Origin of the sequence: Pseudalkalibacillus decolorationis (assembly GCF_024609785.1) — a bacterium.
Classification (GTDB): Bacteria; Bacillota; Bacilli; order Bacillales; family Fictibacillaceae; genus Pseudalkalibacillus; species Pseudalkalibacillus decolorationis.
This window is the reverse complement of sequence record NZ_JANHJQ010000002.1, coordinates 173,015-230,685: the sequence shown is the minus strand read 5'-3', so window position 1 is coordinate 230,685 and position 57,671 is coordinate 173,015. Positions and strand designations below refer to the sequence as shown.

57 protein-coding genes and 1 pseudogene (2 of these 58 running past the window's edge) are annotated in these 57,671 nt (G+C 39.1%); 29 read left to right on the top strand and 29 right to left on the bottom strand.

Features of this window, described 5'->3' with window-relative positions; all coding sequences use genetic code 11:
• Both NON16_RS03010 and NON16_RS03005 read left to right on the top strand, forming a co-directional pair.
• Positions 1-4, top strand: partial view of a shikimate kinase gene (locus NON16_RS03010; protein ID WP_257346977.1) — the 3' end only. It extends 545 nt beyond the left edge of the window; only the last 4 of its 549 coding nucleotides appear in the window; its start codon lies off the left edge, out of view; the stop codon is at positions 2-4.
• 321 nt (positions 5-325) lie between these two features.
• Positions 326-484 carry a hypothetical protein gene (locus NON16_RS03005; protein ID WP_257346975.1) on the top strand — a complete coding sequence of 53 codons (159 nt, stop codon included), beginning with the start codon at positions 326-328 and terminating at the stop codon, positions 482-484.
• Positions 485-1,106: 622 nt separating this feature from the next.
• Here NON16_RS03005 and NON16_RS03000 read toward each other — a convergent pair.
• The 3 genes and pseudogenes from NON16_RS03000 to NON16_RS02990 form a co-directional block, all read right to left on the bottom strand.
• Positions 1,107-1,409 (bottom strand): DUF4158 domain-containing protein, encoded by a 303-nt coding sequence (locus NON16_RS03000; RefSeq protein WP_257346973.1) that lies wholly within the window; start codon positions 1,407-1,409, stop codon positions 1,107-1,109.
• Between the two features lie 126 nt (positions 1,410-1,535).
• Positions 1,536-2,165 (bottom strand): tyrosine-type recombinase/integrase, encoded by a 630-nt coding sequence (locus tag NON16_RS02995; protein ID WP_372508737.1) that lies wholly within the window; start codon positions 2,163-2,165, stop codon positions 1,536-1,538.
• A pseudogene (locus NON16_RS02990) lies at positions 2,139-2,342 on the bottom strand (site-specific integrase); the annotation flags it as partial. The pseudogene NON16_RS02990 and the gene NON16_RS02995, both read right to left, overlap by 27 nt.
• Positions 2,343-2,790: 448 nt before the next feature.
• On the opposite strand from NON16_RS02990, the gene NON16_RS02985 reads away from it, so the two are divergent.
• On the top strand, positions 2,791-2,958 hold the full coding sequence (locus NON16_RS02985) for a hypothetical protein (protein WP_257346972.1): 168 nt from the start codon (positions 2,791-2,793) through the stop codon (positions 2,956-2,958).
• An 803-nt stretch (positions 2,959-3,761) separates the two neighbouring features.
• Here the strand turns inward: NON16_RS02985 and NON16_RS02980 are convergent.
• Positions 3,762-3,974, bottom strand: coding sequence for a hypothetical protein (locus NON16_RS02980; RefSeq protein ID WP_257346970.1), 213 nt, complete (start codon positions 3,972-3,974; stop codon positions 3,762-3,764).
• Positions 3,975-4,289: 315 nt separating this feature from the next.
• Between NON16_RS02980 and NON16_RS02975 the strand changes: the two genes are divergently transcribed.
• Together NON16_RS02975 and NON16_RS02970 are read left to right on the top strand one after the other, a co-directional pair.
• Entirely contained in the window at positions 4,290-4,439 is a 150-nt protein-coding gene (locus tag NON16_RS02975; protein WP_257346968.1) for a hypothetical protein, read from the top strand.
• Positions 4,440-4,557: 118 nt separating this feature from the next.
• Positions 4,558-4,668: a YjcZ family sporulation protein gene (locus tag NON16_RS02970; protein ID WP_257346711.1), complete on the top strand. Its 111-nt coding sequence runs from the start codon at positions 4,558-4,560 to the stop codon at positions 4,666-4,668.
• Between the two features lie 96 nt (positions 4,669-4,764).
• On the opposite strand, the gene NON16_RS25425 is transcribed toward NON16_RS02970, so the two are convergent.
• Complete coding sequence (locus NON16_RS25425; RefSeq protein ID WP_372508736.1) at positions 4,765-5,112, bottom strand: tyrosine-type recombinase/integrase; 348 nt, start codon at positions 5,110-5,112, stop codon at positions 4,765-4,767.
• 306 nt (positions 5,113-5,418) lie between these two features.
• A complete protein-coding gene (gene proC / locus NON16_RS02960; protein ID WP_257346965.1) occupies positions 5,419-6,219 on the bottom strand; it encodes a pyrroline-5-carboxylate reductase in 801 nt (266 codons plus the stop codon).
• 157 nt (positions 6,220-6,376) lie between these two features.
• On the opposite strand from proC, the gene NON16_RS02955 reads away from it, so the two are divergent.
• The 4 genes from NON16_RS02955 to NON16_RS02940 all read left to right on the top strand — a co-directional run bounded on the left by NON16_RS02955 (position 6,377) and on the right by NON16_RS02940 (position 11,827).
• The gene (locus NON16_RS02955; RefSeq protein ID WP_257346963.1) at positions 6,377-8,437 is read left to right on the top strand and encodes a beta-propeller domain-containing protein; all 2,061 of its coding nucleotides are present in this window, start codon (positions 6,377-6,379) and stop codon (positions 8,435-8,437) included.
• Positions 8,438-8,609: 172 nt separating this feature from the next.
• On the top strand, positions 8,610-9,989 hold the full coding sequence (locus NON16_RS02950; protein WP_257346961.1) for an L-cystine transporter: 1,380 nt from the start codon (positions 8,610-8,612) through the stop codon (positions 9,987-9,989).
• Between the two features lie 306 nt (positions 9,990-10,295).
• The gene (locus NON16_RS02945) at positions 10,296-10,523 is read left to right on the top strand and encodes a hypothetical protein (protein WP_257346959.1); all 228 of its coding nucleotides are present in this window, start codon (positions 10,296-10,298) and stop codon (positions 10,521-10,523) included.
• Between the two features lie 134 nt (positions 10,524-10,657).
• Positions 10,658-11,827, top strand: coding sequence for an acyl-CoA dehydrogenase family protein (locus NON16_RS02940; RefSeq protein ID WP_257346957.1), 1,170 nt, complete (start codon positions 10,658-10,660; stop codon positions 11,825-11,827).
• Positions 11,828-12,145: 318 nt separating this feature from the next.
• On the opposite strand, the gene NON16_RS02935 is transcribed toward NON16_RS02940, so the two are convergent.
• Genes NON16_RS02935 through NON16_RS02925 form a run of 3 tightly spaced genes read right to left on the bottom strand, consistent with a single transcriptional unit; the run spans position 12,146 to position 15,601 of the window.
• Positions 12,146-13,054 carry a carbon-nitrogen hydrolase gene (locus NON16_RS02935; protein ID WP_257346955.1) on the bottom strand — a complete coding sequence of 303 codons (909 nt, stop codon included), beginning with the start codon at positions 13,052-13,054 and terminating at the stop codon, positions 12,146-12,148.
• Positions 13,055-13,082: 28 nt separating this feature from the next.
• Positions 13,083-14,201 (bottom strand): class II histone deacetylase, encoded by a 1,119-nt coding sequence (locus NON16_RS02930; RefSeq protein ID WP_257346954.1) that lies wholly within the window; start codon positions 14,199-14,201, stop codon positions 13,083-13,085.
• Positions 14,202-14,233: 32 nt separating this feature from the next.
• Positions 14,234-15,601, bottom strand: coding sequence for an APC family permease (locus NON16_RS02925; protein WP_257346953.1), 1,368 nt, complete (start codon positions 15,599-15,601; stop codon positions 14,234-14,236).
• A gap of 322 nt (positions 15,602-15,923) precedes the next feature.
• On the opposite strand from NON16_RS02925, the gene NON16_RS02920 reads away from it, so the two are divergent.
• From NON16_RS02920 to NON16_RS02890, 7 genes are all read left to right on the top strand, one after another.
• Positions 15,924-16,427, top strand: a complete 504-nt coding sequence (locus NON16_RS02920; RefSeq protein WP_257346952.1) for a GNAT family N-acetyltransferase — start codon at positions 15,924-15,926, stop codon at positions 16,425-16,427.
• A 450-nt stretch (positions 16,428-16,877) separates the two neighbouring features.
• Positions 16,878-18,074, top strand: a complete 1,197-nt coding sequence (locus tag NON16_RS02915; RefSeq protein ID WP_257346951.1) for a GTP-binding protein — start codon at positions 16,878-16,880, stop codon at positions 18,072-18,074.
• Positions 18,075-18,167: 93 nt separating this feature from the next.
• A complete protein-coding gene (locus tag NON16_RS02910; RefSeq protein WP_257346950.1) occupies positions 18,168-18,650 on the top strand; it encodes a DinB family protein in 483 nt (160 codons plus the stop codon).
• Complete coding sequence (locus tag NON16_RS02905; protein WP_257346949.1) at positions 18,647-18,757, top strand: hypothetical protein; 111 nt, start codon at positions 18,647-18,649, stop codon at positions 18,755-18,757. The genes NON16_RS02910 and NON16_RS02905 overlap by 4 nt, the downstream gene beginning before the upstream one ends.
• Positions 18,758-18,903: 146 nt before the next feature.
• The gene (locus tag NON16_RS02900; RefSeq protein ID WP_257346948.1) at positions 18,904-19,917 is read left to right on the top strand and encodes a ketoacyl-ACP synthase III; all 1,014 of its coding nucleotides are present in this window, start codon (positions 18,904-18,906) and stop codon (positions 19,915-19,917) included.
• Between the two features lie 290 nt (positions 19,918-20,207).
• Positions 20,208-21,446 carry a YeeE/YedE family protein gene (locus NON16_RS02895; protein ID WP_257347227.1) on the top strand — a complete coding sequence of 413 codons (1,239 nt, stop codon included), beginning with the start codon at positions 20,208-20,210 and terminating at the stop codon, positions 21,444-21,446.
• A 179-nt stretch (positions 21,447-21,625) separates the two neighbouring features.
• The gene (locus NON16_RS02890) at positions 21,626-22,078 is read left to right on the top strand and encodes a DUF1440 domain-containing protein (RefSeq protein ID WP_257346947.1); all 453 of its coding nucleotides are present in this window, start codon (positions 21,626-21,628) and stop codon (positions 22,076-22,078) included.
• Between the two features lie 127 nt (positions 22,079-22,205).
• On the opposite strand, the gene NON16_RS02885 is transcribed toward NON16_RS02890, so the two are convergent.
• Complete coding sequence (locus NON16_RS02885; RefSeq protein ID WP_308216575.1) at positions 22,206-22,634, bottom strand: TVP38/TMEM64 family protein; 429 nt, start codon at positions 22,632-22,634, stop codon at positions 22,206-22,208.
• 3 nt (positions 22,635-22,637) lie between these two features.
• Positions 22,638-22,877, bottom strand: coding sequence for a TVP38/TMEM64 family protein (locus NON16_RS02880; protein WP_257346946.1), 240 nt, complete (start codon positions 22,875-22,877; stop codon positions 22,638-22,640).
• A 532-nt stretch (positions 22,878-23,409) separates the two neighbouring features.
• Here NON16_RS02880 and NON16_RS02875 point away from each other — a divergent pair.
• Positions 23,410-24,078, top strand: a complete 669-nt coding sequence (locus NON16_RS02875; RefSeq protein ID WP_257346945.1) for a haloacid dehalogenase type II — start codon at positions 23,410-23,412, stop codon at positions 24,076-24,078.
• Positions 24,079-24,598: 520 nt separating this feature from the next.
• On the opposite strand, the gene NON16_RS02870 is transcribed toward NON16_RS02875, so the two are convergent.
• Positions 24,599-25,045, bottom strand: coding sequence for an OsmC family protein (locus tag NON16_RS02870; protein WP_257346943.1), 447 nt, complete (start codon positions 25,043-25,045; stop codon positions 24,599-24,601).
• Positions 25,046-25,219: 174 nt separating this feature from the next.
• Here NON16_RS02870 and NON16_RS02865 point away from each other — a divergent pair, with 174 nt between their 5' ends.
• Positions 25,220-26,410: an MFS transporter gene (locus NON16_RS02865; protein ID WP_257346941.1), complete on the top strand. Its 1,191-nt coding sequence runs from the start codon at positions 25,220-25,222 to the stop codon at positions 26,408-26,410.
• 12 nt (positions 26,411-26,422) lie between these two features.
• Here NON16_RS02865 and NON16_RS02860 read toward each other — a convergent pair whose 3' ends face one another.
• Positions 26,423-27,757 (bottom strand): hypothetical protein, encoded by a 1,335-nt coding sequence (locus NON16_RS02860; RefSeq protein ID WP_257346939.1) that lies wholly within the window; start codon positions 27,755-27,757, stop codon positions 26,423-26,425.
• Positions 27,758-28,074: 317 nt separating this feature from the next.
• On the opposite strand from NON16_RS02860, the gene NON16_RS02855 reads away from it, so the two are divergent.
• Positions 28,075-29,706 carry a M14 family metallopeptidase gene (locus NON16_RS02855; protein ID WP_257346937.1) on the top strand — a complete coding sequence of 544 codons (1,632 nt, stop codon included), beginning with the start codon at positions 28,075-28,077 and terminating at the stop codon, positions 29,704-29,706.
• A 57-nt stretch (positions 29,707-29,763) separates the two neighbouring features.
• Here the strand turns inward: NON16_RS02855 and NON16_RS02850 are convergent, their stop codons facing one another.
• Positions 29,764-30,054, bottom strand: coding sequence for a DUF3817 domain-containing protein (locus tag NON16_RS02850; protein WP_257346935.1), 291 nt, complete (start codon positions 30,052-30,054; stop codon positions 29,764-29,766).
• A 380-nt stretch (positions 30,055-30,434) separates the two neighbouring features.
• On the opposite strand from NON16_RS02850, the gene helD reads away from it, so the two are divergent.
• On the top strand, positions 30,435-32,774 hold the full coding sequence (gene helD / locus NON16_RS02845) for an RNA polymerase recycling motor HelD (protein WP_257346933.1): 2,340 nt from the start codon (positions 30,435-30,437) through the stop codon (positions 32,772-32,774).
• A 99-nt stretch (positions 32,775-32,873) separates the two neighbouring features.
• Here helD and NON16_RS02840 read toward each other — a convergent pair whose 3' ends face one another.
• The 7 genes from NON16_RS02840 to NON16_RS02810 all read right to left on the bottom strand — a co-directional run bounded on the left by NON16_RS02840 (position 32,874) and on the right by NON16_RS02810 (position 41,439).
• Positions 32,874-33,296: a hypothetical protein gene (locus NON16_RS02840; RefSeq protein WP_257346931.1), complete on the bottom strand. Its 423-nt coding sequence runs from the start codon at positions 33,294-33,296 to the stop codon at positions 32,874-32,876.
• Between the two features lie 96 nt (positions 33,297-33,392).
• A complete protein-coding gene (locus NON16_RS02835) occupies positions 33,393-35,078 on the bottom strand; it encodes a sodium:solute symporter family protein (protein WP_257346930.1) in 1,686 nt (561 codons plus the stop codon).
• Complete coding sequence (locus NON16_RS02830; protein WP_257346929.1) at positions 35,075-35,389, bottom strand: DUF4212 domain-containing protein; 315 nt, start codon at positions 35,387-35,389, stop codon at positions 35,075-35,077. Before NON16_RS02830 ends, NON16_RS02835 begins: the two co-directional genes overlap by 4 nt.
• A gap of 205 nt (positions 35,390-35,594) precedes the next feature.
• A complete protein-coding gene (locus NON16_RS02825; protein ID WP_257346927.1) occupies positions 35,595-37,163 on the bottom strand; it encodes a peptide chain release factor 3 in 1,569 nt (522 codons plus the stop codon).
• Between the two features lie 326 nt (positions 37,164-37,489).
• Positions 37,490-39,151 (bottom strand): ribonuclease J1, encoded by a 1,662-nt coding sequence (rnjA, locus tag NON16_RS02820; RefSeq protein ID WP_257346925.1) that lies wholly within the window; start codon positions 39,149-39,151, stop codon positions 37,490-37,492.
• A 131-nt stretch (positions 39,152-39,282) separates the two neighbouring features.
• Positions 39,283-39,474 (bottom strand): helix-turn-helix domain-containing protein, encoded by a 192-nt coding sequence (locus NON16_RS02815; RefSeq protein ID WP_257346923.1) that lies wholly within the window; start codon positions 39,472-39,474, stop codon positions 39,283-39,285.
• A 492-nt stretch (positions 39,475-39,966) separates the two neighbouring features.
• Complete coding sequence (locus tag NON16_RS02810) at positions 39,967-41,439, bottom strand: SulP family inorganic anion transporter (RefSeq protein WP_257346921.1); 1,473 nt, start codon at positions 41,437-41,439, stop codon at positions 39,967-39,969.
• Between the two features lie 323 nt (positions 41,440-41,762).
• Between NON16_RS02810 and NON16_RS02805 the strand changes: the two genes are divergently transcribed.
• From NON16_RS02805 to NON16_RS02780, 6 genes are all read left to right on the top strand, one after another.
• The gene (locus NON16_RS02805) at positions 41,763-42,182 is read left to right on the top strand and encodes a universal stress protein (protein ID WP_257346920.1); all 420 of its coding nucleotides are present in this window, start codon (positions 41,763-41,765) and stop codon (positions 42,180-42,182) included.
• Positions 42,183-42,299: 117 nt separating this feature from the next.
• Positions 42,300-42,653 carry a hypothetical protein gene (locus NON16_RS02800; RefSeq protein WP_257346919.1) on the top strand — a complete coding sequence of 118 codons (354 nt, stop codon included), beginning with the start codon at positions 42,300-42,302 and terminating at the stop codon, positions 42,651-42,653.
• 231 nt (positions 42,654-42,884) lie between these two features.
• On the top strand, positions 42,885-43,712 hold the full coding sequence (locus NON16_RS02795) for an electron transfer flavoprotein subunit beta/FixA family protein (RefSeq protein ID WP_257346918.1): 828 nt from the start codon (positions 42,885-42,887) through the stop codon (positions 43,710-43,712).
• Positions 43,712-44,746: an electron transfer flavoprotein subunit alpha/FixB family protein gene (locus NON16_RS02790; protein WP_257346917.1), complete on the top strand. Its 1,035-nt coding sequence runs from the start codon at positions 43,712-43,714 to the stop codon at positions 44,744-44,746. The genes NON16_RS02795 and NON16_RS02790 overlap by 1 nt, the downstream gene beginning before the upstream one ends.
• On the top strand, positions 44,730-46,025 hold the full coding sequence (locus NON16_RS02785; protein ID WP_257346915.1) for an FAD-dependent oxidoreductase: 1,296 nt from the start codon (positions 44,730-44,732) through the stop codon (positions 46,023-46,025). Before NON16_RS02790 ends, NON16_RS02785 begins: the two co-directional genes overlap by 17 nt.
• Positions 46,025-46,321, top strand: coding sequence for a ferredoxin family protein (locus tag NON16_RS02780; protein ID WP_257346914.1), 297 nt, complete (start codon positions 46,025-46,027; stop codon positions 46,319-46,321). Before NON16_RS02785 ends, NON16_RS02780 begins: the two co-directional genes overlap by 1 nt.
• Before the next feature lie 360 nt (positions 46,322-46,681).
• On the opposite strand, the gene NON16_RS02775 is transcribed toward NON16_RS02780, so the two are convergent.
• The 5 genes from NON16_RS02775 to NON16_RS02755 form a co-directional block, all read right to left on the bottom strand.
• Positions 46,682-47,038: a hypothetical protein gene (locus NON16_RS02775; RefSeq protein WP_257346913.1), complete on the bottom strand. Its 357-nt coding sequence runs from the start codon at positions 47,036-47,038 to the stop codon at positions 46,682-46,684.
• Between the two features lie 572 nt (positions 47,039-47,610).
• Positions 47,611-49,395, bottom strand: a complete 1,785-nt coding sequence (locus NON16_RS02770) for a Rieske (2Fe-2S) protein (protein WP_372508735.1) — start codon at positions 49,393-49,395, stop codon at positions 47,611-47,613.
• A 194-nt stretch (positions 49,396-49,589) separates the two neighbouring features.
• Positions 49,590-50,678: a Ger(x)C family spore germination protein gene (locus NON16_RS02765; RefSeq protein WP_257346911.1), complete on the bottom strand. Its 1,089-nt coding sequence runs from the start codon at positions 50,676-50,678 to the stop codon at positions 49,590-49,592.
• The gene (locus NON16_RS02760; protein ID WP_257346910.1) at positions 50,675-51,793 is read right to left on the bottom strand and encodes a spore germination protein; all 1,119 of its coding nucleotides are present in this window, start codon (positions 51,791-51,793) and stop codon (positions 50,675-50,677) included. The genes NON16_RS02765 and NON16_RS02760 overlap by 4 nt, the downstream gene beginning before the upstream one ends.
• The gene (locus NON16_RS02755) at positions 51,786-53,297 is read right to left on the bottom strand and encodes a spore germination protein (RefSeq protein ID WP_257346908.1); all 1,512 of its coding nucleotides are present in this window, start codon (positions 53,295-53,297) and stop codon (positions 51,786-51,788) included. The genes NON16_RS02760 and NON16_RS02755 overlap by 8 nt, the downstream gene beginning before the upstream one ends.
• A 329-nt stretch (positions 53,298-53,626) precedes the next feature.
• On the opposite strand from NON16_RS02755, the gene NON16_RS02750 reads away from it, so the two are divergent.
• The 3 genes from NON16_RS02750 (at position 53,627) to NON16_RS02740 (ending at position 56,129) form a co-directional block, all read left to right on the top strand.
• Positions 53,627-53,833 (top strand): hypothetical protein, encoded by a 207-nt coding sequence (locus NON16_RS02750; protein ID WP_257346906.1) that lies wholly within the window; start codon positions 53,627-53,629, stop codon positions 53,831-53,833.
• Between the two features lie 149 nt (positions 53,834-53,982).
• Positions 53,983-55,926, top strand: coding sequence for an aconitate hydratase (locus NON16_RS02745; protein ID WP_257346904.1), 1,944 nt, complete (start codon positions 53,983-53,985; stop codon positions 55,924-55,926).
• 26 nt (positions 55,927-55,952) lie between these two features.
• Entirely contained in the window at positions 55,953-56,129 is a 177-nt protein-coding gene (locus NON16_RS02740) for a hypothetical protein (protein WP_257346902.1), read from the top strand.
• 270 nt (positions 56,130-56,399) lie between these two features.
• Here the strand turns inward: NON16_RS02740 and NON16_RS02735 are convergent, their stop codons facing one another.
• The 3 genes from NON16_RS02735 to NON16_RS02725 form a co-directional block, all read right to left on the bottom strand.
• The gene (locus NON16_RS02735; RefSeq protein ID WP_257346901.1) at positions 56,400-56,657 is read right to left on the bottom strand and encodes a spore coat protein; all 258 of its coding nucleotides are present in this window, start codon (positions 56,655-56,657) and stop codon (positions 56,400-56,402) included.
• Between the two features lie 12 nt (positions 56,658-56,669).
• Positions 56,670-56,852 (bottom strand): hypothetical protein, encoded by a 183-nt coding sequence (locus NON16_RS02730; protein WP_257346899.1) that lies wholly within the window; start codon positions 56,850-56,852, stop codon positions 56,670-56,672.
• Positions 56,853-57,377: 525 nt separating this feature from the next.
• Positions 57,378-57,671, bottom strand: partial view of a S8 family peptidase gene (locus NON16_RS02725; protein ID WP_257346896.1) — the end only. It continues 1,038 nt past the right edge of the window; only the last 294 of its 1,332 coding nucleotides appear in the window; the start codon falls outside the window, past its right edge — the gene reads right to left on this strand; its stop codon occupies positions 57,378-57,380.

Sequence of the window (57,671 nt, the reverse complement as noted above, 5' to 3'; positions counted from 1 at the left end):
ATGATAAAATGCGAATTTCTTCGTTCCTTGAAAAAGATGCCACGTCGTTCTCGAATTCATTAGATTTTCCATTTATGCCCATTGATAATCACCTCCCCTTTACTCTTATAATATGTGATCTGGTATTCTAGTATTAACGTGGATATTTCCTTGATTGTGTTGTTTAAAGTACTTTTTTCCGCGTGTACTCCGTTCGAAGCCGATTTTGAACAATTGTTTTATTGAATTCGATTGTTATTGTGACGAATTTGACCTTAGGTGGTAATTCAGGGGTGCTGTCATAGCCACAAGTTACATACAAAAGGAGGGTGTATTAAATGCATCCATGGCGTTGGTTTGGAAAGAAACGATGTATGATTTTACAGTAACCAATAAGCACTACATACAAGTATCTCGATACTTCAAAGAATTGTTGGATCACCCAATCGGAAGTCTATTTTCGATGGAGAGCGGGAAATATGAGTCATTGGTTCCATTAAAGTAGGGGATGATATCGCTTGTTCCTTGGCGCAAATCGTGAACTGATTTACATCAAAGAACCGGAGAGGGTTCAATCAAGGAAGAAAGCCTCAAACGAAACGGCGAGGAACTAGAAAGAGCTTCAAAAACATCCATATAATGAAAGTCTGAATATCTATTAGAATGCAGTTACATTAGTTGTTATATTCAATTAAAAATGGTATCGAGAATAAGTTTAGACATAGATACCCCCTGTTATCATTTTAAAAACAGGGGATAGAGATAGTGTGTAATTCAAGAGGTTTGGGTATAAGATATAGTATGAAATTATTCCTAATGATGAGTAGGCAGATGATAGGAGATATGAAAGCATTTTTGCATGAGTTTTGAATTTAAGCCAAAATCTGAATAAGTTTATAGCCTGATGGGGGCATGTACAGTTTTGTTTTTTTAACAAAAATATGTTACACACTTAATCGTATTAAAGAATGTCTGAATAGTATAAAACAAAATAAACAAAGGAGGAATAATAGAATGCCAAAATCAAAAGAAAAAAATGATAAATGGGAGCAGATGGATAAAGCATCTCGGTGGTTTAATTGAAACCCAAATGGTTGATCCATGGGATTCTTTATGGGGATTATCACCTAAAACACAAGGTGAAGTAATAATTTGCGAATTTCATTTCGATGATTCTTCATAGTCCGTGAGTTCCAAGAATAATGATTATACATATCCAATGGGATCCTTAGCTGCCTAGCAATAAAATCAATTACTGTTTTAGGAATGTCGGTTAGTTTTGAAGGAAATCTAGCTTCAAGTTGAAAATATTTCATAAGAACAGCAAAGCCGAGCTGTGTATTCAAATATTTGCTTTCAACTAACTTTTTTTCAGGTTCTATCAATGTAAAATGATCGATCAATTCATCTAGTTCCCAATGTTTTTTCATAAAATAACCTCTCCAAAAAATAATATCAACTTCCAACTTCTTATTGGTTTAACATCAAGGGATTATTCCAATAAAATACCTTCAATGGACAATATTATATTTTGTTTTTCAGAGATGCATTTTATATTATCCAAATACTTTTTCTACTGCTTGCTCCAAGTCTTTCATGGAGGGCGCTGCATATCTTCGTGTGACATTTACATCGTTGTGCCCCATTAATTCGGCTACAGTTGCAATATCAACACCAGAGGAAACAAGTTCCCTTCCGTAAGTGTGACGTAACATATGTGCGTGAATACCCAGCTTTTCGAAGATCCTTTGAACTGCCCGATCGGATATCCGTTTTTTAAAGTTAGAGAGAAATAGTGCTGGATCATCGTCCTCACGAATTTCTAAGTATCGACGAAGATGGTACCGTGCTTCGGATGGTAACGGCACGGTACGGGCAATTCCACCTTTCCCATCACGTACGACCACATTGCCGGATCGCTCTCCCATATGTACATCATTCCGGTTTATAGCCGTTAATTCAGAAACACGTAAACCTGTATAAAGCAGCAGATAAGCAATTGCTATCGAGCGAAGGTTGCCAGATCTCTCTAGTTCACGAAACATACGGTTGCGATCACTCCGAGGCAATGATTTAGGAGAAATATGCCTGGTATGGCGAATCTCAGGACGCTGGATGTTTTCAACCAGATGACATTGCCCAAAGTACCGGGCATAAGCTATAATAGCACTAAATTTCGGATTCAAGGTGGTTGCTTTATTCCCTCTATCTTGTAAATGTTTGATATATTGCTGGACATCATAACGGGTTAATTGTTCCAAATCGCTGCCTTCAGATTGTAGCCAGTTATCAAAATTGTTTATATGTCTCATATAATCTTTAATTGTTTTCTCTCTTTTTCCTTTTTCGAAAAGATAGTTTTTAAACCCATCGAGTTCTGTGACACTTTTTTCACCATTAACGACCCTCTTTTTTAATTATATGAGTCTATTATAACGAAAAAGTGACGCAGAAGACCTCTTATATGCTACTTTTATATTTAAGTAATTTTTGAACTAATTATATCTTTGACTGTATTTTTACGCGATCCGTTACCTCAAGCTGAGACCCCTTTGGATATCCAAAGGGGTCTTTTATAAAATATGTAATTAGCATTCAATTTTTCCTAAAATAAAAATTTTACCATTTTTTGGGCAAATTGCACTTCATCGTAGCGTTGCTGGTTTTACCCCTAATATAAGGGGGTTTTTTTGATACTTATGAGGCATTTTCACTATTATAAACGTTTATTTTTTTGAATGTTGTATCAATTTTTGTTCCCTTGAATATATTTAGGTTTGTGGGTAAAGGATTGTAGGAGGTTAAATAGCCATGAGAAATGAAAAAAGACGAATCAAACATGGTAAACATGATGTACTGTCTGAGAAGTTAAAAAAAGACAGTAAACCCTCATCTTGTTACAAAGTCATACAAAAAAATATGAAGGATTCAAACGATTATCTATATGCGGTTGTTACACCCGTTAATAAAATGGATTAGTTCTTATAGAGGTAGAGGAGAACTAAGCTGCGATAAACCGCAAAACACCATATTGATCAAAAAATAAACCCCCCTGATTTCAACGTGTTTTTTTTTGATAGCAACCCAGTTGCTTCCCCGATTAGGGGTCACCCTAAAAAGTTATATGTTTAGTCACATTGTAACCGGTTCCTGTACGTTAGGAGCCGGTTGTTTTTTTCTTGTTTTCATCTTTTTTTATAACGGAACAAGAGACGCTATATTAAAGCCCAGAATGGATATATTATAAATGTTGTTTTCCATAAATGAGAAAAAAGGAGAAGGGATATGAAATCTTCTGGAGCAAGATTCGAAAATTTGTTAGGGATCAATCCTAGAGCAGGCATAAAAAAGAGATCGATTATTTGAATCAATCTTTTGCAAACCCCATTATACATAGGCAAATACATGGGGATAAAGTATATGTCCCCTTAAATCTTGATCGAGTTTGGAACCAGGTAAGATAGTTTAAATAAAAAGCAGGAATACCCCCCTGCTTTTTATCTTTTAGTCATACGAATTGAAGCAAACACCATTCGGCCACTTCCTGAACGGTTTCCGAAATGTTCAAGAGACGAGGAACTGTCAATCCGAGGAATAAAACCTAATGGAAATGGCAAATATAAACGGCTGTTCTCAAGGAAAAAATATGGTCGAAGTTTGTCAAGAAACTGATACTCAGAACGGCACATAGCCATTGTGTAAAAAGTGTAATCGCATAATAGAAATCGATCAGTATGCCTGTTTACCAAGCCTTATAATATTCCTAAGAGTTCAGAACATAATTATTTTATTGCTTTTTCCAACTGTTTGACCAAATTTTGAAGTGTCAGTATGTGATGAGTGACAACTTGCATCTCCGTCTCTAATATATATAAATCGATGTCAGTGTGGTCAAATGAGTTCATCGTATGCAGTATGTGTTTTGACTTTTCTTCCAGTACCTTTATTCCCTTTTTTTTAATCTCAATTACCTCTTTCACGTCGAAATTAACCATAGTAATCCTCTCTTATACTCTGTACGCGAACATGTTCAGGCTTGGCCAATAAAGACTTCCACTCGTGAAAAGGAATCCAACCTAAAAAAATGTACATCAATTTATGTAAAGTATTATGAAATCAGAAGAAAAATTTGAATGGTCAGAAAGCTAAAATGTTCTCTGCTAGTATTTCGGTACAGTTGTATTCGCTTAACAAATTTAATTGCTGTATCATTTATTCCGCCCTGTTTTAAAAAAGTGAACCCTTACATATATTCATATTGGGGTTAATTGAGCCTAACCACTATTAAAAACATAGGTAGGTGCTTAAACTTGGAAAATCAGATGTTTGAAGCTATATACGAGAGGTTTATTATTGAGTTTCAACTAAGGTTGAACCGTCCCTTGTTTGACGATGAGAAAAAGTTTATTGAATGGGTTTCAATGAAGGCTATCGAAGAATATAAAAAGATTCCAATATAACAATAACATATCAAAAATATACTTATTCACCAATACAATAGTCCTGTCCATTTCTGAATATTTTTCATAGCATACTAAGGGAAGAGGATAACTCTTTCAATAAATGTTGGTGAAAAATATGTCAGGTTATGGTGGACGTGGTTCTGGGTTTGCGTTAATTGTTGTGTTGTTTATCCTACTCATTATTGTTGGAGTAGCTTTCGTCAAGGATGATAAGCGAGATTATTAATATTAAACCCTTTACCCAAATCATAGATCTCAATTTACTCTCCCCCCTTCAACGATATCCACAATTTATATAAATTGTGGATATCGTTTTTATATTTTAATTAGAATAAAGTAGGGAGACCTCTCTCAAGGCTTCCCCCTTATTAAACCGCACGTGACCTATTAGGGGTATGGCAACCATTCTTGTTTTTAAAGGCCATAAGACATTCACTTCCAATTCAAGCTTACAATGAGTTAATCTTCTCCAATATTTTTTACGACTTGGATTGGTGTAAAGTAAAGTGGTGTGAATATTACTATGGCCTGCTATCGCGGCCACTTCATGAACATTCAATCCCTTTTCCAAGGCATTCGAACAAAAGAAATGCCGCAAGTCATGAGGTGAAATTGGTGGTTGGATTCTAGCAGCTTCACTGTACTTAGCAAAGAATTTAAAAACAGTTATTCGAGATAGCTGCCGGTTACTGCATCTTTAAAAGCATCCCATATCGCAAAAAAATAAAAACGCATAATTTTTGAAGATTTTAAGAATTTAAAATCTTCAAAAATAATTAATGCAACGCTAGTGTGTTCAAGTATATCATTAAAACTTAAGCCGGATTTCCTTAGCATGGGAAATTCCGGCTTAATCAATCTTAATTCCTAGTCTATGAAATCCACGTTTTTATGAGAGATTCCCCATAAATGGTGATCAAACAAAGTGTTTAAGCCTTTCTTTGTGGTTCCTCTTTAATCTTATCTTGAGTATTTTCTATTTTCCACGTGCATGAGCATTGGTTGCTGACACAGCCTTCTGCACAAGCTTAATAAAAGAACCATTCTCCAAAACTTCAACTCCAGCGGCCGTTGATCCTCCTGGTGTAGTCACCTGATCACGTAGTTCATTCGCTTCTACACCACTCTCTAACATCGCGGCAGATCCACTAATCATGTTTGTTACTAATTTTCTCGCTTGGTTTCCGCTTAATCCATATGCTACTGCAGCTTGTTCCAATGCTTCACCGAAGAGATAGAGGAAAGCAGGAGCACTTCCCGTAATCGCTGTTAAATCATGCACTTGTTCTTCGGTTAATTCCTCGAACTCACCAATCGATTCTAATAGGTGGTGTATAATTCCACGTTGTTCCGCATTTACAAAGTGTCCACATACGTATGTCGTCATCGATTTTTGAACTTGAGCAGCTGTATTCGGCATTATCCAACATACAGGTGTACTTTCTGGTAATTTTGATTCCATATAGGTTGGGTCCACTCCGGCTGCAACCGTTACAAATAATTTATTGAAATCAACTGAAGATAACACGTCTAAAATTGCATCGTGTGCTTGGGGTGGTGCTGCAGATACGATGACATCCGCTTCACTAATGACGGATTTCCAGTCGGTTGTTGTATGTATATCATATTTTTCAGCTAATTCAATCAATCGGTTCTCATCTGATCGATTTGCTACCGTAATTGTTGAAAACATTGATTGACTTTGATTCGTTAACCCAGAAATGATTGCTTCAGCCATTCGACCAGCACCAATCATTAATAAACGATATGATTTCATTTCTTCCACTTCCTTTCACTTCATTAACGTATCAGATTAGGCAAGAGAATGAAAGCAGACGTTATTAAGGCTTGTTCAGACAAGACTATAGATTTTCTAAATTATGTAACCTCTTCATCCCGGCAAACGTCTTAGGTACAAAAGAGGGGGACGTACAATGAAAAATTGGTGGTTGTTTTGTGGTGGACTTGTACTCATCGTGATGATAGGAATCGGTGCTTATCAATACTCCCAAACGAAGGTAATAAATGACTGGTCAGACGGAAAACAGAATGAACCGTCCGTATCACCTTCTATTGTCGTCAATGAAAAACTTCCGACAGTTGATACGAAACAAAAGCTGAACGATTATTTTTTACGAATTTTAAAGGAGGAGAAAAAGAGCCGAGGCTGGTTTTCTACCAAAGAATCTTTACGGGGCGGTACTTCTACGAATGAATCGATGGCTATGTCTGATACTGCAAAAACTGGAATTAACACCAATCAAAACTATTCAAAAACAAACAATCAGGTAGAGGGTGTCGATGAAGCAGATATAGTTAAAACAGATGGTTCGTATTTGTACCAAGTGATGAATGGTAAAGTAATCATTTCAAAGGTTATACCAGCAGATCAAATGAAAATGATGAAGACAATATCCTACAAACAACCTTTATTTTCACCTTCACAACTCTTCATTTACAAAGATCAGATGGTCGTTATCGGGCATAGCTATCCTACTTTAAAGTCAGATAGGAAAATGAGTAGCACTAGATCAATGATTGCACCAATGAATCAATCCATGAAGGCTATTGTGTATAATATCTCTGATCGGTCTGAACCAAGGATGATTCGCGAGATAGAAATTGAAGGTTCTCATGTCTCCGCACGTCGAATCAATGAGTTTGTTTATCTCGTATCGAACACTCACCCTAACTACTGGATACTCGAACAAAACAAGGATATTGATTTAAGGCCAAAGGTTTCCGATTCAGCGGTTTCAGATCAAACAAAGCCGATTAATTTTGAAGATATCCACTATTTCCCGCATTCAAGGGAAAACAATTATACGATCATCACTACATTTAATCTTGAAAAACCAAAAGAGGATGCAACCTTCACTACATATCTCGGAAGTGGCAGGGATATGTATATGTCAGCGGAAAACCTATACCTTGCTGTGACATCATACAAGGACATTCCAAAGGATCCCAGGAAGAACTTTTCACCTAATACATCGATTTATAAATTTGCGATCGATAAAGAAAAAGTAACATTTAAAAGCTCAGCGGAAATTCCAGGTACTGTTTTAAATCAATTTTCAATGGACGAACATGAAGGTAATTTTCGAGTCGTTACTACAAAAGGGCAAACATGGAACGAAAAAAAACCTTCCGATAACAACCTCTACATTTTAGATGAAAATTTAAAAACCATTGGAAAGATTGAGGGCTTGGCGGAAGGAGAGCGGATCTATTCTGCTCGTTTCATGAAAGACCGAATTTACGTTGTGACCTTTAAAGAAGTTGATCCACTTTTTGTCATTGATGCAAGTACCCCAGATAACCCCAAAGTTCTTGGAAAACTGAAAATTCCAGGCTTTAGTAACTATCTGCATCCGTATGACGAAAACCATGTCATCGGGTTCGGTCACGATGCGAAAGTAGACACTGGAAATGACTTAAGTATCGGACCAAGGGTTTTAACACAAGGGGTTAAAATATCCCTTTTTGATGTAAGTGATGTGAAAAATCCAAAAGAGAAATTCACCAAAGTCATTGGCGGTAGAGGGACATATTCACCCTTAAGTCATAATCACAAGGCCCTGCTCATCCATAAAAACAGGGATTTGTATGCCTTTCCAATCTCGGTTTACGATGACATAAAAGGCGACGAACAAGATCAGAATTTTGTTTTCCAAGGTGCCATGGTGTTTAACATCGATTTAAAAGAAGGAATCACATTGAGAAAGAAAATTTCGCACATAGATGGCAAGAATCCGTATGAGGAGCAGAATGGAGAGATCAAAAGGTTGATATACGCCAGAGAAAATTTGTACGCCATTTCACCGACGATGATTACAGCGCATGACATTAACAATCTGAAAAAGGTTGGAGAACTGGCTTTAAATGTAAGAAAAGCGCAAGCGCCCTGCTTAGCCACGAAGGTCACTGGAAGACCGACGAGGAGGCTCGAACCAAACTCTGTTTGGTCCTGCGTGGGAATACACATGATGTAAATCAGTGTGTTGCCGCTGCAGGAGGCCTGAAGTGATCCAAGTGGTTGGGCGCTGAAGCTGGACATTACATCATGCCGCAACCTTTTATACTTTCTTTACTCATAAGAAAAAGGAATATGCACCTCCTCAAAACATATTTATTATTAACTGAAGAATAAGAGGGGGAAGAGCTATGTGGTTCCTTGTGTTAAACATCTTTGTCATGTTTTTGCTAATTCTCGGCCTCTATCATTTGCAAAAGAAGCATGTCTCATTTTCAAAACGTGTATTTTCAGCGTTAGGACTCGGAATTGTTTTTGGTCTCATTTTACAAGCCGTATATGGGTCGACTTCAGAGGTAATCAGCCATTCGGTTGACTGGTTTAACATTGTAGGAAATGGTTATGTCAAATTACTGCAAATGATTGTCATGCCGCTTGTTTTCATTTCTATTCTTTCGGCATTTACAAAGATGAAACTGAAAAACAATGTTGGGAAAATAAGTGGATGGATTATTGCAATATTAGTAGGTACAACAGCCATTGCTGCTGCAGTTGGAATCGCGACAACGTTTGGTTTTAATCTAGAAGCGATTCAAATTGAGCAAGGAGAAGCTGAAACTGCTCGCTCACAACAACTTGAAGAAAGATTTTCCCAAGTTGAGGATTTAACATTACCCGAACAAATCTTAAGCTTGCTACCTGCAAATCCATTCTTAGATTTTACCGGTGCAAGAGCAACATCAACAATTGCAGTAGTGCTGTTTGCAGCGATTGTAGGATTAGCCTATCTTGGAGTTCGTCGCAAAAATGAAGAGCAAGCAGATTTCTTTGCGAAGATCGTAGAGACCCTTCATACCGTTGTTATGAGAATTGTAACCTTAATTATCCGACTCACACCTTTTGGAGTACTCGCATTAATGACCCGTGTCAGTGCAACGAGTGACTATGATGCCATCTGGAAGCTAGGAAAATTTGTTGTTGCATCCTATGTAGCATTACTAATTATGTTTGCAATTCATTTACTTCTCCTAACGTTTTTTGGTCTTAATCCAATCACCTATGTTAAAAAAGTGCTACCTGTTCTCACATTTGCCTTTACGTCCCGGACGAGTGCCGGTACATTACCACTCAATGTCCGTGCACAGACGAATGAACTTGGTGTGTCAGAAGGGACGGCCAATTTCGCTGGATCCTTTGGACTATCGATCGGTCAAAATGGTTGTGCTGGTGTCTATCCTGCGATGTTAGCGGTGATGATCGCACCGACTGTTGGAATTAATCCATTAGATCCATCGTTCATCATCACATTGATCGCTGTTGTAGCGATTAGTTCTTTCGGTGTCGCAGGGGTCGGCGGGGGTGCTACCTTTGCTGCCATTCTCGTTTTATCTGCTATGAATTTACCAGTAGGATTGGCGGGCTTACTCATTTCAATTGAACCACTGATCGATATGGGGAGGACCGCAGTTAACGTAAGCGGGAGTATGACCGCCGGTGTTTTAACCGATAAAATTACTCATGAATTAGATCAATCGGTATACGATACACCGACTCAACATGCAGAAGTCTAATACTTTCGAAGGTATCTGAAGATAGAAGAATCACTCATAAGGGCTAATTCAAAAGTTCGTAATAGAATCTTTTGAGTTAGCCTATTTTTCACGTTAAGAAAGTATAAAAATACTTTTTATAGTATAAGGGCAACTAAAGCTCAACCTGCGCCATAGGCTTGGCCGTGCCAAGTTTTCTTTACCCTTTCTATTATCGGAACTTGGGACAATTCTTTTGTACCATTAATAAAATATTTTTCCCCTCTCATACCAAGCGCTTGGATGGGTCATGATAAGTAGTGTGATTAGAAGAAAGGGAGGATTCACATGAAAATCAAAAAGGATACAGTATATCGGATCAATAAGCATGCGCTCGGGAATTTCAATTCTGCAGAAACTCTAAAAGTCACGTCTCACAGTAGAAGTATTGTTCAATTTACATTGGATGAAAAAAGAGGGTATGGTTCAATGCCCATTCAACACTTACGTTACCTCTTAAAGAAAAATGAATTGTCTGAAGTGATTAATGAAAAATTAATGGATGCTGGTAGTTGATTTAAGTACGAAATAAACAACCCACACACATCTTAAATAAGAACTTCACTCGTATAATACGTTTTAGTTGAATCAATTCCGACTATTTATGTATGCTTTATATATCATAGGAATAAGAGAAGGTGGAGTGAATTATGGTGTGGGATGTACATAAGCCTTTTATAAAAAGCGAACGCCAGCAAAAATTATTCAATAAGGTAGAGAAATTATCGGAAAAGACTAGGAATCGATCTGAAGAAACAGACCGACATGCTTCCTTCTCATTGGAAAATTTACGAGATCTAAAGGAAGCGGATTATCATAGCTTAACGTTACCTGAACAATTTGGGGGTAAGAACTTATCATTATATGAATTTGTCCTTTTGCAGGAAAGGTTAGCAGTAGGAGACGGTTCAGTTGCTTTGTCGATCGGTTGGCATCTAGGTATTGTGATGGAGTTGCGCGATGAAAACCGCTGGACGCCTGATGCATTTAAATGGATAGCTAATGAGATTTGTACAAATAAAAAAGTATTAAATCGAGCTGCCACTGAACCTGCGACGGGAAGTCCTACAAGAGGAGGAATTCCAGAAACACGAGCAGTTCTTAGTGGAAATGGCTACCTCATAAGCGGACGTAAATCATTCACTACAATGGCAGATGTGCTCGATTATTATATCGTCTCAGCTTTTATAGAAGATAAAGAGAAGGTTGGATGGTTTATCGTAGAAAGAGGTCAGACTGGAGTTAATATTGAACACACATGGGACACTCTCGGAATGCGAGGAACGGGTAGTGATGACCTTGTGTTAACGAACGTAAAAGTTATTAAAGATCGTCTCATTGAAATTAATAGTGAGAAAGAGAATAAGTCTTTCCCGAAAGGATGGCTATTGCACATACCTGCTTGTTATCTAGGGATTGCAATTGCAGCCCGAAACGAGGCGGTCCAATTTGCTAAACATTATCAGCCTAATAGTCTCAATACACCCATTTCGTCTGTTCCACATATCCAGCAAAAAATCGGGGAAATGGACCTTGAGCTCTTGAAAGCCCGACATTTTATGTATTCGGTTGCCGAAAAATGGGATCAACAACCAGATCAACGAGGGAATCTTGGGCCAGAGCTTGCTGCAGTCAAAACAATCGCAACCAATTCGGCTAATCACGTGGTTGATTTGGCAATGCGGATTGCTGGGGGAAGAGGCCTTTCCAAAAAATCGAACTTTGAAAGGTATTACCGAGATGTAAGAGCGGGACTGCATAACCCGCCAATGGATGATTCTGTCATCCAAATGCTCGCTGGGCGAGCAATAGAAGACTAAATAAATTTTAGGGGTCCCACGAAGGTCACTGGAAGGCCGCTGAGGAGGCTCGAACCAAACTCTGTTTAGCCCTGCGTGGGAATACACATGATGTAAATCAGTGTGTTGCCAAGCAGGGACTGCAGTGATCAAGGGGTTGGGCGCTGGAATTAAACAGTGCCTCTTTGCATCAAAATTTTATACATTCGTGTGAAAAAGAAGTAGCCACCCTAAGCAGCAAATGCTGGGATGATTACTTCTTTTCTCGTGGATCCCTTGTAAATTGGTCAAACCAGTGATCCAGAAGTCAATAGTTTGACCACATGTTTGTTCCAAAAATCATGTAAGAACGTTTTTCTTTAAATTATGATTTAGATGAACACCTCTATCTTGAAAAGCTTCTTGTTGCAGCAGTAAGCCGTATGTATCTGGGCGGCGGTCACGCATAAACTGAAGCAGGTTACGAGCGGAATCGATTTCCTGTAAATCAATATCTTGAATAAGAATTCCTTCTTCATGATCAAGGAATTGGATAATTTCTCCTAATGGATTACTAATGAAACTCCCTCCGTAAAATGTCATATCGTTTTCTTGCCCCACGCGATTAACGGCTGCCACGAATACACCGTTAGAAATACCATGTGCAGAAATAGCCTTTTCCCATGATTTACGCGTTGATACTTCCGGATGATCTGGCTCAGAACCAATGGCAGATGGATAAAACAAAATATCTGCACCTTGCAATGCTAGAATTCTTGCCACTTCAGGAAACCATTCATCCCAACAAATCCCGATACCTATCGTACCATAGCGTGTTTTATAAATTGGATAACCAGTATTACCGGGTGTGAAATAATATTTTTCATGATACTGTGGGCCGTCTGGAATATGGTTTTTTCGAGTCGTACCAAGATAGGAACCATCTGCGTCAAAAACAACAGCACTGTTATAATAATGTCCACGCCCTGCTTTTTCGTATACCGGTACAATGAGAACAACCTCTAAATCCTTTGCTAGTTGAGCTAATGAACGAATCGTTTCACTGTCCAGCGGTTCGGCTATTGCATAGGCATCGACAGTTACCGTCTGCGGAAAGTACTGAGCGTTAAACAGCTCCTGCAGGCAGATGATCTGTGCTCCTTTTTCTGCGGCTTCCTTAATCTTATCAACTGTTTTGCTTACGTTTTGTACAATATCTATTCCGCATTGAAGTTGAATTAACCCAATAGATACTTTATTATCGTTCATAGAAAATTCCTCCTTAGTGGATTAAGTATTATGAATGAGCTGGTGTACAAAGACTGTTCCAATAGGGAGCAAGGATCTTTTCACATAATGTAACAGCCTCTACTAAATCGTATGTTATCGGTTGATTTGGAATGGCATGAGGGTCGTGGAAATCTACTTCACAATCCATCAAGCCCTCAATCACGCCGAGAGTCGCAATCGGTAAATATGGTAAGCTATAGCCACCTTCTTGTAGAACTACTAAACGTCCATCACAAATCTTATCAGCTAGTTCACGTACCGCTTTTGCCATACTACGAAATCCTGGACGCATGACCATCATACGTGACAGCGGATCGAGTCCACTTGGGTCTTGCCCTGCTGAAACAAGAAGTAGTTCCGGTTGATATTCATTGATAATAGGCTGCACAAGTCTTTCAAAGGTATATAAATACCCGGCGTCTCCGGTACCTGAGGGGAGTGGAATATTGACATTATATCCTTTCCCTGCCGATACGCCTAGTTCATCAACACTACCTGTATTTGCCGGAAAGTATCCTGCTTCATGAACGGAGATGAAAAGTACATTGTTATCATGATAAAAGATGTCCTGTGTACCGTTACCGTGATGCACATCCCAATCTAGAATGGCCACACGTTTTAATTTTAACGAATCAATTGCATAACGGGCTGCAACGGCAACATTGTTATATAGACAGAACCCCATTGCTTGATCTCTACTCGCATGGTGACCTGGTGGGCGAATGAGTGCATATACTTGGCGAATTTCTTCGTCTTTCATGGCAATGTCTACTGCTTTAATGGCACCACCTGCAGATAATCTAGCAATTTCTTCTGAAACATGGCAACCATATACTTCCGGACCAAGTATACGATCACCCTTTTGACAAGCTTCTTTTAAGTGAACAATATGACGTTGGCTATGTACCCGTAGAAGATCAGTATCACTTGCTGGATGTGGTCGAAATGATTTCATCTTGGTCAATAGTCCACTTTTATCTAACATCTCTTTAATGTATTGGGCACGTAAAGGGTTTTCGAATTCATTACCCACATTGATGGTTTTACCCCCTTTAAATGAATAGACTTGATCTCCAGTTTCATGGCGTAAATAATCTTCATGAAAAACAAATCCTGTTGGCTTCATAGATACAAGCTCCTTTAAGAAAATTTCATAGTTTAGCCACTTATAGTAATGTCAGAAGGTTCCTCCTCAAAGTGGAATTGTGGTGGTTTTTTTGTAAACATTTTTGTTAAAAACATGAGATATACCCAGCCCACAAGGATCCAAATGCATCCTAAGATGAGGGAATGTTTATCTAAGTTTGTCCATAACCACAAGGTAAAGCAGGCTCCGATTGCCGGGAGAAAAACATATAAGAACAGTCCTTTCAAATGACGTTGCTTTTTGTGAATATAGTAATGAAATATTACAGAAATGTTCACAAACGTAAAAGCAACAAGTGCACCGAAGTTAATGAAGGAAGCTGCAGTGACTAAATCAATAGCCAGGGCTGATAATGAAAATAAACCGATAAGAATGATGTTGTTAGACGGCGTTTTATATTTCGGATGGATATAGCCGAATATTTTTTGTGGTAATACGGATTCTCTTCCCATAGCAAATAAAAGGCGTGCCGTACTAGCATGTGAGGACAACCCTGAGGCAAGAGTTGAAGTAATCATTCCCGCCAAAAAAATGGATCCAAATAAGGCTCCTCCAATAGCCTCTGCTATCTCGAAAGCGGCAGAGTCAACGACTTCAAATGATCGAAAATCCGGATATACTAAATGTGTAATATAGGATACAAACGTAAACAACGCTCCCCCAATCAGTGCGATTAAGAAAATCGCTTTCGGGATGGTACGTCTAGGTTCAATGGTTTCCTCAGATAGTGTAGTAACGGCATCAAAACCAAGAAAGGAAAGGCATAGTATAGATGCCCCGGCGAGTACAAAGGAATAAGAAACATCAGGGTTATAAAACGGAAGTGAAGAGAAGAGTACACCCAATCCCATTCCTTGTGTAATTCCTTTAATAGCAAGTATTATAAATAGAATAGTAACTAATAATTGGAACAAGACTAAGATGCCGTTCACTTTAACCGTAAGTTGAATCCCGAAAATGTTGATCGCTGTTACCGTAACGATAAATAGTAGAATCCAGCCCCATGATGGAATGATAGGAAAAGCAGCAGAAAGGAATATGCCTGCAAGAAGAAAGTTGATCATCGGTAAGAAAAGATAATCCATTAAAACGGACCAGCCAACAAGAAAACCTAGGTTCGGACTTATGGACTTTTGGGTATACGTATAGGCAGAACCTGCAGATGGGTAGGCCTTCACCATTTTCCCATAACTATAAGCAGTAAATAACATGGCAATTAATGCGACAATATAAGCTGCAGGTATCAATCCCAAAGACGTTTGAGCGACAACTCCGTATGTTGAAAATACGGTCATTGGTGCCATATACGCTAGTCCTAAAATAACGACGGGCAGAAGTGTTAATGTTCGACGAAAATGATGTGGTTGTTTGTCATTCATTCATGTATCCTCTCCTTAAAATGTATACTTTTTATGTATTGCAAGTTCCATGCCAGAATAATCAAATAATTAAATCAATTTGTTTTTTGTCGAATAAACGGTCATTTATAGAAAAAAGGATAAGAAAAATATATTCTTCACGTTATGCAAAAGTAAATAACTTACCCAAATTTGCATAGTAAAACCACTTCCTTCCTAAGTAACAAAACAAACGGTAATAAACCCTAACGATTTGAAATTTCCCCTATTTTCTTGTAAAATGCAACATTGTGTGTCCTAAACATAGGAATATTGAACGGCCATAAGAAAAGGGAGGGAGATCATGTCTTTCGCACTCAGAGAACCATTCACCCAGGAACGAAAAAAAGATCCGGTTGAATTAGAGTTCCAGGTTTTCCGTATGCAAGAAGATGTGAAGCGAATCGCAAAAAAGTGGGATGTCATTGGGGTTGATCAAACAAAGGATGATAACCTTGTAATCGTCTTTAAATCAGATTCAGAAGACCGCTGCAACATCATGTTGAATGATTGCGAATCGTCTTTTAAAGGAAAGTGGGATTTTTCAATTCAGGTGATGTATCCGGATCGAGACACCATTCACATTGGTGACATTAAAGGTCCTGAAAATAAAGGGTACGGTTCCATTTGCATAAACTATTTAAAAGAATTGGCTAAAGACAAGAACATTCCTTACATCACCGGCGACATTGCAGAACGTGACTGGGATCATGTCGATCGTCTTGTACACTTTTACGAGAAGCATAATTTCAACATTGATATTGATTATGATGATAAATCTGGAACTATAGTGTGGAATCAGGCATAGTCCATTTAATAGTGATCAACTTCCTCAGGGAAATTCATCTCCAAGGAATTGAATGGGATCCTAAATAACCACCGCCGTGTACCTAGGATGGCAAAGGACTTGGCAGCCATAATAAATCGGAATCTAATATAGTGGAAAGAGCAGACTTCATTGTGAAGTCCGCTTTTTTTATTTAAATTGTATTTTAAGGTTACTGGTTTACAAATGAGGTCATTGTCTGTATAATTTGTAATTATTAAATCGTAATCATTACGTTTTAACGTCAATTTAATAATTAATGATCTATGAGAGGTGGGTTTTTCAGGGTTATTTAAGAAAATATAGAATGTCTAGAATCGCTTTTTCGGGAGCTTACATACAAGGGGCAAGTCCCAGGAATGTAAAAGTCAAGCTGGTAATCAGATTTTCGACCAATAAATGAACATATTAAAATTCAGGAGGTTTTGCTAAATGTATAACAAAAAAATTCCAGTAACCGTATTAAGTGGGTATTTAGGATCTGGAAAGACAACATTGTTAAATCACATTCTTCACAATAGACAGGATAAGAAAGTAGCCGTTATCGTAAATGACATGAGTGAAGTGAACATCGATGCTTCGATGGTGAAACAAGGTGGCTTCAGTCGAACGGAAGAAAAACTAGTAGAGCTTCAAAACGGATGTATTTGTTGCACATTACGAGAGGATTTGATTCAAGAGGTTGAGAAGCTAGCCAAATTAGACATCGACTACATTGTTATCGAATCAACGGGAATTTCAGAACCGATTCCTGTTGCCCAGAGCTTTACATATGAGGATGATGAACTCGGAATTAACCTTTCAAACCATTGTAAGCTTGATACAATGGTAACTGTAGTTGACGCAAATCGTTTCTGGGATGACTTTGCTGGTGGTGAGAGCTTACTAGATCGAAACCATGCAGTAGATGAACAGGATACAAGAGAAGTCATCGATTTATTGATTGACCAAATCGAATTTGCCGACGTCATTGTATTAAATAAAACGGACCTAGTAGAAGCTGACGATCGAGAAGAGCTACAGGCCGTATTAAAACAGCTGAACCCGGCCGCTAAAGTAATCGAAACGAGTCACAGCAACATTCCTCTTGATGAGGTATTAGATACGAATCTATTTGATTTCGAAAAAGCGAGCCAAGGGGCAGGGTGGATCAAGGAATTAAACGAAGAGCACACACCTGAGAGTGAAGAATACGGAATTAGTTCCTTCGTTTATAAAAGAAAACGACCATTTCACCCAGAGCGTCTGATGAACTGGCTAGAAAAATGGCCAGTAGAAGTAGTTAGGGCAAAAGGTTTCTTTTGGCTAGCTTCAAGAAACGATACAACGGGCTTAATTTCACAAGCAGGAACTTCAATTTCTATTCAAGCAGCAGGTGAGTGGATTGCAACCTATCCGAAGGAAGAACAGGAAAGATTATTAGCGGAAGATCCTGCTGCTAAGAAGCATTGGGATAATCAATTTGGTGATCGAACTCAAGAAATTGTCTTCATCGGTATTGAAATGGAACAAGAGTCTGTTGAGAACCATCTAGATCGATGCCTCTTAACCGATGATGAAATGAAGAAAGATTGGACTCAATTTAATGATCCATTACCTTCTTTTACACCTGAGGTTGAGACTGTTTAAGATGGGTAAACAGCGTACGAGGAATTGAAAGAAGGAATTATAAAACTCTACCAGAATAAAATAAAGTAAGACTTTTTAAAGTGGAGGATTATGATGAAAACAATGTTTGAATATAATTGGATGATTCGAGATCAGTGGTTTAACTGGTGTCAACAAGTTTCAAATGATGAATTGTTACGGAACCGAACTGGGGGAATTGGCGGAATCCTTGAAACTCTATTTCATATTGCAGATGTGGAGTACAGCTGGATTCAAGATTTACAAGGTAAGCCAGATTTTCAAGAACCATTTGAAAAGTACAACTCACTTGATCAAGTTATCAAACTTTCTGAATCATTCCACCCTATAGTAGAAGAATTCGTAAACACATGGACAGATGATATGGAGGATAACATCTTAATTCCTCCATGGGACCTAAACCGAAAGTACACTTATGGTGAGGTATTACGCCACGTAATTGCACATGAAATTCACCATATTGGCCAACTCTCTGTTTGGGCAAGAGAGCTTGACCTTAAACCAGTTTCTGCAAATTTAATTGGTAAAGGATTAATCACAATCGATTTGCAGCATTGACAAATTATCGGGGCGCTAAAGACTTAACAGACAATAAGATTTCTAGAGGGCATATTATTAAGAATTATTTACGTATTAAAATGGTTTTTGGGACATTTTTATTGTAATATTTATTTTTTTGCATATAATTAGTACCAGGTACTAAAATCTAGTCATAAAAAGTCGTTTGTCATTTATAAATTAATCAAGACACTAGCTAAAATAGAGGACCAAGTAATATCATCTTATACTACAACCAAGGGAGAGATTCTTTATGAATGGACTTGAATCGAAGGCTAGAATCACGGCAATAGGGACGTATGCACCTGATAAGAAATTAACAAACCAGGACATGGAAAAGATAGTGGAAACAAACGATGAGTGGATTGTCCAGCGAACTGGCATCCATGAAAGAAGAATTGCTTCAGAAGAGGAATTTACGTCAGATTTATGTATAAAAGCGGTAGAAAATCTCATGACCACGTATCATAAATCAGTGGAGGATGTCGATCTGATCATCGTTTCGACCACTACACCTGACTATCCATTTCCAAGTGTTGCATGCCAAATACAAGAAAGGTTCAATATTATAAATGCAGCTGCATTCGATTTGAATGCCACATGTGCTGGATTCACCTATGCACTACACGCAGCCAATGGATTAATTACGTCTGGGTTACATCGAAAAGTGCTAGTATTAGCTGGTGAAACGTTATCTAAAGTTACGGATTATGAAGACAGGACGACTTGTGTTCTTTTTGGAGACGGGGCTGGAGCAGCACTGGTTGAGTATGATGAGAAGAATCCAAGTTTTATCAAATCCGTATTTGGGACAAAAGGAAATGGGGGAAAACACCTATACCGTAGTGGACTGTCAACTAAAATGGAGGATGTCAGTTTACATGGGAAAGGAAACATCGTCCAAAATGGTCGTGAGGTGTATAAGTGGGCTACTCGTACAGTACCTGAAGGAATTGAAAGGTTGTTCGATGGCATTGAAATGCAAGTAACAGACATAGACTGGTTTGTACCCCATAGTGCGAATTTAAGAATGATTGAATCCATTTGTGAAAAGTCTCTAATACCGATTGAAAAAACACTCAATAGTGTAGAGTATATTGGGAACACATCTTCCGCAACGATTCCTTTGGCCCTACAATTAGGTATTGAAAAAGGAAAGTTAACGAATGGGCAGTATGTATTACTTTACGGCTTTGGTGGTGGATTAACACATATGGGTATGCTGATCAAATGGGATGTTAACCCAAATAGCTATAGTAGGTCATGACCTCCGTCAAATTCGCCACATCAATGCATTAGCTATTTGAAATAAATAAATATACTGACTTTTATTAGCAGTCTACATCTTACTAACCTAAGATACAGACTGCTGGTTTTATTTTTAATAGAATAAGGCCTAATGGGGTTCAGAGTTTGGCTGAAGACTTAGCTAAAGAATGAGATCTATTCCTATGTTACTGAGCATAATTGTTTACACCATACTCGTCCCTACAGTAAAATATAAGACATTCAATGATTTCCGATTAAATTTATAGGAATAGGGTGATTAAGGTGTCAATGCAACAACCACTAGCGAAAACAGATAAAGAATTAAAACATCCAGGGCTTCCCTCTCCTCAATCGCTTATGATTACGGGGGGCATTATAACGGCCATGTTATTGAGCTTGGCTGCCTTCAATGTCGCAGGAATCCAACAGAGCCTTACATTATGGATTGGGCTTGCGTTAGGTTATACTCTTTTTCATGCGCGGTTTGGATTTACGTCAGCGTTCCGGCGTTTGCTTTCTGTAGGAAACGGAGAAGCGTTACGTGCACACATGGTTATGTTAGCTATCGCATGTACACTGTTTGCGCCAATTCTTTCAATGGGTATTGGTCTTTTCGGCACAGAACCGTCGGGGTATGTTTCCCCTGTCGGAACGAGTGTTATTGTCGGAGCCTTCCTGTTTGGCATTGGTATGCAGCTTGGCGGCGGATGTGCATCCGGTACACTTTATGCAGTCGGCGGTGGACGTTCCGCCATGTTTATAACGCTATTCGCCTTTATCATTGGTTCGGTTCTCGGAGCATGGCACTGGAATTTCTGGGTGAACGAAACGCCTTCATTTGAGGCGATTTCACTTGCAACAAGTACCGGACTTGGTTATTTCGGCGCATGGGCTGTGCAGATCGCAGTGTTTGCTGCCATTTTCGGCATTACCTATGTCATTGCGAAAAAGCGTCGACCTCCAAAGGTGAAACCACTGCCCAGCGGAAAAGGCTGGATTCGTATTCTCCGTGGATCCTGGCCATTATGGACGGCTGCGATTGCTTTAGCAGTGTTAAATGCGATCACATTAATCGTAAGGGGAAATCCGTGGGGCGTTACATCAGCGTTTGCACTCTGGGGTTCAAAAGCGGCAGCAGCTCTCGGGATCGATGTCACACAATGGGTTTATTGGTCCGGTGAACGTGCAGCTGTATTGAATCAATCCGTATTTGCCGATTCAACAAGTGTATTGAATTTTGGCGTCATACTCGGCGCATTTCTTGCTTCAGCTGCGGGCGGTGTCTTTGCGCTTAAAAAAGTTGGACTTAAACGAGCTTCAGCTGCAATCATTGGCGGCCTTTTGATGGGTTACGGTGCTCGTATTGCTTTCGGTTGTAACATCGGCGCATATTTCGGTGGCATTGCATCCTTTAGCCTGCACGGCTGGGTATGGATGGTCATGGCGCTTGCAGGAACATTTATTGCACTGTATTTACGCCCGATGTTTGGCATGTCAGTACCAAAACCAAAAGACACGTTTTGTTAATAAGGTTAGCCTGTCATCCTTAAAGGGATTGACAGGCTTTTTTAATTGACTCTAATGGTTTTACACAGAAAATAAACTTATGTGGAAAAATCTTATTCAATACTTTGTAATCCATGTTACAGAATTTTTCGATGCTTTTGTTTTATCATAAAACTAACCTTTGAAAAGGAGTGAATGGAATGAGTGATCCACAAAAATCAAATTTGATGCGTTCGTTAAAGGCTAGTGTTGTCGGAGGAATTGTAGCCGGAATTGTTTTCGGAATTTTGATGCAAATGATGGGAAAAATGCCAATGATTGCTGGAATGATGGGAAGTCAAAGTATTGCGGTGGGCTGGATGATTCATATGGTCATTAGTATCGTTTTTGGAGCCGCTTTTGGAATGATGGCAACAAATATTAAGAAGGTTTACCTCTTTGGTATTGTTTATGGTGTTATGATCTGGATTGTAGGGCCGCTTTTGATGATGCCATTAATGATGGGAATGGGGACATCCTTGGCAGCTGCCTTTACACCGCCGCAATTGATGAATCTGGCAACCCACATCATGTTTGCGTTAATTTTAAGTTTTGTTTATCAAAAAAATTTACGTGGAGGCAAAGTTACAGCTTCTAAAAACGTAAGTCAATAGATTTTAAAAACAAACGACCTTTAAGGGGTAATCATAACTTTATGGGAGCTTATTACCCCTTTTTTTGTTTAATACCGGTACTTGGAAACGGAAATGATTCATAAGCAATTATTAAATTTAACGATGTTTACTTTCCATCATTCCCCGGTAAATCCAGGTTTGATTTATGACTTAGCCATCTTTTAACGAGAATAGGTACGACTGACAGAAAGATAAAGACAACGATTGCGGTTACAATGACTGTAGGGTTACTGTCCACGAAACTGCTGCCTAAAAAATTATAAGCAAACGTACCGGGTATGATCCCAATCAGCGTGCCGAAAAAGAACGACCGGAAACGAACTTTTGAAATACCTGAGCAGTAACTAATTAAATCAAAGTTGATAAGCGGAATAAATCGTAACATCAGGACGTAATAAAATCCGTTCCTGTCTAATTGATGCTGTATTTTGGCTAAATTGCCTTTTCCTTTATGATGTGCGATGTTTTTTCCTAAATGACGCGCTACCAAAAAAGATAAAACAGCCCCTGCAGTTGCCCCGATGACTGTATAAATCGTTCACCATAAAGCACCGAAAGCCAATCCGCCAGCCAATGAAAGAACTGAGGCCGGAAAGAACACCAATGGCCTAATCGTATAAACAGCCATAAAAATAATCGGAGCAATCAATCCAAACGATAAAATCCAATCGCGAATTTGTTCTGTAGTGAAATTTAGATAGGAATGACTCAACCAGAAAATAAGAACAATGGTACCTGCAACAAGAGTAAAATTAATCTGTTTTTTTGAAATTTCCATTAGATTTTAGCTCCTTATTTGAGTTGTAAGAAGGCTCTTTTGTTTCTTGTCAATAGCCGTATGTAATAAAAAATAGTCAACTAGAAAACCATAATCTACATTATAACCATCTTACGTTGGGAAAGATGTAAGGTAGCTTACTAAATTTGTCACCAACGAGAATCCGCCAAAATAATGGTTGTGAAGCATAGAAACACGCTGAAAGGGTTTCGTGTTATCTAATTGATCAATGTTGATTATTATTACTTGTAATCATGTTCAAAGCAATTCTTAAAAGTTATGATTACAAAGAGTGGTATGAAGAAGAAAGGCGCATTCCGGAAAACCCGGTTTGTAATTCATCTTACATACAAAAAATGAATTAATTTTTATAATGAAATGCTGAAGGGGGTGTTCTTGAATACGATTCATCATGGATTTTAGATGTATTTTATTTTTCGAAAACGAAAGGCCATTTTGAGGCAAAAGATAAAGAAGAATATACAAGTATAATCGGAAAGAGATTGGAAGCTATGATAGGGAGGAAGAGGTAATGAATTTTGGTTCAGTAAAAGCGATCGTTTTTGATGCCTACGGTACTTTGTTTGATGTTCACTCAGTCATAGAAGCATGTCACGAGGCTTTTCCAAATAAGGGAGACAAGATCAGCCAAATTTGGCGGCAAAAGCAGCTGGAGTATTCCTTTTTGCGTTCTCTAATGGGAAGGTATCGTCCTTTCGTTGAGGTAACGAGAGACGCCCTTCGTTTTGCATGTAAAGAATTAAGGCTGACATTAGACAGCGGGAAAGAAGCTAGATTAATGAAGGCATACCTTGAATTAAAGCCGTACGATGAAGTTCACGATGTCTTACCGCAATTAACGGGAAAGACGCTGGCGATATTTACGAATGGTTCACATAATATGATTGACCCGCTCATTGAAAAATATAAATTTACTGAATTTCTTAATGAAGTAATTAGTGCCGATCATGTCAAACAATATAAACCTGCACCAGCCTCCTATACGTATGTACTTGACAGGATTCCAGTGAAGAGAGAAGAAGTATTATTTTTGTCTTCGAATACATGGGACATCAGCGGTACTGCCAACTTTGGGTTTCACACGGCATGGGTCAACCGGTCTGGTGGCACCATGGATGAACTCGGATTTCAACCGGATGCGGTGATTGATGATTTAACGGAACTGCCAAAACTCGTTTGATCTAAGAGATCAGAAGAAAGGACGTTTTCGTTGAAAAAGTTATTGTTAGTTGAAGCAGGCAATAAAAGGCTTTTTAAGCGACGGAACGGGGAGAACATATAAACCACCGCCCTCAACGTTATCGATTCTTTCGACAGGCGATAAAACGGGTATGCTTTTATATAAAGGAAGAATCCTGTATGGAAAGTGGGTGTGGAAATTAAAAAATCGGATTGATCGCCGTTTCATTAGATCCTATCAACAATAGAGCCTTCAAAAAGGGAATGAGAAATAAATTCAAATCCTAAATGAAGTTAAGTGAAAGTAAAAACAAGATTAAATGCAAGGCTGTGTGTAGAGAAATCATTTCGGTTGAGGAAGAGATGAATAACAAAAATGATTAAAGAACTCGAACCCAAAGTAAAAGCCCAAGTTCTTGTTTATAACACTGAGAACTTGGGAGGGGAAAATTGAATTTTTAACTGTAAATGCAAGATTTTAAAGAATAAATTCATAACCAGAATCGTTGAACCATTCAAGATTACCCTATTTGAATTTTCGGCTCCAATTCAATCGTTACATTATCTTTTACCGCACGTGAGATCATACATGAACTCTCGGCTTTTTTAGCAAGTTTAAGTGCCTTCTCTTGATCTTTTTCAGTTGCATCTGCTTTCAAGACAATATGTGGACGATGAATAATTTTCTGATAGGTTAGCACATTATTCGTTACATCTACAATACCTTCTGATTCCATTTTCAATTGATTCTTCTTCAGTTTACTCCGCTCCATCATAGCGGCTAACGTTATGAGATAGCACGTGGCCGCCGCTCCTAACAGCATTTCATCCGGATTCGTTCCGATTCCAGGACCGTCCATTTCAGTCGGAATCGACACTTTCGTTTTTAGATTCTTAGTTTCAATCTCACCTACATCATTACGCGACCCTGGCCAATCTGCTTTTAACATAAACTTATGTTGTGCCATAAGATAACCTCCTTAAGCTTTCAACTTTTATACTACCGAACGATTTTTAGTCTGTCGAAAATCATGCTCTTACAATCAATTTTAATGCAATGGTTGAGCAAAATACTCCCACTGGTCAATACTATGTTGTAACATAGACCAAGTACAAGTATCTATCTAGAAAGAAGGCTTAAAATGGGTAACCCAACCACAATTACAAAGGATAAGATATGGACTCGTGACTTTATATTTGTCTGTATATCTAACTTTTTTATTTTTGCTGGATTCCAAATGACTCTACCAACACTGCCGCTTTTTGTGAATGAACTTGGAGGAAGTGATCAGTTAATCGGATTGGTCGTTGGAATTTTTACTTTTTCTGCTTTATTGATAAGACCATGGTCGGGTCATGTATTAGAGACATTGGGCAGACGTTTCGTTTACCTAACTGGCTTAATTATTTTTGTATTATCCGTTGCGACGTATTCATTTGCTTCGAGTATCATTTTTCTATTTTTGATGCGAATTGTCCAAGGTTTAGGTTGGGGGATGTCAACCACTGCCGTTGGGACAATTGCTACTGATATGATCCCTGCAAGACGAAGAGGGGAAGGGATGGGGTACTTTGGATTAGCAGGTAACCTTGCGATGGCTTTTGGCCCTGCACTTGGGTTAGTGCTCGTGGTAACGCTCGATTTTTCATGGACGTTTATGATCGCAGCCTTTGCAGGTGTTGCTGCATTAATCATTGCCTCCCTTATTCGTTACACACCAGGAGAAAAGGCAACCGGACCTAAAAAGAAATGGGATATCTATGAAAAATCCGCACTCGTTCCTGCGTTGCTTTTGTTTTTCATAACGATGACTTTCGGGGGTATTACCTCCTTTTTGCCCCTTTATGCAGAACAGCAACATGTAAGTGGAATCGAATGGTATTTCTTTGTTTTCGCCATTTCATTAATGATCGTACGGGCTTTTGCAGGTAGATTGTATGACCGGAAAGGCCACAAAGCGATTTTCATACCCGGAGCACTTATGATTTTACTTGCAATGATCGATCTATCTTTTCTTGAAAATATGTGGATGTTGTTATCTGCCGCTTTATTTTTTGGAATTGGATTTGGAGCTGTTCAACCTGCATTGCAGGCATGGGCTGTCCAGGAGGCACCGAAGCACCGAAGAGGGATGGCAAACGCAACCTTCTTTTCATTCTTTGACTTAGGTGTTGGATCAGGTGCGATCTTTTTCGGGTTCATTGCTTCTTGGTTTGGTTACAGTGAGATCTATCTTGTCGCAGCAGGCTCAGTCATCATTTCCATCTTCTTATATATCCTACTGACGAGAAATCCTAGCAAACAGACAAGACAAAAAGAAGCTGTCAGTTAGAAATAGTCAAATTCAAATAGGGTCATTAGAAACGGAGGGAATACGAATTGTATATACTTTGATTGGTCTTCCTTTTGTGCTGTTCTGCTTTTTATGCTTTACTTCGGCTAGATTCTTTTCAACCATTTGGTTTAGCAGTCGATTAGCACTCCTTACTGATACACCGAGTGCTTCGGCTGCATCATAACTCGTTAATTCGGTTGTTTTTAATTTTGACATTGCAGTAATAATCTTTTGTAATTGAAAAATGGAGATATCAATCTGATTGCTTAATTTATCAATTTGCGGTACGGCACTATCTGAATATTCTACTTCGTATTTTTCGTTAAAGCCTAGCGGACCCATGTATTTTTTATTTTCATTGATCACAAATGAGCATGTTTCAGGATAAGACCGCGCTTCCCGATAAGCATTTTTTGCGTACTGAAATGCCTGACCTAGAGTTGTCCCGATTCCCCATCCGATATTCACACGAAATGGCAAGCGATCCTGTAAGAAACGTACTAAACGACACGTATGAAAATCATTTGTAATCGTTTGTAATTCCCCATAAGATGTAATAATTTCAATCGTAAAATTACTTTTTTGGATTGACAATTGTAATTGGTGCTGTCTACTGAATTCTAATAGCGCTTTGTGAAAAGATATTTGCATGAATTCTATATCAGTAGAATGATCCACTGACGGAGATTCTATATACCCGACCACTATTTGATTTTTTTTAAGGCGAAAATACTCAATTTCTAAAAATAAATCCTTTATTTTTTCTTCAATCGTATCTTTAGAAATACTCATGTAATAGACATTAATCCCATGTTCTTTCATAGGTTTAACGATGTTGGCTATCCTAGTGATCGATAGGTCAATTTTCCCCTCATTCCATAACCGGATATGCTTCTTTAACATATCTTCATATAATCGTTCATTTCTCCAATCAATATCATTTTCTTCTAAATGAATAGGGATTTCATTCGTTTGTAACAACTCTAATAGATCATAGTATCGATTTCCTTCCCAAAGAAAATCAATAAAAACTCTAGAAAATTGAAGCGTTTTATATGCTCTAGAGATTTTAAACAAATGCTTATAAAAATCTTTTTCTGTTAAATCTAAATATACAGTTGGTATGGAAGATTCATGGATCTCATGTTCCAGATAAAAATAAGGCAATGGACCGCCCAAAATAAATCCATCGAAAAAGGATCGATTGTTATTAAAGATATGTTTAATTTCTTCTAATTTTTCATATAGCAAAAAGGTGTACTCACACTGATCTTTAAACCGTTCAAAAACAGGGCTTAATACATCGGCGGTGCTTCTAGCATTAATAACTCCGATTCGTATCATAAGAAAATCTCCTATACTTTATTCTATCTCTTATTTTACAACAAACGCTAATCATTTCAAAAAAGTTTCAATCCCTTCACCAATTAATCGAATGCCTTTTTCACAAAAATAGTGTCTATTTATTGAATTTTTTAAATTTTCATGTATAATTACTTTTTAGAACATGACTAAAAATTGTCTTAAAATGATATCAATGAGGGTTTTTATACAAAACACAATGCAGAACTACAATCATAGATTGATAGTATCCTTGAAATCTTCATTTTAAGTCAGTTGGTCAATCTTCTAAAATTGAATTTTTGAGAGGAGAGTATATTATGCTTCGAAAGATTTCACTTACTCTTGCTTTACTGGCGTTGATGGTTGTTTCAATCGTTCCATCCATTACCCAAGCATCTTTTACTCCTTATTATGGCAAGGAGTACTCACAGCCTGAACAAGTACTGAAATTGTATCCGGAACCTGATGTTGAGTTTCACAGCCCAGCTTTTGAAAAAGAAGAAAAACAATTTACGACACAGGAAGAGATGATGGCCTTCCTTCGCCAATTGGATGAGAAAAGTAATTTAGTAGAAATGAAAGTCATCGGAGAATCAATTGAAGGCAGAAAAATTCCAATGCTCGTTTTCAACAAAGGAGCTCACACTAAGAATAAGCCGACCGTTTGGCTGCAAGCACAGATTCACGGGAACGAACCTGCAGCAGGCGAATCAGCATTGGTTATGGCCAACAAGTTATCCGGCGAGTTTGGTGAAAAAATCCTGGACAAGGTCAATGTAATCATCGTCCCAAGGGTCAATCCTGACGGTTCTTATTATTATCAAAGAAGAACGGCGAATGGCTTAGATGCCAACCGTGATCATATCAAGTTGGAACTCCAGGAAAATAGAGCTGTACATAGGGCTTTGAAAAAATTCCATCCTGAAGTAGTCATTCAAGCACATGAATACGGTGTCCCTTATTTTCCGGAAGTCGGCAATCAAGGAGGATTGACGTACCACGATATCACACTCTTGACCGGAAGAAACTTAAATATCCCTGAAAAGATTAGAAATATGGCCAATGAGTTATATATTGGTAATACTCTTGACACGTTAACTGATGAAGGGTTTTCGAGCAGAACATATTACTATCCTGTCGGTCGAAAAGACGGCAAGACGATTATTCAAGAAGGTGGGACAGACCCACGAATCGGTCGTAATGCATTCGGACTGCAGCCTTCCTTCTCTTTCCTCGTCGAAAGCCGCGGTATTGGGATCGGACGAGAGAATTTTAAAAGACGGGTTGCCGGACAAATTACATCCCATATGAGCATTTTGGAAACGACGGCAGATAATGCAAAGAAAATTAAAAAAATCGTTTTCAAAGCAAAGAAACATATAGTAAAAAATGGCAGGAAAGCCGATGACAATGATAAAATCGTCGTTGAAAGCAAACGGAAGGTATTTCCGAACGAAACCCTGACAGTCGTAGACACTGAAAAAGGAGAGACGGTTGAAATCCCTGTCATCTACTATAGTTCCTTGCACAGTATTCCAACACTAGTAAGAGAGCGTCCAACGGCTTACATCGTACCTCCTGAATATGAAGAGGTTGCTGAAAAACTGAAAATACAAGGGGTAGAGGTTAAAAGGCTAAGGAAGCCGGTAACACTTGAAGTAGAAGGTTATACGGTAACGGAACAAAACATTGCCGATGAGGCGTATGAGGGACATTATCTCAATAACGTAGAGACTGAGATCACGACGAAAAAAGTTCATTTCCCTAAAGGAAGCTATGTATACAGCATGGCTCAACCCCAGGCAAATCTGATTGCTGTGACCCTGGAGCCGGAGTCCAATGATAGTTATGTAACGTTTAACTACATCCCAGCTGATCTCGGAGACCAAATCCCTGTATACCGTTATATGCAACAAAAACAATTAAATGTGTCTACGGTAAAAGAATAGGAATCAGCTTTCATACGGGAGAACTCCATGGAGTTTCTCCCTTTTTACTTTATTTAATTATGCCTCGTTTTGTACAAGCTTTGCATCAAAGATAAATGGACCGAATGGAATAACAGAGGCGATCATGCCAAGTATTGCCTTCTTGACACTCCAATTATATGAGAACTTCAAATAGATGACCATCATCACATAAAGAACGAACAAACCACCGTGAAGTGCACCGACAATCGTGACGGCTAAAGGGTAGTCGAACATATATTTTAGGGGCATCGCAATTCCCAGAAGAACAAGAAACGAAATCCCTTCTGCATAACCTACAACTTTAAAAATACTGAGAGGGTTTTTCATTACTGAAGTCAACTCCTATCACAAAATAATTCTATAGAATGTTTTACTTTATCCCCAATCTATTATATCAGTGCGAGCCATTATTAGACTTTTCTAATGTAACTGTTTTATGACATTTTCAATCCTATTGAACGACACATTAGAAAGCATTGGGTGCAATGGAATTGGAAAGACAATGTCTCAGGATAAATATTAAAAGGAGAGCAGATATTGTATCTGTTCTCCTTAATTTTATAATTAAATTAGATTGTTATAAAACGCGTTATGTGCTATCATTAACCTTATTGTGTGTATATAGTTATAAGTATATAAATATGCTCAATTATATCTTATAACAAAATTCATTGTTTGTCAACTATTTATTCGGGGAGTGAAAGCTTTTGGCAAAAAAGGATAATGAGCGAAATCAAGAACAAAAGCGAGTTGGTTTAGTAATTAGTGTGATTGGTAAGAAAGTGGATTCATTAACAGAAAATGCAGGCGGATTAAAAGAGGATATTATCACAATCCGTAAAAACTTTTGGGATGATGTCAAGATTAACATCGATAATCCCGATGAAGTGGTGGAAACCGTCACAAGCATTAGACAACAAGCCGAGTTTCTCTCTGAGCGAGAAAGAAATCACCGTCAATCCCATAAACAACTTGCAAATCTTGTAAGATTAAAGCACTCTCCTTATTTTGGCCGAATTGATTTTATAGAGGATCATGACAGCATCGCTGAGCACATTTATATTGGAATCACTTCATTAATGGACAGAGAGGAAGAGAATTTCCTCATTTATGATTGGCGAGCACCAATCTCAAGTTTATATTACGATTACTCACCAGGTTTTGCCAAATATGAGACGCCTGAAGGATCCATTACCGGAAATATTGAATTAAAACGCCAGTATATCATTCAAGATGGACAAATCATGAGTATGTTTGATACAGATATAACAGTTGGCGATGAACTGTTACAAGAGGTTCTCGGAAATAATGCCAACACACAAATGAAGAGTATTGTAGCTACCATTCAGAAAGAACAAAATCAGATTATCCGAAATGAAACAAGCAAGTTTCTATTTGTTCAAGGTGTCGCTGGGAGCGGCAAAACTTCTGCTGCACTTCAGCGTGTCGCTTATTTGCTCTATCGATACCGAAACAATATGAATTCAGAAAACATCATGCTTTTCTCCCCTAATCATATGTTTAATAGCTATGTTGCTACCGTTCTTCCAGAGTTAGGTGAAGAAAATATGGTGCAAACGACGTTTCAAGAATACATCGAGGGACGAATTCAAGATCAGTTTGAAATCGAGGATCCGCTTAATCAAACGGAATATCTGCTTACTTCAATGGATAATCCTGATTACGAAACTAGGCTCGATTCAATTCAATATAAAGCTAGCCTGGATTATAAACAAGTCATTGATCACTATGTCACCTATCTTGCAAAAAAGAATTTAATTTTTAATTCGATGACTTTTAAAGGCGATACATTAATTTCAGCCCAGCAGATTCATGATTACTTTTATTGTCTTGAGGAGTCGATATCAATTCCTAACCGAATCCAGTTGGTCTCGGAATGGTTAACTAAAGAAATAGTTAAGATCGAACGCATCGAACGGACAAAAGATTGGGTAATTGAAGAATGTGAACTTTTGGATAAAGAGGATTATTTAAAAGCACATAGAGAACTCCAAAAAGGAGATCGATTGAATGAGGATACGTTTGATGATATTGATCGTGAGCAAAAATTATTAGCGAAGGTACTTGTAAAAAGGTACTTCAAACCAGTCAAAAAAGCGATCAAACAGTTGAAATTTATCAATATGGAAGCAATTTATCGACAATTATTCCAACCGTGGGAGATGGGCAATTCTATTTTGCAAGGGTTACCTTACAACTGGAGCGAAATGTGTAAACATACCCTAGATAACCTAGAACGAAAGAGTTTACTATATGAAGATACGACACCATTTCTATATTTACAAGATCAACTCGAGGGCAAGAAACCGAACACGATGATCCGTCATTTATTTATTGATGAGGCTCAGGACTACTCACTATTTCAATTTGCTTTCCTTCAACAACTATTTCCCAATTGTAAAATGACAATACTCGGAGATCTAAATCAAGCTATATATGCTCATACCCTTAACAATCCAACATTATTGAACAGCAACTTTTTTGATTTGGAAAAACAGGAGAAAATTACGTTAACACGGAGTTATCGCTCAACTCGTCAAATTGTTGAATTCACTAAAGAAATGATAGAGGGCGGAGAAACCATCGAAGCATTTAATCGAAACGGAGAGAAACCCACGTTAACCATTGTAGAAAATCAACATACACTTCATTCAAAAATAGTTCAACGGATAAAGAACCTTCAGGCTGATGGACACCAAACAATCGCGGTAATCTGTAAAACAGCCCAGGAAAGTAAAGTGGTCTTTGAACAGATAAATAATGACATACCTGTTCAACTTATGGTTAATGAAACCGACTCATATAAAAAGGGGATTTTAATTCTACCGGCCTATTTGGCTAAAGGAATCGAATTTGATGCGGTAATCATTTATAACGCTTCAAAGGAACAATACAAGCATGAGTATGAACGAAAAATCTTTTATACTGCCTGTACACGGGCAATGCATGAACTCCACATTTTTTCTGAAGGTGATAAAAGTCCGTTCCTTGACACTATATCTAAACAAAGTTATCTCGAGGGATAGACGTTTTAAAAGCAGGTTTGCCTTCTTCTTATATGTTTTGGCAGTTTTTACGAAATTAAAGATAATAACCGATTGGAAGAGGCGTAGTGCCGACCTACACTACGCCTCTTTTGGTGTTTCTTTTATAAAATGACCTGACCCTAACCATGCGGACAATGCAAACATCAAATAAACGGCTTGAGTTGCATGATTTCCTTGTAGAATTAATTGCATCCCAACTCCTAACCCAAGTGCGGGTATGACGATCAAGAAAGTTCGCATAATTCGTTCAATCCCTTTGTTTTGTGGAAGCGGCCAGATTCGTGAATAAATAACACCTAACGCAACACCTAATGCCGCTACAATTATAATTTGAAAGATAATGACAGGGCTTGGAAATGGCCAATTCATTAGATAATATCCGATCAGATAAAATAATTCAAGAAATAGTGCAATCCCTAACGCTTTACGAATAACCTTTAAATCAAGAAAAGGCTGAAATACATATAAAATCAAGGTGATGACTCCAAAAAATAAGGTCATTTTCTCCCCCCTGGGTCTTTATTGGAAAATCAAAGAGGTCGGTTCATGTTTAGACCAATAAAGGTACCAACCTCTTTTGTACAGAACTGGTTGCTGTTATCCCGTTTTCTCTCTAACCTTTGGGATACGGATCTCTTCAACCATTTGCTGAATTTCGTCAGGTGGAGCTTCAGTACGTCTTGAAACAATGAATGAAACAACAAAGTTCAACAGTGCACCAATTACCCCAATTCCTTGTGCATTGATTCCGAAGAAGCTTTCCAAGATTGCAGCCTCTGTACCGAATATTTGCGGAGAGCGCATGAGCAAAATCATAATAACAGTGAAAGCCAATCCAATCGACATTCCCCAAATTGCACCTTCTCGATTCATCCGTTTATCAAAAATTCCGAGTAAGATTGCCGGGAACAAACTGGCAGCTGCAAGTCCAAACGCAAAGGCGACCACCTCACCAACAAAGCCTGGTGGATTAATACCAAAATAACCAGCTACGATAACTGCCAAGAAGATCATCAAACGCCCAACTTTTAACCGTTGCTGTTCGTCGGCTTCCGGTCGGAAAATCCGATAGTATAGATCGTGTGACACTGCACTCGACATCGCAAGCAACAGACCGGATGCTGTGGAAAGGGCAGCAGCCAGGCCTCCCGCCGCAACAAGAGCTATGACGATTGGTGCAAGTTCAGCTACTTCAGGGGTGGAGAGGACAATGATGTCGCGGTCAATGACAACCTCATTTGTTGCAGGGTTAGAAGTAAACGCCAGAACACCATCACCATCTTTATCTTCAAGCTGTAAAAGGCCCGTTTCTTCCCATTTCGTAACCCATGCCTCTTCACGAGCTTCATCTAACGTTTGATTATTAAAACTGTTTATTAAATTGTATTTCGCAAACACACCGATTGCTGGAGCTGTCGTGTAAAGTAGAGCGATGAAGAGCAGAGCCCATCCAGCTGACCATCGAGCTGCACGCACATTTTTTACCGTATAAAAACGGATGATGACGTGGGGAAGACCCGCTGTGCCGATCATTAATGCAAGCGTTACACAAAATACATTTAAAGCAGACATGTTTTGAAACGGAGCGAGGTATTCCGTTAACCCTAACTCAATCTGCAAGGCACTCAAATCTTTTGCAATATCACCAAAAGTAAGGGCAAGCTGAGGGATAGGGTTTCCTGTTAGCTTCAACGAAATAGCAATGGCCGGAATTAAGAATGCAACGATTAAAATGGTATATTGGACAACTTGCGTCCACGTAATACCCTTCATCCCCCCAAGGACAGCAAAGAATGCGACAATCGCCATTCCAATTAGTACACCAACAACAATGTCGACTTGTAAATAGCGACTGAATACGATCCCAACACCGCGCATCTGACCCGCAACGTATGTAAGGGATATAAAGAGTGTAGCAATTGCAGCTACTGCTCGTGCACCGTTCGAATAGTAGCGATCCCCAATAAAGTCAGGAACTGTATAACGGCCAAACTTTCTAAGATATGGGGCTAGTAATAAGGCAAGGAGTACATAACCACCTGTCCAACCCATCAAATAGATCGTTCCGTCGTATCCAAGGAAAGATATTAACCCAGCCATTGAGATAAAGGAAGCTGCAGACATCCAATCAGCTGCAATGGCAGCCCCATTCGCAACAGCAGGAATATTGTTACCAGCAACAAAGAAATTACTGGTATCCTTAACCTTTGAACGCCATCCGATATAGAGGTAGATTGCGAATGTCAGAACTACAAGTGTTAACGTAAGAGCTTCAACACTCATGTTGTGCCCCCCTTATCCTTAGACTTCTTCGTTAAAATCACTTCTTGAACATTGTACTCCTCGTCAAGCTTATCCATTTTTTTCGCATAATAAAAAATCAAAATTAGAAAGATAATGATGGATCCTTGCTGTGCAAACCAAAAGGAGAGTGGAACACCAAAGAACTGAACCTTACTAAGTGGAACTGCCAGGACGATCGCTGCAACCAATGATACAAGAGCCCATATCATTAGCAAAATCTGTATTAATCGCGTATTTTTCTTCCAATATTCTTGCTGCATTCTCGTTGTATCGTGCTGTTGATCAGCCAATTTCTACACCTCCCATAAAATCTTCAGTGACAAGGGAAGAAGGACTATTAACAGTAGATCATAGCTTTTTTCACCACCTTCCTTTAATAATCTATGCAGCAAAAATACATGCTATCGTATTTTTCGTTCTAAAAATGTAGTATTTTTATACTTTCTTTACTTCAAATAAAAGCCAATCGAATCTCCTAAGAGACTCGATTGGCTTTTATCGCTTTTCGTTCAATTGAACATCTGGATTTTTATTTTGGAACCACCTTAAAGAAAAATCATTTTCAAAGATGATTACTGGGTTTCCTTGCTGATCATGGGCTTGGTAGTTCGAACTTTCGACTTTAAAAGGCTTTTCCTTCGATACCCAACGTGCACAAGTGTGGGGGAGGGGGAGGATTTCGAGATCGACTCCATATTCTGACTTCAATCGATTCTCAAAGACCTCGAATTGCAGGACCCCTACAACACCAATAATCGTTTCTTCCATTGTCGCTGTTTTATAGACTTGAACAGCGCCTTCTTCGGATAGTTGGGCAACACCTTTGTAAAAGTGTTTTTGTTTCATTGCGTTTTTGGCGCGGACTTTTGCAAAGTGCTCTGGTGGGAATTGAGGAAGCTCGCCGTATGATATCGTGTTTTTCGTTCCACAGAGCGTATCACCGATTCGATACATGCCTGGGTCATACAAACCGATAATATCACCAGGATATGCCTCATCGATATTTCCTCTAGAAGCAGCGAAAAACTGTTGTCCTTGGGCCAGTTTGAAAGATTTATTTGTTCGATCGTTCCAAGCTTCCATACCTTTTGAAAATTTGCCTGAACAGATCCTCATGAAAGCGATTCTGTCTCGATGCGCTGGATTCATATTTGCTTGAATCTTAAAAACAAAACCAGTAAAGGATGGATCAGAAGGTGAGATTTGCCCTTGATCACTTTCCCGACCTTGGGGTTCGGGTGCAAGCTCAAGAAAATGTTCCATAAAAGCAGGAATTCCAAAAGACGTAATTGCACTCCCAAAGAATACAGGGGTTTGCTTTCCTTCTTTAATCGCATCTAAATCCAAGGAATCTCCAGCTTCATCTAAGAGGGAAACTGTATCTTGAAGGTCTGATAATTCGTCAGGTTCAATCAACTCTTTTATTTTATCTCCCTTTAACCCATCATCGTTCAGGTTATAAGAGTGATGTTCCTTTTGTTCATTATAAAGATGGACTTTGTTCAAAATTCGATCATACACTCCTTGGAATGATTTCCCCATACCAATCGGCCAATTCATAGGGTAGGATTGGATTCCGAGAACCTCTTCAATATCTTCAAGAAGTTCAAATGGATCACGTCCTTGTCGATCCATTTTATTTACAAACGTAAAAATCGGGATTCCTCGATCACTACACACTTTAAATAGCTTTTTCGTTTGCGCCTCTACACCCTTAGCTGCATCAATGATCATAACAACACTATCTACTGCCATTAACGTTCTGTACGTATCTTCACTAAAGTCTTGGTGTCCAGGTGTATCTAATATATTGATATTAAAGTTGTTGTAGGTAAATTGCATCACACTTGATGTAATTGAGATTCCACGTTGTTTCTCCATTTCCATCCAGTCAGACGTTGCAAATTTTTCCGACTTACGGGATTTCACAGTTCCGGCAGAACGGATTGCACCACTTAAGAATAAGATTTTTTCAGTTAGTGTCGTTTTACCAGCATCCGGATGGGAGATAATCGCGAACGTTTTTCGTTTGTTTATTTCTTGTTCCAAATCTGTTATTTTCATTATGAATTGCCTTTCTACTTAATAATAGAGGTTGTTCAAAAAGTCCGGTAAAAATAGCTGTCGAATTTCTGCGTTCCTCGGTCTCTTCGGACTTGCACACGGATGTGCTGACTTCGACGTTTTCACAGGACGTGAAGTAGTTAGTCGAAGTTCCATATGTACCTGCGTCTACAAGTGTATTCTTGGAAGTAAGCTTCCTCGGTACAACTCGTAGTATTTATGCAAGTACCGCTCGTCGTTCCGGTCCTCAAGACTTTTCGCGCCTCGAACTTCTCGGCTCTTTTTATCCTCCTTTTTGAACACGCACTAATAAGCTTTTATTTTTGTTATACTTCCATGATGACGGGAAGGATCATCGGATTTCGTTTTGTGTTTTCAAAGAAGTAAGAGGTGAGTAAATCCGAGATTTTCTTTTTCAAATCTGACCACTGGATTACTCCATCTGATAGTAAGGACTGGACTTCGTTCTTAACTAAGCGTTCAGCTTCGTTTAATAACTCTGCTGATTCTCTCATAAAGACAAACCCTCTGGAAACTAGGGCTGGACCAGATAATAACCTTGCATTTTTGGAGTCGATCGTAATGGTTACAACAACCATACCACACGATGATAAGAGACGACGGTCCCTTAATACAATGTTACCAATATCACCTACTCCAACACCATCAACGTAAACTGGATTACCCGGGAATGATCCAGTAACTTCACCACCATTACCATTCAATTCAAGAATATCTCCGTTATCCAAGACAAAAGAATTTTCAGGATTAACACCACAACTGATCGCCGATTTAACATGATTCACGAGCATACGATACTCCCCGTGGATCGGTACAAAATTTTTCGGTTTTAATAGACGTATCATCAGCTTTTGTTCTTCTTGAGTTCCGTGCCCTGAAGTATGAATATCACTCATTTTATTATGTATGACATTCCCTCCGATCCGTTCTAATTGATCAATCAATTTAAAGACCTTAGTTGCATTTCCAGGGATCGGAGAAGAAGAGAAGATGACTGTATCTCCAGGTATAATTTGAATTTGTCGGTGAAGTCCATTGGCAATGCGACCTAATGCTGCCATTGGCTCACCCTGACTGCCTGTACATAAAATTGTAATTTGCTTTGAAGGATATTTGTTTAATTCATTTCCTGTGATGAAGGTGTCATCGGATGCTCGAATATAACCAAGCTCCCGACCTATCCGAATCGACCGCTCCATACTTCTGCCAAAAACAGCAACTTTACGGTTAAAAGCAATAGAAGCTTCAATAGCTTGCTGTAATCGATAAATATTTGAAGCGAACGTTGCAAAAATGATTCGACCATCAATTTGATCTACAATATCAAACAACGTTTCTTTTACAGCAGCTTCTGATAGAGAATACCCGGGAATCTCACTGTTTGTACTATCTGACATTAAACAAAAGACACCCTCACTACCAATTTCAGCAATTTTTCCGATATCATAAGAACCGCCTTCAGGTGTAAGGTCGAACTTAAAATCACCAGTATGAACGATGTTTCCATGAGGTGTGTTTACACAGATTGCAAATGAATCCGGGATACTGTGACTCGTCCTAATAAATTTAATAGAAAAATGATCAAACTTGATCCTAGAATGTTCATCAACAGTTGTTAGCTTGGCCGTTCGAAGTAATTTATGTTCTTCAAGCTTGGCTTTTATGAATCCAATTGAAAGCTTCCCGCCATAAATCGGTACATTCAAACGTTTTAATAGAAAAGGAATGGAGCCAATATGATCTTCGTGTCCATGTGTAATAAAGACACCTTTTATAAGATGTTTGTTCTTTTCCAAATATGTAAAATCAGGAATGACATAATCAATCCCACGTAATTCTCCATCCGGAAATTTGATTCCGCAATCTATCAGAATCATTTCATTATCATATTGGAGCCCGTACATGTTTTTTCCTATTTCACCTAGTCCACCAAGAGCAAACAATTTAATAGGGGAATTCGTTTTCATTGGATACCTCCATGATTCATTAGTATTAATGACCAATTTTTCTTTTCATAGCATTTATTTTCGGCACAGATTTAATAATTAATATAAATTAATTTACCATTATTTACCAACAATGAGAGTCATCGCTTTAATTATATTTTTTCACCATTCTTTAACTTTTCAATATAGATTGTGAGGTCTTCTTTTTTTACTCGCCAGTGTCGTCCGATCTTAAAACCCGGGATTTTATTTTCTTGGACCAGTTTGTAAGTAGTAACCTCACTAATTTGTAAGTACTCAGCAACCTGAGAAACCGTCATAATTTCTGGATATTTGTCTTCCATTCAGTGCTCGCTCCTCCACAAAGGTCTAAGGTTAATCTTAACAAAATATAAATAAAAATAGAAGAGGCTACCAAATTATAAATGATTATAAATGATTTGTCCCGAAATACACGTATAAGAAAAGCGGAAGCGCCCTGCTTAGCCACGAAGGTCACTGGAAGACCGACGAGGAGGCTGTTGCCGCCGCAGGAGACCTGAAGTGATCCAAGTGGTTGGGCGCTGAAGCTGGACATTACATCCATGCTGCAAACTTTTATACTTTCTTTACTCAAAAAAAAGAACCGACATGGTCGGTCCTTTTAATGTCTAGCTCCAGCGCCCAGGTGTTCGAGGTCGCTTCGATTCTTTCACAAACACAAAAAGCGTGTTATGTTTCAGAATCTCCAGCGCTTGCACTTACAAGCATAAGTGAAACTAGGGCAACCGCCTTCTCAAAGCTTGGCGTTTACCAAGTTTTCTTTATCACACCTAAACAGGGCGCTTCCGCTTTTCTTAATGGTTCGCGGTTTTTGCATTGGGTTTATCATATACCGCTAGCTTTTTGATAAGTGTATGACTTTCGGGGTTTAATCCGATCACTTTGATGTTTTTATTATTCTGTTTATATTTCAATACGACTTTATCGACCGCTCCGACTGCTGAGTCATCCCAACAATGCGCATGTGTGAAGTCAATAATAACTGTATCTACGGATTCTTTAAAATCAAATCTCGACACAAACTCAGTAACAGAAGCGAAGAACAATTGACCTCGGACATTATACGTTTTCGTCCTGTTTACCTCATCTAGTGTACTTTCGATGTGAACCTTTGAAATCTTAGCTGCAAAAAAGATTGCGCTTAAGACAACACCGGCAATAACACCTTTGGATAAATCGTGTGTAAGGACTACGGTAACAACCGTAACAATCATAACTGCAGCATCCGTCCTCGGCATTACATGTAGCCTTGTTAATGAAGACCAATCAAATGTACCAATCGCTACCATGAACATAACCCCGACAAGGGCAGACATTGGTATTTGTGCTAGTAAATCATTAAAGACTAAAATGAGTAGCATTAGTACAACTCCGGCTACTAACGTTGAAAGTCGACCACGTCCACCGGATTTTACATTAATGACAGATTGTCCAATCATCGCACAACCAGCCATTCCACCGAAAAAGCCTGCGATGATATTCGCTGTTCCTTGACCTTTCGCTTCTTTATTTTTATCACTTTCTGTATCGGTCATATCATCGACGATTTGAGCCGTCAAAAAGGATTCTAGTAAACCGACAATTGACAAAGCGAAAGCATACGGAAAAATAATTTGAAGTGTCTCAAAATTGAGTGGAATTTCTGGAATTAAGAACATCGGTAAAGCTTGGGTTAATTCTCCCATATCGCCTACTGTTCGAACTGAAGCACCAGTAGTAACAGCAATAATGGTGATCACGATAATTGCGATAAGTGGGGAAGGGACTGCTTTCGTAAATCTCGGTAAAAGATAAATGATAGCCAGTGCACCTGCGACCATCGTATACATGATCCACGTTTCTCCTATGAAGTGTGGGAGCTGAGCCATGAAAATGAGAATAGCGAGCGCATTAACAAAGCCAACCATCACCGATCTAGGAATAAACTTCATCAGTTTACCAAGTTTAAAAACACCCATTAGAATTTGGATTACACCAGTCAGAATCGTGGTTGCAAGCAAGTATTTAAGTCCATGATCCGCAACTAGAGTTACCATTAGTAAGGCCATTGCACCTGTTGCTGCAGAAACCATTCCTGGGCGTCCTCCCATAAATGCAATAACAACTGCAATACAAAATGATGCATAAAGTCCAACCATTGGATCTACACCTGCGATGATGGAAAAAGCAATTGCTTCTGGTATTAATGCAAGTGCAACTACTGTTCCAGCAAGAATATCCCCCCGAATGTTCCCGAACCATTCCTGTTTTAAGTTTTGTACGTTCAAAGTAATAAAGCACCTCTCTTTAGTTGTATTTTTTTGATGACTTTCAACTCTCATGAAAGTCGGGGCCGTTGTGAACAAGGGGATTATATCATCTTTTTCTAAAATTGAAGAATGGCATGTAAACGTATTCTTGTCCTATATACTTCAATTAACTTGTTTATTCTCTTTTTAAAATGGTCATTTGATTAAAAACCACAAAATAAAAAGTTTATATTTTTAAATGATTCTGATAAATTAGTAAATAGAGAGGGCTGAGCTTAAATCGCTTATATTTAAAGCTTGGTTTGCCAAATCTTTATCGTCAAACTAATAGGAGGGTACCTATGTTCTCGAAAATATTGTTGGCAACAGATGGTTCAGAACACGCAAGTAGAGCAGCAGAAAAAGCGGCTACAATAGCGTTGTCCAATTCGGATTCAAAAGTGACAATGATTTATGTTATTGACGTGTCCACCTCCAAATCGGATGTTTTATCAGCAGGGAGTAAGGAGAAATTAGAGGAAAATCGTAAAAGAAAACTGCAAAATGCAGAAGAGATATTAACAGAAAATAATGTCGAATATGAAGTCCACATCCTAAGAGGTGAACCAGGTCCAACTATCGTCAAGTACGCAAATGAAAATCAATATGATCTTGTTGTTATTGGAAGCAGGGGGCTTAATTCCTTTCAAGAAATGGTCCTTGGAAGTGTAAGTCATAAAGTTGCTAAACGTGCAAATAGTCCAGTAATGATTGTAAAGTGATAAAATTCTCCGATTAGCTTGGTTTTAACATTGGGTCTGTGTAGGTGCCGTGTCGTAATCAGTTTAAAATACGTAAACTAGATCATCTGCAGGTTAACAATAGGGAGGAATGAAGGGATGTACCCAAATAATTTCTATAATGGTTATCACCAGGTACAAGATGATTATACTGAACAAAACTACTACAACCCTTATGAGGAGCAGCACAGTTTTAATCCGCAATTTCATCAAACTCAAGAATCTTTTGTTCAACAGGAATTTGATCCGGACCGTCAACCACCTCAGGTTCGGCAGTTAGAACGAAGGGTGAATCAGTTGGAAAGTCAATTCAACCAATTGAATCGGGAAGTGAATCGACTTTCTAATCAAGTGAATCGCCATACGAATCGTTTAAACAGATTGAATCAGAGACTTAGAGCTGTAGAAAATAGATTGGTAATACCATTTTTCCCTCAATTTGATGGATTTTAAGATCGGTTCACTATAGAGCGTTGATGCCTTCCGATAATCAAATGTTGAAACGGGAAGGCTCAATACATATTTGAAAAAAAACCTTTTTTATAAAACTTTTTCTCCCAAAGTGTTTCTTTCAATCTCCTAAAATCCGCATGTATTGCCACCTCACCTAATATAGTAATATTAATGAAGTTAATCCGACATTTGAAAAAAATTAACGATTTTCGTAATGAAGGAGAGGGTGAAATGCTACATATCGTCGCTTGCATCAAGCAAGTGCCTGATACGAAAATCATCAAGATGAATCCAAAAACAAACACCATGGATCGTGCCAGTGCACCGGCGATTTTGAATCCTTATGATGAGCATGCAGTAGAGGAAGCTGTCCGAATTCGAGAAAGATACGGGGGCACGGTTTCTGTCTTAACAATGGGTCCGCCCCCAGCAGTTAAAGCGATTAAGAAATGTATTGCAATCGGAGCAGATGAGGGGTACATGATCTCTGACCGAAAGTTCGCAGGGGCAGATACGCTCGCAACAAGCTATGCTCTCACAAAGGCTTTAGAGAAAATCTCACAAATTAAACCGGTCGACCTCGTCATCTGTGGAAAGATGACCATTGATGGTGATACCGGACAAGTTGGGCCGGGTATAGCCAGACGTCTTGATATTCCACCGCTGACCTCTGTCAAGAAAGTGGAGGAAGTAAATAAGCAGGATGGGTACGTGATCGTTCATAGAAAGATTGAGGACGGACATGAAGTCATACAATCATCTTTGCCGTGTTTGCTTTCTGTGGAAAAGGAAATCAATGAAGTGCCATACGCTTCGTTTCCAAACATGCTGAAGGCAACACGTTATGATCCTCATATATGGTCTGTAGATGATTTAGAAGATGTCGATATTAAGCAACTAGGCTTAAAAGGATCACCGACCATTGTTGCAAAAGTATGGGCTCCACCTAAACCAGAAGGTGGAAAAGTCCTGGAAGGTAATCCTGCAGAAAAGGTAGAGCAGTTAATTTCCGTTCTTTTAGAAAGGAAAGAGTTATTTGAAGGAAGGGGGCGAGCGTAATGAACCTAGAGGAGTACAGTGGAGTGTGGGTGTTTATTGAAGAGAAAAATGGTGAAATTGCGCCCGTTTCACTTGAATTACTTGGTGCAGGACGTCGTCTTGCTGATAAGCGTGACTGCAAACTGTCAGGGATATTAATAGGAAATAACATTTCACATCATGCAGCAACTGTCTTTGAATATGGTGCTGATACGATCTATGTTTACGACCAACCCATTTTCAATGACTACCGTACTGAATCTTATATGAAAGCACTCCTCCATTGCTGTGAAAAATATAAACCTGAAATCATTCTATACGGTGCTACTTCAACAGGCAAAGACCTCGCTAGTGCTGTTGCAACAGACCTCCCTACGGGGTTAACTGCTGATACGACTGAACTTGATGTCGAAGAGGATACTGGATTATTACTTGCTAGTCGCCCAGCGTTTGGCGGTAATATCATGGCTACAATTTTATGTAAAAAATATCGACCGCAGATGGCCACAGTACGTCCAAAAGTAATGAAGGCACTACCTCCAGAGATTGGCCGAACAGGAACCCTAATTAGGGAACAAATCCTTTTGAATGAAAGTGATATCCGTACAAAAGTACTTGAAATCGTTACAGACACAACTAAAAAAGTCCGTATTGACGAGGCTGATATTATTGTTGCCGGTGGGAAAGGGTTAGGAAGTGCAGAAGGTTTTCAGCTCGTTCATCTTTTAGCTGAAACATTGGGCGGTGCTGTCGGTGCGAGTCGTGATGTTGTGGAAGCAGGATGGATTGAGCACCATCACCAAGTGGGACAAACGGGTGTAACCGTAACACCGAAGATCTATTTTGCAATTGGTGTCTCGGGAGCCATCCAACACCTTGTCGGGATGCGGAACTCTAGTCTAATTATTGCAATCAATAAAGACCCGGAAGCCGCTATATTTGAAGCATGTCACTATGGAATCGTCGGAGATGCCTTTGAAATCGTACCCCTTTTAGTAGAACAATTCAAAAAGTCCATGGCAGGAGAGGAGGTCAAACATGGCGGAAAGGTTTGATTGCATCGTCGTAGGAGCAGGCCCTGCTGGAATCTCATGTGCCTTTGAATTAGCGAAAGGTGGTGCGAGTGTTTTACTTTTAGAACGAGGTGAGTATCCAGGATCGAAAAACGTCATGGGTGGTGTTTTATACCGGAAAATGATGGAGGACGTCATCCCAGGGTTCTATAAAGAAGCTCCTTTGGAACGTCCAATAGTTGAACAACGATTCATGATGATGGATAAGGAATCTGCGGTTACTTTCGGATACAAGGGTATGGAATGGGGCCAAGAGCCATATAACAATTTCACCGTTTTACGTGCGAAGTTTGATCAATGGTTTGCTTCGAAAGCGGTTGAACAGGGAGCTATACTCGTAAATGAAACCGTTGTTACTCAGTGTATTGTCGAAGAGGGCAGAGTAGTTGGTGTAAGAACGGACCGGCCAGATGGAGACATCTATGCAGATGTTGTTGTATTGGCTGATGGTGTCAATTCACTACTAGCAAAATCACTAGGTTTTCATAAAGAATATCGACCAGATGAAGTCGCGCTCGCCACAATGGAAGTATTGAAGCTTGATAAAAAAACAATTGAAGAACGGTTCAACCTAGAACCCAATCAAGGATGCACAATTGAACTGTTTGGAGACGCTACAAAAGGAATTTTGGGCACAGGCTTTTTATACACGAACAAAGACACGTTAAGCATCGGTGTCGGAACGTTACTTTCCGGGCTGATTAAACATAAGATAAAACCATATGAATTATTGGAATATGTAAAAAACCATCCAATGATTCGTCCCTATCTTCACGGAAGCGATCAGCAAGAATATTTAGCCCATCTTATTCCAGAAGGTGGCTACAAATCAATGGGGAGGGTTGTCGGGAACGGGGTCATTGTTGTTGGCGATGCCGCCCAACTTGTCAATGCCATACACCGAGAAGGATCAAACTTAGCGATGACCTCAGGAAGAATTGCTGCTGAAACGATTCTTTTAGCAATGGAAGCGGAAGATTTCTCTGAGGCTTTATTAGACCGGTACCGAGTTAAACTAATGGAGAGTTTTGTTGGTCAAGATATGAAAAAATACAAAGATTCAACTCATCACTTCGATAAATTTCCTCAATATTTTGATCAATATATTCCGATGATGAACCGTGCAGCAAGTCAAATGTTTACCGTTGATGGATCATCAAAATGGGAGAAGCAAAAAAAGATATGGAAAGAGGTCGGTACAGCTAGAGAGAAAATCAAAATTGCTCGAGATGCATATCGAGCTTGGAGGGTGATGAAATAATGGGTGAGGAGAAAAAGGGGCAATCCATTGAAGAGAAACAGTATACAGTCCGTTTTAATGCTGACACGAAATCCCATCTCCATGTTAAAGACACGGATATTTGCCTAACGAGTTGTCCAGATAAGATTTGTACAATTTTCTGTCCAGCGGAGATTTATAAATGGGAAGATATCCGGATGCATATCGGGTACGAAGGCTGTCATGAATGCGGAAGCTGCAGAATCGGCTGCCCACACGAAAACATAGACTGGGTTTATCCAAAAGGCGGGCACGGGATTATCTTTAGACTAGGATAAGGGTATATCTATAGGAAGATGATGAAATGATGAAGTGAAATCATAATGGAAGTGGTTACCTCGTTACGGGTTACTGCTTCCTTTTTTTAATCAATGAAAAAGGGGGCTATAACTAATCGTCTCGAACAGCTGAAATATCCATATCCTAGCTGATAAATGATTAAGTTTAGCTGTAAGTCCAGAGAGAGTGTTACTTAAAATTGGAGTTTCAGATAAATTTCATACAGTTATAGGGTCTAAAAAGGTGGGAGGTGCCGTGGAGGTCATCTTAATTTGTTATCTAGCAAAGTGGGGTTATATGTACATCATTTCACATAATCGTGCAAAAAGAGAATCAAGTGTATATACTCGATTTTCTCTCTATTCAGCTTTGACCGAATCAATTGTGATTTCACAGAACTGATCATTCTTAGCTTTCATTTCTAGTTCCCTGACGTATTCAGTTGCTTCATGTATACATTGAAAAGCATCGGATACATAAAAAGGTTGCATATAGTTGAATCCTCCACAATTTTTGGAAGGAAAAACGGAAATATTCCACTCATATCTTCCCGTTGCTTTATCAGATTCAGACCCTACTAAGGCGAACAGCCAGTGTGTACATTTTTCAACATGCTCTTCATCTGCCAAACTATTTGCCACACACAATTGATCCGCTTCACCAATCAAGACGAGTGAACGTTGATAAAACTCATTATAGTTAAAGATTTGTTTCATGGGCACCACTCCTTATTCATAGTAGAACCGCCTGTACTAATAGGGGTTGTTCAAAAAGTCCGGTAAAAATAGCTGACGAATTTCTTCGTTACTCGATCTCTCCAGTCCTCACGTATTAATAGCATACGTTCCGGTCCTCGAGATTATCGTGCCTCGAACTTCTCGACTCTTTTTGTCCTCCTTTTAGAACACGTACTATTAAACAATATTGTCTGTTATATAGTATATGAATGAAGTCGTGAAAAGATCTATAATTTTTAAAAAATTTCAAGTATTCGTGTTAAATCGCTTAAAGAGAAGCATGTTGGACTAAGAAAAGCGCAAGCGCTCTGCTTAGCCACGAAGGTCACTGGAAGACCGACGAGGAGGCTCGGTCCAAACAAGTTCGGCCCTGCGTGGGAATACACAGGATGCAAATCAGTGTGTTGCCGCCGCAGGAGGACTGAAGTGATCCAAGTGGCTGGGCGCTGGAGCTAGACATCACTTCTATGCCTACAAAATTTTATACTTTCTTACCTTTCGAGAAAAACCGCTTGAACGAGTCAAACGGTTTTCTTTCATGTATATAGAATTTATTCATCTTCAAATAATTTTTCACCACGGTGGAGGCGCATGGCAATTCGAGCAGTATGTGGCATTTCCCTTGCAGTCGGTGCATGGCCAGCAAGATACCGGGTTAAAGCAAGGATTAAGGTTTCTAGTGCATAGTCCACAAACTCTGAATCTTCTTTTTCCCATCGATCGTGTTCAACCATCGCAGCTTCATACATTTGGAAGGTATGAAACTCTGCATCTTCTCGAAGTAGGGCGTGACCAAGGGTGTTAAAGAGTGGCTTCTTATCACCACCGTGTCCGAGATAGGTTATGACCCATCTCGCTGATTCTGCGACTTGTTGTTGTTCGTTCATGATGTCTAGCAATTCAGCTGGATTCTGTGGTTCACCTTTTGTTTCAGCTGGCTTAGGCCGTCGTGCGGAAGGTGTATTTAGAAAACGATCCAAGTAGACACTCATCGCACCATGAAAAATAGCCCGTGTTAATTCCACTGATGTTGAGCGATGCAATGACTCATGAACAGCATGTGCATGGGTGAATGTGTGAAGCACTGTGATCCAATCGCTAAAGTCATTTTGAACATGGAATCTTGCAACTCTTTCTGCCGCCGCCAATGTTACCAGTTGCGCCAACCGAGTAGGGGATACACCCGACTTTAAAGAGTTAACAAGCACCTCAATCGTTTTCAATGGATCATCTGATAAAATTTGATTTACCATGCTTTTCCCATCTAAAGTAAGGTTACCTTCCGAAGGGGCAGTTGCATGAATACTAGGTAATTCTTCAGTACCCTGAAGAATACTAGGTAATTCTTCAAAGGCTTCTTTTAATGGTTTAACTAAGTTAATCGGTGATTGCCAGCTATGGGATTCTTCACTACGAGATACATTAGAGATCCCAGGTAATAAAGATGATAACACATAAGGTCGGTGTTCATCGCCAATCTTTTCAATAATTTCAAAGGCTTTATTGTGAAAGTCTAGTGAATGTCCTACGTCGATATAAAAGTGATCAGTTATCGCCGTCATCATCATATCGGTTAGCTTTTCGTTTGAAAATCCCGACTCAATAGATGTTAACAATACCCGTTCTGCACCCTGGGAATCTCGGACTTCTACACAATGACGATACCATTCAGAAAGCTGTTCAAAGGATTGCCTATTCATTTCATTCGTTACAGGCAGAGACCCAAGTAAAAATCGCGTACCCATACCTGAACTCTCACGTGCTACGTGTACTAACCCTTGATACAGGGCCAAAATTTGTCCGGTTTTATCCAATTTCGGTAAGATGTTCGTCATCGCAGTTAGTATTGTTAATCCGGAGCGCCATCCGCTTTGGCGATGCGTTGTTCCGAATTCAACACCAACCTTTGCAATTTCTGTAGGCTGTACACCAGCTTCCATCAATCCAACAACAGCCTTTGCAATGACTAAACTTAAGCTTTGTTCTAATCCCTCACGTAACCTTTCTCTTAATTTACTTACTGTAACTTTGTTAAAAGGGATCGGATTCACAGAAACCTCACCATTTCTGATTTCGACCGGATAGGTTGGAACATCATCTGCCCAAGGATCCAATGTTCCTCCACTTTTGACATCAAAACGAGCGTGGTGCCAGTGACAGGTCAAAATTCCATCACATAAACTCCCTGTATGTAAGGGGAAACCCATATGTGGACAACGATTATCGACTGCATATACTTCGTTTCCCTGGACAAACACGGCTATCGCATGACTTCCACCCTTAACAATTTTGGCGCCTTCTTCTTTTAACGTATTCAATGAACCGACGTGAATCATTTCTGCCAATGTGATCACTCTCCCTAAAAAGAATTTCCCATTTTCTCCTTTTTACAGGAGGGGGGTTATCTATTACTTTATATTATCGATAAGGGAGTGTAATCCTTCATAAGTTTAGGTTTTTCTCATTCAAAAGTCGTAGCATGAGATTGATTTAACACTTTTTGAACAAGCTCTTATAAACATTCTTTCATTTATGAAACTATTCCAGTTTCTACAATTTCTACGCCTACATTAATCTCAATAGGAAGAGATGGGTATATTTCTTTCCATTTATTAATATCAAAACCCCTAACCTGACTGTTGTACGTATTTCCTAAACCGAGTGGATCTATATTATATTCCTGGAAATCTTGAACCATTATCTCACATTGTTTTTGAAAAAACTTCTCAAATCTTTTTTCCATCAGTTCAACCATTTTAGGTGATTGCAGAACGTCTAAAGAGGACACCTCATTAATAATACCCGTAATTTCAATGTCAATCCTAACCTTAGAATCACTACCTTTACCTTTCACATGATACTTAACCGAAGATCCGATATTCTCCATGACGATATGCCTGTTCTTAAACTCTACTTCCTGTGTCCCTTGTTGAAATTTTTCTTTCAGGATTTTAAAAATAAAACTTTTTGAAAAGGGGATAGAGTGAACCATCTTCCCATCCTGGAAGAGGGCAATACCGGTTAGCCTTACATAGTTTTCTTCCTGTGCAAGTAGTGGAAGATATCCGTCCATACCTTTAGCATGATAGGCATATAAAAATTGATGAAGATTCGTTGTAGGAAAGTTTTTTTCCATATTGCCTCTGATTAACCCCGTAAGATATTTGGCTGCTGTTTCTGTTTCTGAGTATTTCCCTTTAATGAAACCCTCTGTACTTCCTTCAACAACTCCAAGAATAATATCCCTGCCCACCTGTGGATCTCGTCCTAAGTTATCAAGAACCTCTCCAAGGCCATTTTGAGCAAGCTCCTCATTATAAAGAGATAAGGCCAATTTTCCGACCGTTAGTGGTTTTGAGGATTTCGTTTGAAGCTTAGCATGAACCTCTTTAACAGTGTTAGCGGTACTTGATAAATATTTTTCCTTCATAGATCCACCTGTTTCTAACCGTCCAAATTGCGGTATAGAAATTGTGCCACGTATCTGCTCATCATCAATATAATCATATCCAGCTATCAATATCGTATCTACATCTTCGACACTTGTGCTCGGTACACATGCCGTTAACAGGAATACGAAACAAGACAATAGTAAGATTCTTAGCACGTTCGAATTCATTTCCGATTCCTCACTTTATTTACTAGCTTGGTCAATATAAACAACACGGGTATATAAAGAAGAACATAAAAGCCAACGATTCCCGTGTATTTATTCAATAGGTCGATGGATTGACGGTCCCCTAATAATCCCGTCGCCAAAAAAGTAATAAAAAAATATACCCAGAGAAATTTTTTCTGTCTACATTTGAAGATCCGCTTCAAGACTCGAGTTGCTGCCCATAAGGCCAGACAAATATTCGGGATAATGATGTACACCCACATGGCAATTCCGACATACTCGAATCGCTCAATAAAAGGAAACTCAACGATTTTCCATAGGGTAATTGTTGCCCAAATCATATGTTGAAGTTGATCTTCATTATAATAAACGAAGGAAACGAGTGCGCTCCCTAAATAGATTAGGACGGTGAAAAAAACGCCAAAATGGGCCCATTTCCTAGATGATTGCGGATACTTTAGAAATGGGTAATAAATAAGTAATAATTCGATCCCCAAAAAGCTTAACGTTGCGGTTTTGACAGACTTTAATATGTCAGATAACGAATGATCAACGACTGGAAAGAGATTCTCGACATTAGCAAGCTGGATCGGAAAATATTTGAGCAAAAGGATAGGTAAACCCAACACGGTACTGATCAAACAAATCGCGACAACAACTCTAAAGCCGCCTGCCACAAAATAGTAAATAATCGACAAGAATATAAACGTAAAGATCCAAACATTTAACCTTGGAAAAATCCATACCTGGATAACTTCTATAAAGGTACGGAGGACTGTAACACTCAGTAACAATAGGTAGAGGCTGAAAATAATGCTTAGAAAATGTCCCGCATACTTACCAAAAACATCCCGGTGAATAGATACAAGATCACCTTTACTATCTTCTAATATTTGAAAAATCATCCACAATAAGATATGGAGGATTCCACCTGCTATTAAAATAGAAATCCATCCATCGTAACCTGCATCACGGGCTATATAACGTTCGAATCCAAGAATTCCTACCCCTACTTGCATTGAATTAATTAAAAAGAAGGCAGAGGACGAAGTAACCAGTAAATTTTCAGGAATAGAAAGGGAACCGGCTTCGTTTTCACGAGTTATTTTACTCATCAATATCCCTCTTTTCATTTGCACGCTTTGGATTGAAACGTGTTGAGTCAACTGGTCGGGTTTGCATTGGACGTTTCGATTGTTTATTGAAAGGTAATCGAACAAATGCATCCTTTAAATCACGAATACGAAAAGGATATAATGGTGCAAAAAATGGCCTTCCTAATGATTGCAATTTTGTTAAATGACCGATAAAAAATGCCATGCACATGGAAATACCTATTAATCCATACCATTGCGCCCCAATCAAGAACGGGAAACGAATTAGACGGATGGTGTTACCAATTTGATATACCGGAGTTGTAAACGATGCGAGAGCTGCTAGAGCCACAATGATCAGTAGCACATTACTAGTCAAACCGGCTTCAACTGCAGCTGTTCCAATTACGATACCACCCACGATACCAATTGTCTGACCGACCTTTGTTGGTAGTCGTGCACCCGCTTCACGAAGCAATTCAATGGTTAGCTCGAGGATAATCACCTCTAATATTGGTGGAAAAGGAATATCCGCTCTAGAAGTAATGATTGTTGACATTAGATCCTCCGGGATCATTTCATGGTGGTACGTTAAGATTGCGACATATAAAGGGGTAGTCAACACTGAAAATATAACGGCAAATAATCGAAGCAGTCGTAATGCTGAGGCTAAATGCCACGTTAAATAATAATCATCAGAAGCAGAGAAAAATTCTACAATAGTGGTCGGACCAGTAAGTCCAGATGGTGAACCATCTACTAAAATTGCAATTTTCCCTTCGGTAAGGACCCCTGATATACGGTCAGGTCTTTCTGTATCCAATAACTGCGGGAAAGGGGAATTTGAATTATCAGAGATCATTTGGGTAATAAAGGAACTGTCAATGATTTGGTCATATTCAATATCCCCTATTCTTTGCAGGACGGTATTTACGTTTTCCATATTGGCAATACCATCTATGTAAACAATTGCGACACGGGTTTTCGAAACCTTACCAACGACTAATTCTCTTACGGTTAGCTCGGGCAGAGGCAATCGTTTTCGAATAAGGTTTAGGTTCGTATCTAAAGACTCTACAAAAGCTTCCTTAGGTCCGACCACACTAAACTCAACCTCGGGAGTCGTTACCTTACGCGTCTCCACAGTTGCAGCCGGAATAAGAAGAACCTCATCATCTGTAACCTTTATTTGGATCATGATATTACCTTGCATTATTTTTCTGCGGATTTCCTCAAGATCAGATGTTATAGTGATATTTTCAACTGGAATTTTATCCTTTATCTGATCCAACGTATGCAATGCATTATTTTTAAGAATTGGTAATACTGATTGATGAAGAAATCCTTGTTCATTTATCGTTTTTATGTAATAAAGAAAGCAATTTGTAGGTCCAGAATGGTGATATGTTACAAAGTCTTTGGATTGTTTAAGTTTCTCAATTAAACCCTGAAGTGAATCCCCTTGCTTTGTTTCATTTGCTTTCCACGATTTGAATTCTTTGACCCGTTTCATCTTTTTCCACATGCAAAAATCCCCTCACTATGATGCACCTTGGTTCAAAATATACCTAAAAGTATGTGTTCAAAAAGGAGAAAAAGAGCCACCAATTAAAACCGTTACGTTCTGTGCAAGTCCGAGGCATCGAATAACTATGAAATTCGACAGCTACTGATAGGAAGTTCGACTAAACTCATCATGTCCTGTGATAACATCGAACTGACTAACGTCCTGTTAGCCTCCGGACTTTTTGAACATCCTCTTAAAAGTTTTTCTCTCCTTCATTTTGAACAGGAGGGTAATAAATTATACCCGCTTTGGAGAATATAGGAAGACTTAAGGAGGAGGATATTTTCATGTTCTTCGCATTGGTCGGTTATATAAGTCCGTTAGCAATCATTCTGTTGTTTTTCATTTCATCCTATTTCGTAATGTATTCTTTGGCTAAGATCTTATTGATGATATTTGTCTCGTGGATAATGATCCTTCCATTTATCTTGCTCTATAAAGAGGAAGTAGTGGACTATAGAAAAATGATTGATCAAGAAAAAAATCAGCGGTGAATCATCTTCACGTATTCGAGTAATGAGAAAGAAAGAAGACTCAGCTAGCACCCTGATTTTTTTGTGAATAATTTTCTCAATTCCGTGCAAAGTACATAATTAGTCAATACTATAATCGCTGACACTATTTCATATAAGGAGGGATAAATATGGTCCTAAATGTTTCTCAGAAACTTATTAAAGAACATCTTGTATCAGGTGAGATGATTTCGGGTAATGAAATCGGTTTGAAAATTGACCAAACACTTACACAGGATGCAACCGGTACGATGGTAATGCTTGAACTTGAGGCAATGAACCTAGAACGTGCCAAAACTGAGGCATCTGCACAATATGTGGATCACAACATCATTCAAGAGGATAGTAAAAACCCGGATGACCATTTATTTTTACAAAGTGCAACAAGGAAATTCGGTTTGTATTTCAGTCGCCCCGGGAACGGAGTCAGTCATCCGGTACACATGCAACGATTAGCAAAACCCGGAAAGACATTACTAGGGTCAGATAGTCATACGTGTGCAAATGGTTGTATGGGAATGCTTGCAATGGGTGCAGGCGGAATAGATGTCGCTATGGCAATTGCAGGAGAACCGTTTTACGTAAAAATGCCCAAAATTTGGGGAATTAAGTTAACGGGGAAACTACGTGATTGGGTGAGTGCTAAAGATGTTATTTTCGAATTACTTCGACGCCATGATGTAAAAGGTGGCATTGGTAAAATCATTGAATATTATGGTCCTGGATTAAAAGGTTTGAATGCAATGGATAGGCATGTCATTGCGAACATGGGTGCAGAACTTGGAGCAACCGGGACCGTTTTTCCATCAGATGAAGAAATTAAGCAATTTTTAAAGAGTCAAAATAGAGAAGAGGACTGGGTAGAGTTGGTTGCCGACGAAGGGGCTGATTATGATCTTCTTGAGGAAATCAATCTTTCTGAAATCGAGCCACTTATAGCGAAACCTTCAAGTCCTGGAAATGTCGTACCTGTTAGAGAAATAGCTGGAGAACCAATCTATCAATCCTACGTCGGATCGTCAGCAAACCCAGGTTACCGCGATTTCGCAGTCACTGCTGAAATTGTAAAAGGAAGAAAGATCGCGGATGGGATTTCTTTTGACATTAACCCTACTTCACGGCAAATGTTGACGGATCTTGTTAGTGATGGACATATTGCAAGTCTTTTATCAGCTGGTGCTCGGTTACATCAGGCTGGCTGTAACGGGTGTATTGGCATGGGGCAAGCACCAGCTACTGGACGCAACAGTTTGCGAACGACTCCTCGTAATTTTCCAGGTCGCTCTGGAACTAGAGAAGATAGCGTATTTTTATGTAGTCCAGAAACCGCAGCAGCTTCAGCATTAACAGGGAAAATTACTGATCCAAGAACGCTTGGTTTTGATTATCCAAAAGTGAAAGAACCCGAACATCCAACCGTGGATGATACGATGCTCGACGAACCGGTTCCACTGGAAAAGGCTCGAGAAATTAAACTTGTTAAAGGGCCAAATATAGCTTCTATACCGAAAATGGATAGTCTTCCTGATGAATTGGAGATTCCTGTCTTATTAAAAATGGGGGACAACATCTCCACAGACGAAATTCTCGCTGGTGGTGCTCGAGTCCTTCCATATCGAAGCAACCTTCCGGAAATTAGTAAATTCACATTTGAAATCGTCGATGATTCTTATTATGAGCGTGCGATGAAAATTCAAAAGGAAGGACATGCAATCGTTGGAGGCTATAATTACGGGCAAGGCTCTAGCCGTGAACATGCTGCACTTGCACCACGATTTCTAGGTTTACGTGTTGCCTTGGCGAAAGATTTCGCCCGAATTCATTGGCAGAACCTTGTGAACTTTGGTGTATTGCCTCTTACATTTAAACATGAGGCGGAATATGAGCTCTTGGAACAAGGCGATGTTATTCAGCTGAGCAATTTGATAACACAACTCAAGCAAGGAAAAGAACTCACTGTTACGGTAAAGGGAAAAGCAAAGGAAATTAAAGTGAATCATTCAATGTCAGAGCGCCAGATTGAGATCATGTTAAAAGGCGGACTGATCAGTTGGGTAAGAGAACGACAGAAATGATTGTTCCAGGAAAAGGAGGATATCCCATGGTTAACAGAAATCAAATTTGTAAAGCATGTGACGGAACGGGCCTGCTAGCTGATGATGAAAGCTGGCAATACAGCTGTACGGTTTGTAATGGTGACGGTACTTTCACATCTGGAGATAGCCCTGAACCAGCTAAACCGTTTTCTGTAGATGAGAATAATCGCACATTGGAATAAGAAAAGCGCAAGCGCCCTGCTTAGCCACGAAGGTCACTGGAAGATCGACGAGGAGGCTCGGCCCAAACAAGTTCGGCCCTGCGTGGGAACATACATGGAGTAATTCAGTGTGTTGCCGCCGCAGGAGACCTGAAGTGATCCAAGTGGTTGGGCGCTGAAGCTGGACATTACATCCATGCCGCAAATTTTTATACTTTCTTTACTCATAGGAAAAACTAGGAGTGGATTTTATAAATCCACTCCTAGCTTTTGTCCTAAATACTTTTGCTATTATTGTTGAGGGGGTTGGGTAAAATCAGCTTTAACCTGCTGGATCTGAGCCGGATTGGCTTGTGCTGCTGGTTTATAATATCCTTTTTGGGTAGCAGCATGATAGAGAGCAAACTGACGTTGTTCATCTTCATTTCTCATTTGTTGTAATGTTTGTCTGAGCTGGGGGTTATCTGTTTGCGCTATAATGCTACCATACATCGTGATGCTACTATTTAAAGCCGATAAGTAATCATTAACCATATCTTTTTCATTCATTGGAACTCCTCCTTATCCTAAAAAGTTCATTAATTGTTGTTTATGGGCTTGAGAATCCTGGGCATCCTTTTGGAGCATTTGCTTTAATTGTGGGTCCGTACATTGTTCAGCATATGCCTGAAGCTTATGTGCGATTGTTTCATGTCCCCCAATTAGGTGGCGCAGGTTTTGTAACTCTAATTCATTTAAGGGCATACGAGTACCTCCTTTCGTTTTTATATTGATTACATACTTCATTATTCTTTTAATTAAAAGTTTTATTCGTTAAAGTTGAGTATTCAGCAGAAAAAGGGACAACTTAACGATGTAAAGTTCATCCGTTACAACCCATTTAGGTGGGAAAGTCAAATAATAATTGAGTTGAGATGCCTTTTTGGGGGATTTAATAAGCTTTAACCTACACCCCAAACATTAATTAAACTATGGAATCCGTTATATAGGCCACGGATTGAATTATATCGGTCACGGAATCCGATATATCGACCACGAACAGTAAAATAGTCCCGATTTCACTTTCCCCCTTGATGAAAAAATGTAAACTCCTAATGTACAAGAAAATGAACGGATCTCCATACGATGGCCGATCTGTTCTTTCTTACGTGGTTATAGGTGAGAAAGTATGAAACTTTGTGGGGGACATGGCGTAGAGTACAAGCTATCGGATGTACTCTGACCATAAAAGGATCTGAGTGGAGGTGTTCTTCCTTCACTCAGGCTTTTTTACACGTTTTCAGGTATTGCTTGTTCTGCATTAATAAATCCAAATCCGTAGTTGTTCGGGTCTTGACCTTCTTGTCGATCAGCCCCTTCAGTGAGCATCTTTTTCACTTGATCTGGAGTTGTATCAGGATTATTCTCTAGTATTAACGCTACAACACCTGCACAAATTGGAGTTGCCATCGATGTTCCAGAAAGAACAAAGTAGTCACCCTCAACACGACTTGATTTTTGAATCTTATCAAGATACGAATTCGGTGATCTTAGAGAAACGATATTCACACCAGGAACCAACAG

Excerpts from the sequence above, each read along its gene's own strand:
- NON16_RS02795 (WP_257346918.1), top strand. The coding sequence starts at position 42,885 with ATGCTACATATCGTCGCTTGCATCAAGCAAGTGCCTGATACGAAAATC.
- NON16_RS02890 (WP_257346947.1), top strand. The coding sequence starts at position 21,626 with ATGAGTGATCCACAAAAATCAAATTTGATGCGTTCGTTAAAGGCTAGT.
- NON16_RS02835 (WP_257346930.1), bottom strand. The coding sequence starts at position 35,078 with ATGAGTGTTGAAGCTCTTACGTTAACACTTGTAGTTCTGACATTCGCA.
- NON16_RS02805 (WP_257346920.1), top strand. The coding sequence starts at position 41,763 with ATGTTCTCGAAAATATTGTTGGCAACAGATGGTTCAGAACACGCAAGT.
- NON16_RS02920 (WP_257346952.1), top strand. The coding sequence starts at position 15,924 with ATGTCTTTCGCACTCAGAGAACCATTCACCCAGGAACGAAAAAAAGAT.
- NON16_RS02760 (WP_257346910.1), bottom strand. The coding sequence starts at position 51,793 with ATGAGTAAAATAACTCGTGAAAACGAAGCCGGTTCCCTTTCTATTCCT.
- NON16_RS02935 (WP_257346955.1), bottom strand. The coding sequence starts at position 13,054 with ATGAACGATAATAAAGTATCTATTGGGTTAATTCAACTTCAATGCGGA.
- NON16_RS02770 (WP_372508735.1), bottom strand. The coding sequence starts at position 49,395 with ATGATTCACGTCGGTTCATTGAATACGTTAAAAGAAGAAGGCGCCAAA.
- NON16_RS02930 (WP_257346954.1), bottom strand. The coding sequence starts at position 14,201 with ATGAAGCCAACAGGATTTGTTTTTCATGAAGATTATTTACGCCATGAA.
- NON16_RS02865 (WP_257346941.1), top strand. The coding sequence starts at position 25,220 with ATGGGTAACCCAACCACAATTACAAAGGATAAGATATGGACTCGTGAC.
- NON16_RS02970 (WP_257346711.1), top strand. The coding sequence starts at position 4,558 with ATGTCAGGTTATGGTGGACGTGGTTCTGGGTTTGCGTTAATTGTTGTG.
- NON16_RS02765 (WP_257346911.1), bottom strand. The coding sequence starts at position 50,678 with ATGAATTCGAACGTGCTAAGAATCTTACTATTGTCTTGTTTCGTATTC.
- NON16_RS02915 (WP_257346951.1), top strand. The coding sequence starts at position 16,878 with ATGTATAACAAAAAAATTCCAGTAACCGTATTAAGTGGGTATTTAGGA.
- proC (WP_257346965.1), bottom strand. The coding sequence starts at position 6,219 with ATGAAATCATATCGTTTATTAATGATTGGTGCTGGTCGAATGGCTGAA.
- NON16_RS02880 (WP_257346946.1), bottom strand. The coding sequence starts at position 22,877 with ATGGAAATTTCAAAAAAACAGATTAATTTTACTCTTGTTGCAGGTACC.
- NON16_RS02785 (WP_257346915.1), top strand. The coding sequence starts at position 44,730 with ATGGCGGAAAGGTTTGATTGCATCGTCGTAGGAGCAGGCCCTGCTGGA.
- NON16_RS02875 (WP_257346945.1), top strand. The coding sequence starts at position 23,410 with ATGAATTTTGGTTCAGTAAAAGCGATCGTTTTTGATGCCTACGGTACT.
- NON16_RS02755 (WP_257346908.1), bottom strand. The coding sequence starts at position 53,297 with ATGTGGAAAAAGATGAAACGGGTCAAAGAATTCAAATCGTGGAAAGCA.
- NON16_RS02780 (WP_257346914.1), top strand. The coding sequence starts at position 46,025 with ATGGGTGAGGAGAAAAAGGGGCAATCCATTGAAGAGAAACAGTATACA.
- NON16_RS03000 (WP_257346973.1), bottom strand. The coding sequence starts at position 1,409 with ATGAAAAAACATTGGGAACTAGATGAATTGATCGATCATTTTACATTG.
- NON16_RS02855 (WP_257346937.1), top strand. The coding sequence starts at position 28,075 with ATGCTTCGAAAGATTTCACTTACTCTTGCTTTACTGGCGTTGATGGTT.
- NON16_RS02800 (WP_257346919.1), top strand. The coding sequence starts at position 42,300 with ATGTACCCAAATAATTTCTATAATGGTTATCACCAGGTACAAGATGAT.
- NON16_RS02775 (WP_257346913.1), bottom strand. The coding sequence starts at position 47,038 with ATGAAACAAATCTTTAACTATAATGAGTTTTATCAACGTTCACTCGTC.
- NON16_RS02940 (WP_257346957.1), top strand. The coding sequence starts at position 10,658 with ATGGTGTGGGATGTACATAAGCCTTTTATAAAAAGCGAACGCCAGCAA.
- NON16_RS02735 (WP_257346901.1), bottom strand. The coding sequence starts at position 56,657 with ATGAATGAAAAAGATATGGTTAATGATTACTTATCGGCTTTAAATAGT.
- NON16_RS02945 (WP_257346959.1), top strand. The coding sequence starts at position 10,296 with ATGAAAATCAAAAAGGATACAGTATATCGGATCAATAAGCATGCGCTC.
- NON16_RS02815 (WP_257346923.1), bottom strand. The coding sequence starts at position 39,474 with ATGGAAGACAAATATCCAGAAATTATGACGGTTTCTCAGGTTGCTGAG.
- NON16_RS02750 (WP_257346906.1), top strand. The coding sequence starts at position 53,627 with ATGTTCTTCGCATTGGTCGGTTATATAAGTCCGTTAGCAATCATTCTG.
- NON16_RS03005 (WP_257346975.1), top strand. The coding sequence starts at position 326 with ATGGCGTTGGTTTGGAAAGAAACGATGTATGATTTTACAGTAACCAAT.
- NON16_RS02895 (WP_257347227.1), top strand. The coding sequence starts at position 20,208 with ATGCAACAACCACTAGCGAAAACAGATAAAGAATTAAAACATCCAGGG.
- NON16_RS02870 (WP_257346943.1), bottom strand. The coding sequence starts at position 25,045 with ATGGCACAACATAAGTTTATGTTAAAAGCAGATTGGCCAGGGTCGCGT.
- NON16_RS02840 (WP_257346931.1), bottom strand. The coding sequence starts at position 33,296 with ATGACCTTATTTTTTGGAGTCATCACCTTGATTTTATATGTATTTCAG.
- NON16_RS02950 (WP_257346961.1), top strand. The coding sequence starts at position 8,610 with ATGTGGTTCCTTGTGTTAAACATCTTTGTCATGTTTTTGCTAATTCTC.
- NON16_RS02910 (WP_257346950.1), top strand. The coding sequence starts at position 18,168 with ATGAAAACAATGTTTGAATATAATTGGATGATTCGAGATCAGTGGTTT.
- NON16_RS02730 (WP_257346899.1), bottom strand. The coding sequence starts at position 56,852 with ATGCCCTTAAATGAATTAGAGTTACAAAACCTGCGCCACCTAATTGGG.
- NON16_RS02925 (WP_257346953.1), bottom strand. The coding sequence starts at position 15,601 with ATGAATGACAAACAACCACATCATTTTCGTCGAACATTAACACTTCTG.
- rnjA (WP_257346925.1), bottom strand. The coding sequence starts at position 39,151 with ATGAAAACGAATTCCCCTATTAAATTGTTTGCTCTTGGTGGACTAGGT.
- NON16_RS02825 (WP_257346927.1), bottom strand. The coding sequence starts at position 37,163 with ATGAAAATAACAGATTTGGAACAAGAAATAAACAAACGAAAAACGTTC.
- NON16_RS02980 (WP_257346970.1), bottom strand. The coding sequence starts at position 3,974 with ATGGTTAATTTCGACGTGAAAGAGGTAATTGAGATTAAAAAAAAGGGA.
- NON16_RS02860 (WP_257346939.1), bottom strand. The coding sequence starts at position 27,757 with ATGATACGAATCGGAGTTATTAATGCTAGAAGCACCGCCGATGTATTA.
- NON16_RS02850 (WP_257346935.1), bottom strand. The coding sequence starts at position 30,054 with ATGAAAAACCCTCTCAGTATTTTTAAAGTTGTAGGTTATGCAGAAGGG.
- NON16_RS02740 (WP_257346902.1), top strand. The coding sequence starts at position 55,953 with ATGGTTAACAGAAATCAAATTTGTAAAGCATGTGACGGAACGGGCCTG.
- NON16_RS02900 (WP_257346948.1), top strand. The coding sequence starts at position 18,904 with ATGAATGGACTTGAATCGAAGGCTAGAATCACGGCAATAGGGACGTAT.
- NON16_RS02745 (WP_257346904.1), top strand. The coding sequence starts at position 53,983 with ATGGTCCTAAATGTTTCTCAGAAACTTATTAAAGAACATCTTGTATCA.
- NON16_RS02985 (WP_257346972.1), top strand. The coding sequence starts at position 2,791 with ATGAGAAATGAAAAAAGACGAATCAAACATGGTAAACATGATGTACTG.
- NON16_RS02955 (WP_257346963.1), top strand. The coding sequence starts at position 6,377 with ATGAAAAATTGGTGGTTGTTTTGTGGTGGACTTGTACTCATCGTGATG.
- NON16_RS02790 (WP_257346917.1), top strand. The coding sequence starts at position 43,712 with ATGAACCTAGAGGAGTACAGTGGAGTGTGGGTGTTTATTGAAGAGAAA.